We start from the raw sequence: 46,771 nt of genomic DNA, 5'->3' as shown, positions 1-46,771 counted from the left end.
TTGATGATCAGTATAAAAAGAGAGCTGAATGTGAAAAGATACATGGACATATTAAGGGTACAGTAAAATTCGATATTAGAAGAGTAAGAAATCAGAGTAGAAAACTCTACTCTCTATTGAGTTTCATAGCATATCAACTGATGGTGTTGACAGAATTGCAAAATAAAGTTGAAAGCAAAAATTCATTTGGGAGATACTTTTAAAGAAGTGGATATCAAATTAGATTAGAGATTTTAAAAGCTAATTTGAGATCCTATCATACAATTTCAATTAAAAAAGTTATTCTTAAATACTCTAAGACTATAATTTAAAATATGTTTTTGAATACCGTATGTTTTTTTATCTATTGGACCTAATTATGTTATCTACATTTATTGGTGATTTCGGTGAATCCAAAAGAAATCAAATTTGATGAAGTGAAAGAAAAATGGAATTTTTACAAGTTGTCTGACGGTGCAACTCTTAAATTAAAAATAGTCTTAGTGAAGGTCATTAAAGAGGGACAGGATTCACGAGGAAATACATCATTGGGTTTTCAGGTGACTAATGTCGTAGGAGTAACGCCTACCGATGATATGATTGGGAGTACATCATTAGGTAAGGATGAATATGTAGAAGTAACAAGTTCTGACGAAGACTGGAACGAGTACAACTTAGAAAAAGATGTCACTTTGATGATAAAACCCTTCATTTCACAGGTTATTAGAACAGGCGAATTTGATTCAAAAAAAATACCTATATATGTGGTACAAGCCCAGCCTTTAATAAAACATAAATTAAAATCTCGGTAAGGACGGTGGATTTCATTACTTGCATAGAGTTTAATAGTTCTGGAGTGGAGTTGATTAATTCAAGTCAGATAAATTCCGTATTCCTTACTGCTATACAAACAGTGGACAATGTAATTAACATTTATTCAAACAAAATGATTAAAACAATGTCTAAACCCTATCTTGCTTGGATAGAAGAATATGAAAGTTCAACGGCTAATGAATATTACGATAACTCTATACTTAATAATATTATTTTTGACTCAAAGATAAGCCAATTAGATAACGAATCTTTTGATATTTTATTAGACGAAATTTTGTCAGAAATTTTTTCTCAATTAGAAAAATTTGGGAAAATTGACAATATTAAAATAAACGCTTGTCTCATTAAAGACAAAGAGTACCCAGACTGGGAAGAGTTTGTAATCTCTATAAAATTACCCTTAACGATTATTAATTATGATAAATATTTTGATTTATGGAGAAAGATTGGTGAAAGTGTAAAGGAAAGGATAGATTCAACCGAGGTTCGGGATGAAGACATCCTTGAGAAATATGGAAACCCAATAATTCTCTTGGAAGACCCAGAAAAAATAGATGGTTTTGTTGATTAAAATGCCTTTTGATCCATGCAATTTTTTAAATTTATCTCGTCAATTGGTAGATGATAGCAGTTATCATGATGAATCTAAATATAGAACATCTGTTAGTAGAGCTTATTATTCGGCGTTTTTAGTTTCTAGAACATACTTGGAATCCAAAAATTATACTTTAAGTCCTAGTGGGAAGGCGCATAAAGAAGTAATTAACTACATGGCAGGGATCAATGTTTTAGTACGTAATATGTTATATAAATTAAGACAAAACAGAACTACCGCTGATTATTTTTTACACATTGAAGTAAAGAAGGGACATGTTAACAATTCTCTCATATGTGCAGAAAAAGTTATAGAAGAAGTTAGTAACATGTAATGGACGATTTTTAAAAATGTAAAATGATTAAATTAAATCGTTTTTGCATTCACACTTGCATTTTGTATCACCATAATCCACTCATTCTCTCTTTTAACTCAATCCCACGAGCTTCGGTCGGTGTTTTTCACCGTTAAGTTCTCCACTGGAGGAATTCTTTTTCCAGCCCCACTCTATCCCGCCCCGGCATGCGCCCAAAAAAGTGAAGAAGCAGCCGTTTAATACTGGCGAGCGAAGCGGGTCCGAAGGACCGCCAGCTTTAAACCGGCCTCGACTAAGCTGTAAGGGCCGGGGCGGGCAAAGGATGATAGTGACCACTTACTACCGACCATCATGCCGGTCACACTGAAAAATCACAAACATGTGCCTTGAGCAACGTCTATTGATGTTGGTTTTCAATAACAGTGTAAACTCGTGATAACTAAAACGGATGGCTGTTTTCAAGTCGCCCGATAATATTTTTCAAAAAAACATAAATGGATCGTTTGATGATTGTTTTTTGCGACGTTAACTTTATAAACTGTTGGCTCACACATCAGGAGACCGTTTTAAGTACCTCGATGCCAATTTCCAAAAAATGGATTCACCCGACACATTCCGTGATTTCACCGCCGCTCAGTTCACGCACTAAGGCATCGATGTCATCCGCACTGTAAAATGCATCGCCATAGCTAGGTATTTCCGGAAAATTATTCTGGGAAACTCGACTCACTTGGATATACACGCCACTCATGCAGGTGTTCATGCACCTGGTTTCTGAAAATCACCACGTCAACACGATTCGAAACGTTCAATTGTTTCCACATTTTCTGTTCAGTCCCAGCGTCATCACATGATCCAAGTGTCCGATCTATCACGGACTTTTTCAAGCATATAACCCAGCTCGGAGACAATGGCGATTTATCCGGGTTCCGGAGTTGAAAACTGACTCGGGCTGCACTCGGTGAATCCGTGAAGCTTCCATTCATGGCTTAAAATGTCGTAGGCGAATCCAGTCTCCTTGCAGATTTCACGAAGATAATGAAAGAATTCAAAAAGAATAGTGAAGAAAGTTCCTTACGAATCAACTGGGAAGAGTCGTTCAGGGACTTTTCGGTTTATTGTCGAAGTCGTCCAGACGTGTCTGTTTCCGTATGCAGTTTTCTCCAGGGATTTCCACAGGATACTCGCCTGTGAGGCAGCCAAGGCACATGTCACTCCTATCGCATTCAAGAGCCCTCATAAGTCCTTCAATACTCAGATATCCGAGGGAATCCGCATTAATAAGGCTTTCAACCTCTTTTACGGTTTTATAAGAAGCAATAAGTTCCTGCCGGGTAGCCATATCTATACCCAGATAGCAGGGAGCGATAATTGCAGGGCTTCCTACCCTTGAATGAATTTCTGACGCACCTGCCCTGCGGATCATATCTATAATCCGCCTTGAGGTTGTACCCCTGACAATGCTGTCGTCAACCAGAACCACACGTTTGCCTTTGACATTATCCTGGATAGCATTCATTTTAAGTCGGACTGCGGTTTCGCGCAGCTCCTGGCCAGGCAGGATAAATGTACGCCCTATATAACGGTTCTTCATCAAGCCTTCGAGGTATTTAGTGCCTGATTCCCTGGCATAGCCAATTGCCGAAGTAATCCCGGAGTCCGGGACAGGAGAAACAACGTCAGCCTCTATCGGATGCTCTCTTGCAAGCTCCCTTCCGATATTTTCCCGCACTTTGTAGACCAGTTTTCCGTCAATAATAGAATCGGGTCTTGCAAAATAAATGAACTCAAAGACACAGTGCGCAGGATGAGGCTCGTTTCCTATCTGATAGCTCTCAAAGCCGTCTCCCGTAAAAACTATTACCTCACCTGGCCGTACATCCCTGATAAGGGTGCCATTAAGGGTATCAAGGGCTACGCTTTCCGAGAAGACTGCATATCCACAATCGACTTTCCCGAAACATAGCGGTTTAAGACCAAGAGGGTCCCGCACAGCGTATATAGCGCCGTCGATATGGATAACAAGAGAATAGGAACCAACAAGCTTGCGCATGACATTCCGGATTGATTCTATAGGGTCGTGTCTTATCAATTCTTTTACAAGAAGGTGACCAATAACTTCGGTATCGGAATCACTGATAAAGATACGGCCTTCGCACTCCAGTTCGTCCTTGAGCGTTCTGGCATTAACAAGGTTCCCGTTATGGGCAATTGCAACTGCGCCTCCTTTGAAATTCAGGATAAAGGGCTGGCAGTTTTCGATTTTTGATCCTCCGGTAGTTGAGTAACGGACATGCCCTACTCCTACATTTCCGATCAGGTGCCCCAGAGAATCTTTGTTATACACATCAGGGACAAGACCCATGCCTTTAATGGAATGAGAGGATGTACCATCATATACCATTATGCCAGTGGATTCCTGTCCTCTGTGCTGGAGGGCATACAAGGCGTAATATAGCTTGAATGCGACAGTATTGGATTGTGGCCTGTCGCCTGGTAGAATTATGCCTGCAACGCCACATTCTTCTTTCAATTTTGACCTCCGATAAAGGTAAAAAATAGAGAAAGTGGATCAGACAGGTTTAATACTTGCACTTTGCCTGCCACTTGTAAGCTCTCATACGAGATGTTTTTCCAAAACCACATGAAGTACACTGTTTTGTATGCACGTTAAAAGAAACACTTCCACAGCGCCTGCATTTAGCATGTGTGCGTTTCTGCCTTTTTCCCATTGATGCCGTACCTTTACTCATTCTAAATCTCCTGATAAAATTAATTTGTTAGAGCAGTATTCGATAATCTGAAGCGATTCTGTTCATCTGAATTTAGTCTCTGTAGCCAGTAACAATAAGTCCTGGAGCTCACCGAGATTTAACGATAATAGATGAAGTGCTTGATATAGATTACGGAGATACGTATACCACGTTGTCACCGCGAATAACGACACTGCTAAACTTACTTACAACTTCTCCGTCTCTTAGTTCTTCAGCATTGTCAAGCACGAGGTTCATGTGAATATCGTATCCTTTCAGTTCGCCTCTAAACTCGCGTGCGCCTTTCAATCTAACGATTACAGGTGTATCCAGTGCGTTGTTCAAAATATCCAGAGGTCGGTTTGCCATCCTTACAGTCCCCTTAAAACATTATAAATCAAGTCATTATCTATATCAATATAAATAGTTAATCCAGATTTAAATTGATCGCCGCGTCTTAAATTCGATTATTTGAATCAAAGTCGCAAATACACTATATAAATGTATCGAAGCAATATGTCATTTTTAAGTTACCATATAAAAAACCTGGTATCAAGCAGAAAAAAACCTGATATTGAGCAGAAAAAATCTGATATTGAGCAGAAAAAATCTGAGATCAAGCAGAAAAAATCTGAGATCAATAAAATTTCCTTCAAGAATTCCCTGATAAAAGCGAAATATGAACTAGAACTTCTTAAGACAGGAAAACCCCTCCAGGAGGAAATTATAGCTTAAAATTGTCGAATTTAAACCATCTGGAAGATTTGTATAAAAAATTTCCTCAGGACATTACAGAATCTTCCTGGAAGGCACAATATTAAAATAACTAAACTTATTGCCTAAACTCATTGCCAGAAGAAAAAGTTCCTGGAATAATAGGGAAACGAATAAGAAAAGAGAGAAATCCATGACCGAAAAACCCTTAAAAGTAAAAACTCCGATCGTTCTGACTATTGCAGGCTCGGACTCAGGAGGAGGAGCCGGGATTGCTGCGGATCTGAAGACTTTTGCCGCTCTTGGAGTGCACGGGACCTGCGCTATTACATCGGTTACAGCACAGAATACTACCGGAGTGTTGAAAACCTTTGACCTCACCCCTGAAACCGTAGCCAGTCAGATTGAAGCGGTCTGCACAGATATGGAAGTCAGGTGGGCAAAAAGCGGTATGCTTGCCTCATCGGAGATCGTAAGGGAAGTTGCAAAAGAAGTCAGGAAACATGAGCTTTCCCTTGTGCTGGACCCCGTTATAGCTGCTGAAGCAGGAGGGAACCTGCTGCGAAAAGAAGCTCTCTCTATCCTTGCTGAAGAACTGCTGCCCTTCTGTAAAGTTACGACACCCAACGCATCCGAAGCAGGTGCACTCACTGGCATGACTGTCAAAACACCTGAAGACGCAAAAGTTGCAGCCAGGAAAATTGCAGACCTGGGTGTTGAAGCTGTCATTGTTACAGGAGGGCATCTGGATGCTACTGACCTGATTTATGAAGCCGATTCTGAGACTTTTACCCGTGTTCCAGGCACTTTTGTTAAAGGAGGAACACACGGCACTGGTTGCACTTACTCTGCGGCAGTGACTGCCTTCTTAGCCTCAGGAGAGGACCTGGAGGAAGCTGCAAGGAAAGCAAAGAAATTCGTTGAACAGGCAATCCTCAGGAGTCGCCCTGCAGGCAGGGGAGTAAGTCCTGTAAACCAGCTTGGGGCAGTTCTGGAGGAAAAAGAACGCTATCTGGTTTTAAGAGAATTAAAAGACGCAGTCTCGATTCTTGAAGGCAGCCCTGATTTTTCAAAACTCATTCCCGAAGTAGGCTGTAACATCGGAATGGCTATTCCCGAGGCTGACAACTACGAAGACATTGCAGCCATTGAAGGCAGGATAGTAAGGCACAGAGGACGGACAGTTCCTGTAGGCTGTGTGGATTTTGGAGCCAGCCGACATGTAGCAAGGATCATTCTCTCGTCCCTTCGATATAATCCTGAAATAAGGGCAGCAATTAATGTAAAGTACTCCATGGAGTTACTTGCAGCCTGTAGAGAAATGAAACTTGGAATTTCCTCTTTTGACAGGGCTGAAGAACCGGAAAACACCAGTACTACGGACTGGGGTACAGCCGAAGCAATCAAAAAGTACGGAAGCGTGCCGACAGTCATCTATGATAAAGGTGGTGGATCAGGAAAAGAACCAATGATACGCTTGCTCGGGAGATGTGCCACTGAAGTGGCAAAACTTGCTGTGGAGCTTGCAGAAAAGATACAGTAAATCCGGTAAGAAAAAACTTGCTGTGGAGCTTGCAGAAAAGATACTGTAAAAATCGGTTAGGAATCAAGAATTTAAGGTATTGCCAAGTCATTCTAAATCATCGAAATTCTTAAAATCAAACTTTTCTCAGAATTAAGCTATTTTATGGGGATCGAGTTTTAGGTTTGACGTTTTTACTTTTTGACTTCTGTTTCGTAGCAGTATTCTGTTTCGTAGCAGTATTCTTTTTTCATTTTTGTTACAGGTAATTTTCTTTACTTAAGTCTATTTCGAATACTTTTCCTTTTTTCAGCTTTTATTTTTGGCGTTTATCCTTTTTCATGCCTTATTTTTGCTTAGTAGCTTTCCTTTAAACACTTCACTCTATAAGGAAGTACATAAATGGAATGTAAATACCTTAACTGTAAAATAAATAACACTTATATACGTCGAAGTACGAATCTGTGCATAAACGAATGACGGAGAAAACCTATGGAACAGACCAAGATTATCCTTGATGAAAACGAAATGCCTAAGCAGTGGTATAATGTCCTTTCAGACTTATCTTCTCCTATCGAGCCACCTCTCGACCCCAGAACCTGGGAACCTATAAGCCCTGAAGCTCTTGAACCTATTTTCCCCAAAAGCCTTATCAAGCAAGAAATGAGCAGTGAGAGGTTTATTGATATTCCCGATGAGATACTTGAAATTTACAGGCTATGGAGGCCCAGCCCACTTTACAGGGCTCACAGGCTGGAAAAGCTTCTCAAAACTCCTGCAAAAATATACTATAAAAACGAAGGGGTAAGCCCTGCAGGCAGCCATAAGACAAATACCTCAATTGCCCAGGCCTATTATAACATGAAAGAAGGAACCGAAAGGATCACAACCGAAACCGGTGCAGGGCAGTGGGGAAGTGCATTGTCTCTTGCCTGCAACTACTTTGATCTCGAATGTAAAGTCTATATGGTCCGTTCCAGTTATTACCAGAAACCTTATCGGAAATCTATGATGACAATCTGGGGAGGAAATGTTGTGCCCTCTCCAAGTGAAGACACCGAATTCGGGAGAAAGACCCTGAAAGAACAGCCAGAAACACCGGGAAGCCTGGGAATGGCAATCAGTGAAGCAGTTGAAGATGCAATCGCACACGATAGCACGAAATACTCCCTTGGAAGTGTCCTCAACCATGTTATGCTCCATCAGACAGTAATCGGGACCGAATGCAAGAAACAGCTTGAGAAGGTTGACACTTATCCTGACATAGTTATAGGCTGCTGCGGAGGAGGAAGTAACCTTGCAGGAGTATCCCTTGAGTTTATTAAAGACAGGCTTGAAGGAAAGCGTAATCCGAGAGTAATCGCAGTTGAGCCCTCGGCCTGTCCGTCCCTGACTGAAGGAGAATACAGATACGACTTTGGGGACACAGCCGAAATGACCCCGCTTCTAAAAATGTATACTCTGGACCACAAGTATGTGCCTCCTGCCATCCATGCAGGCGGGCTACGCTATCACGGGGCATCCCCAATTATAAGTAAACTCTGTGCTGAAGGGCTTATTGAAGCTGTTTCATATGATCAGTACCCGGTATTTGATGCTGCGGTTCAATTCGCACGGACCGAGGGTATAGTCCCTGCTCCGGAATCTTCTCACGCTATCCGCTGCGCAATCGATGAAGCTCTCAAATGCAAACAAACCGGAGAAGAAAAAACAATCCTTTTCAACCTCAGCGGACACGGGCATTTCGACATGAGTTCCTATGACAAGTATTTCAACAAGGAACTTGTCTGAAACAATTGAAAGAATATAAGTAAGGATAAGACTCAGCAGGATGCCTTTAGGCATCCTGACAATTAGCAAATTCACGTCGCTCAAGCAACTGCTACATAAAAAGACATTACAAAAGCTGTATCTGTACAGATATAACCAGTAGAGTAAAAAGTGCTCTATGAAACATTAAATTACCCAAAAGACTCCAGGATGGTTGGGCCTCAAGGATAGTTTCAATAGTTGGGAAATTAATAGTTGGGAAATTAATAGTTAGGAAATTAATAGTTAGGAAATTAATAGTTAGGAAATTAATAGTTAGGAAATTAATAGTCGGGATAGAGATTAGATTTGCTTACATAAGTATATATAATAGAGGCTTTTCTTAATAAGTCTTATTTTCAAGGAAAACTAACCCACATTTTAAATTTTTTCGTTTTTGATTATATATAATCAAATTTGAGAATAGGTTATTTGAGCCTGAATTTAAACTCGTCCTCTTGAGCGCAACCGTTGATCCGCAACCGTTCGCCGGTTGATCACGCCGATAGGGTTTGGGGATAAGGTTCTCAAGTTCAAACACAACCGTTGCGCCGGTTGATCACGCCGATAGGGTTAGAGGATAAATTTTTCAAATCTAAACGTTATCAGGGGTTTTCAGTCAAGCCTTTTGAAAAAAGGGTTGTGATCACGCTATAGGTTTGGGGATAAGTTTTTTCAAACTCAAACGTTATCAGAGGTTTTCGATCAAACCTTTTTTGAAAAAGTTTGCGCTCAAGCCTTTTCAAAAAAAGTTTGCGCTCAAGCCTTCTTTGAAAAGGCTTGCAAGCAAGTCTTTTTGAAAAGAAGTACAGTTAAATTTAGATATAAAAGACCTGCAGGACACGGACAGAGATCAGATCTTATTCCAAATTTTTTTTGTTTAGAACGTAAGAAATCATTTCAGGACTAAGTTTGCTTTCATGTGCTATTTTCTCTGCAATTTTTTCATCGGAAATACCCTCAGCTTTCATGTTTCTTATTTTTGAAATTATTGAATCAGGAACAGTATAATACTCATGAATGTCTTTTCTATGTCCCCATACATCTCCTTCCACAAGCTGAACCTTTTGCATTTCCAAAAACATCTCTATGGCTCTTGAAACTGTTTTTCTGTATGATTTTGGAAGCTGAATTGTCTCCAGTTTCGGACAGGTCTCAACAAGCAGGAAAATGTCTTTATTTGATGGCCTGAATGCAAAGTGAACGACTTTTTCATTTGGATTCAGTGACAGAATTTCATTTCTTGAACTGATGACTCTTATTTTCATTATAGATCCCCCGACCCAAAACTTAATTAAAGAATCAATAAAATAAGTTACACTACTTTATTTAAATAATCTTCTGTGTATACTCATCTATTTTGTCCTGTTTAATTGAGAGTATTTAAAAATGGGTATGTATGGGAAGCAGGAAAAAAAGAACTAAGAAAACAAAGAATTTTCATATCTTAAACATATGTAAATTAATTGCCGTGTTCTTAATAAATATAATAATTATGTTATTATGGATATAATAAAAATGGTAAATAATACAGAAGAGATTGGAATAAAAAAACCAAGTTAAGATGTTATTAATATTGTGTACAGAGTACAGAGAAACTTCAGGAAAAACTGAAACGAATAGAAGAACAAAAAGTCCCATAAGCTGAGACGGAAACAAGGCATGAGAAATTAAGTAACAGATAAGATGCAGTATAGATGAAGTATAGGTTCATAAGATGTAGTATAGGTTCTTGATCTGCCTTCAAACAAAAATGAAGTATATATTCTCCAAACTGCAAAATATAAGAACAATTTGAGAAAAGTATAGATTAGATGGAAGTTCCAGTCCGGAATTCCATCCTGAAAAGAAGGGTTAAAACTTTAAAAGCTTTAGAAAACGAAAGAATTAACCGATTAATCCACAATTCTTTTGCTCAGAATATAAAGGATCATATCCGAATTTAATTTACTTTCCCTCGAAAGCTTTTCAGCGATAACCTCATTGGTAAACCGGTCGGCTTTTAATTCCTGAATTTTCTCAAGAACGTTCTGAGATACATTATAATATTCGTTTATGTCTTTTCTGTGTCCCCATACATCTCCTTCCAGAAGATTTATCTTCTGCATCTCCAGGAACATTTCAATTGACTTGGAAACTGTCCTTCTGTAAGATTTAGGAAGCTGTATAGCTTCAATTTTCGGGCATGTTTCTGCAAGCATGAATACGTCCTTATTAGATGGTCTGAAAGCAAGGTGGATAACCTTTTCATTCGGATTCAGGGTAGGAATTTCCTCCCGTGAACTAACTACTCTTATCTTCATACTATCCCCACTCCTTATTTAACAATTAGATTTTCATTTATTTAAAAATCAAATTTTGTTTACGCATTTACATTTTAAATACATATCGATTAGCTAATATATTATTTAGAGGGTTTATACCCAAAACGAGTTCTTATAGCATCAGCATGTGCCTGTAGACCCTCTTCCTCGGCTAATGCGATTACAGTTTCTTTCAGACTTTCAAGCCCACTCTTGCTGATTCTCTGAATACTTGAGTATTTAATAAAATGGTTTATATTCAGACCTGAGTAAACTCTGGCGTATCCGGATGTAGGAAGCACGTGATTTGTCCCTGAGGCATAATCCCCAACAGGAACAGGAGAATAGTTTCCTATAAAAATCGATCCTGCATTTTTAATCCTGTCAAGTACGAAGTCAGGATCCGATACCATTATCTCAAGGTGTTCGGGAGCAAACTTATTGCTAAACCCAATACATTGTTCCAGGGAATCTGCAATAATAATTGCGGCATTCTTAAGAGAAGCCTTTACAATGCTGCTTCTTGCAGTCTTTTCTGCCTGAACCAGAACCTCTTTGTTTACAGCTTCCGCAAGCGTATCCGAACTTGTGATGAGTATCGAGAGTGAATTTGGATCATGTTCGGCCTGTGCAATAATGTCCGAAGCTGCCATAACGGCATCTGCCGATTCATCTGCAATAATAAGTACCTCGCTTGGGCCTGCCGGAAAATCGATTTCCGCAACGTCCCTGATCTGCATTTTAGCAGATGTGACAAAAACATTTCCAGGCCCTACGATTTTATCCACCTTAGGAACCGTTTCAGTCCCATAAGCCATTGCCCCTATAGCCTGCGCGCCTCCGAGTTTGAAAACTTTATCCGCTCCAGCAACCTTTGAGGCAGCAAGTGTAAGCGGGTGCACGGAACCGTCAGGTCTTGGAGGTGTACAGACTATAACCTGCTCCACACCTGCAACCCTGGCAGGGATTACAGTCATGAGCACAGTTGAAGGATAGGAAGCACGCCCTCCTGGAGCATACGCACCTACACTTTCCAGAGGTGTTGCCTTTTGACCCAGCACGACCCCTGGTTTGAGTTCCATAAACCAGATAGCTTCCGGAAGCTGAGCTTCATGGAAAGCCCTAATGTTTGCAGCTGCGGATTTGAGGTGATCCAGAAGTTCGGGACTTATGCTGGAAAGAGCCTGTTGAAGTTCCTCCTCACTCACCTCAAAGTTTGCAAGTTCAACTTTATCGAATTTAGCCGTATATTCCCTGAGCGCGGCGTCTCCTTTAGTACGCACATCCGAAAGCACAGCTGAAACAGTTTTCGCTACATCCTCAAGCCCGGACCCCCGGGAAAGCAATTTCTGCATTTCAGCTTCCGAAACATCAGACAACTTTTTGAATAACATCATAACCATCTCTAAACGAACCTGACAGGACCTTATACAGGTTGAAACTGAACTTGATATAAGTGCTAATCAAACCCGATATAAAACGAGTCTACTACAAATTGATAGTCGGTAATCTGACAACTGAATAAAGGATAATTGGTTAATCTGACAACTGAACAACCAGAACTGGTTGATCTGAGAAAGAATAACCAGATAATTGGTTAATCTGAGAACCAGTAACCAGATAATTAGTTAATCTGATAATTCAATCCCGTTATTTACTACTGGATAACCAGATAATCGGTTAACCTGATAATTCAATCCCGTTATTTACTACTGGATAACCAGATAATCGGTTAACCTGATAATCCAATTCCATTAAATCTCTACCCTCATTTAATATTTTATCCCTTATTGGATCGGCCAACAGAGAATAAAATTGTTAAGCAGACCAAAACTATCAAAATATATAAGAGATGAAAAAAGCAAATTCAATAATCATTAATTGTCTTTTGCCCTGAAGAAGGACTTTTCTCAGGATGTTCAGACTCAACAATTTGAGGGACTACATCCCTGCCCTCAATCTGCCTAAAAATCCGGTCTGCAATTTTCGGTCCGAGAAGAGCTGCTACTTTCTCAAGGTCAGCTCCTGCAAGCTCTGCTGAGGAACTGAAGCCTGCCTCATAAAGTCTTCTTGCTCTCACGCGCCCTATACCTCTTATATCGAGCAGATCCATAAGTTCGGGGGCTGCTCCGTAATGAATCCTTTTTTCAAGTTCTGTGGCTTCTTTTGCACCTTTCAGGTCAAGGAGCCCTGCAAGCTGAGCGGTAACGTGCATTATCCATTCCGCAATATCCGCAATTGCATGAATATCACCTTCTCCGGTACCGAACTTCAAGCAAATCTCATTTTCAGACTTTTCACGGATCCAGTCAAGCAGAAGGAGAGAAGTTTTGACTTCTCCCAGGAACCATTCGTATTCTGTAGCGTCGAAAGGACTTGGCACCTTTACAAACTCGCTTGCATGAGCCATTACATAATCATTGATATCCTGATAATCATGGTTCCGCATGTATAGAAGGCGCATGTCAGGTGTGCTGCACACCAGATGAAGTAGGGTAAGCTCACTCAGGCTCTTTGCCTCTTTCAGGCCCTTTGCAATGCGAGCAGCTGAAAGAGGGTCGATATAGAGCCTTGAAACAAGTCTTCCGAAGCTTGTAGGAATAAGGGCATCGGTTTTCTCAAGCATCCCTTCCTGACGCAAAAAGTTAAGGCATTCGTTCACAACCGTAGAAAGCCCGAAGTTCGAGTACTGGAAAGCGAAAAATGTTGCCTCCAGAAAGTCAATTAGTTCATCATATGTCCTCGCAAAACCGTTGGAGATTGTAGAGAGCACATGGGTCCTGAGAGCATTTTCGGTTCCGAGTTTGGACCAGATATCTTCGGCTTCGGCCTTTATATAGTTCTCAAAAAGGAAAACAAACTCATTATATGATTTTGCAACGAGTACAGCCTCTCCGTATGGATCAAGCCTTGGCCGGCCTGCCCTGCCTGCCATCTGTTTATACTCGAGCACAGGGATAGGCTGCATTCCGTCTTCAGAAGAATAACGCCGATAACTTCGTATAATTACACGTCGTGCAGGCAGGTTGAGTCCGGCTGCTAGGGTAGGCGTGCTTGAAATTAATTTGATCTTTCCAGCCCTGAAACCATCCTCCACAATTTCCCTTAAAGGTGTGGTAAGACCCGCATGATGAAAAGCTGTCCCTGAACGGACACAGGCGGCAAGGCTCGTTGAAGTATCAGTTTCACTGATTTCGAGGATTTCATCTGCAGTTTCTGCAAGGACTTTCCTGCTTTCTGCTGAAAGCGTCTTTTTAACAGTTGAAGCCGCCTTTTTTGCAAAAGCCATACAGTTTTTTCTACTGCTTTCGAAAACCAGGCACTGACCATCTTTTTTGAGGGTATCCAGCACAAGGTTCACGGCTTCATCTTTTGTGGACTGCTCAATACGTTTTTCCCTGTCTTCGCAATAGAAAGCCCCATTAAAGAATACCCCCTCGAGAAGCTCAGTAGGCCTCCATTCACTTACTACAAGCTCGGCTTCCAGCCAGGATGCGAGTTCATCGGCATTCCCGACAGTTGCAGACAGCGCCAGAATCTGGCAGGAAGGATTCATTTTCCGAAGCTTTGCAAGAGTGACCTCAAGCGTTGGGCCCCTATCCGGTGAGTCTATGAGGTGCACCTCATCTGCCACAACAACCGAAATTTCCTGCATCCAGGCAGTCTCGTTTCTGAGCAGTGAATCGGTTTTCTCGGAGGTTGCCACAATAATGTCGTTTACTCCGAGTCCTTCATCCCGCAAGTCATAGTCACCTGTAGATATCCCGATTCGAATTCCAAGTTCCGAAAACTCCCTAAACCGCTTGAACTTTTCGGAAGCAAGAGCTCTAAGAGGCACGATATAGAGTGCCTTTCCTCCTGCTAAGATAGACTTCAACATTGCAAGTTCGGCAAGGAGAGTCTTCCCTGAAGCCGTTGGGATTGCAGCAAGCAGGTTTCTTCCTTCAAGCAGCCCTTTTTTCACTGCTTCGGCTTGAGGGGGATAAAGTTCCAGAATCCCGGAATCGAGATAAAACCGTTTTACTTCATCGGGCAGATCGAGACTTTCTATCTTCATTGAAAATCAGAAACTCACACATTAGATAAAAAACTATTTTGGAATTGAATGCCAGTATCGAAAAAGGTAGTATATGCAGAGACCTCTTCAAAAGGTTCTGCAAAAAACCTGATTCCCTATTAAGGGAACCTGATTTTTGACATTTTTCCAATTTTTAAGATCTTTTGAATATACCTTGTTCAGCATCACTTATTAAAGTAACCAATGCGAGTTTAATCACCTGCTGAGTAATAGTAATTTCCACTGTCTTTTTGTTCCCTGTCAAGCCGTGAGCCCAAATTATTCACACGTGGACGCCTTGTTTCCTCATCTCTTCGGAAGGTTATGCCCAGGTTTTTCAGGAATCTGTTCATACCGTTTTCCATGCTAAATGGGCCATGCGCCTCACCGTATGCCGAAGGTTTACCTTCAAAAACCATGAGTCGTTGACTCAACATATCTATCATGTAGATATCATGGTCTACAACAAGAGCTGTCTTCTTGTTGTTTTCGGCAAAGCGATTGAGGACTTTCGTGACCATAGAACGCTGTTCCACGTCCAGATGGGCACTGGGTTCGTCCAGAATATAGAGGTCGGCTTCCTGGGAAAGGCAAGCTGCAATCGCAACTCTTTGCAGTTCTCCGCCACTTAGATCCGTAAGCAGGCTGTCATAGATCTTATCAAGCTGGAGTGGATTTGAAATTTCTACCTCGTAGTAGCTGGTTCCAAAGTGTTTAGAGATCCCACGCAGGAAGTCCTGTACGCGCACAGGGATATCGGCTTTAATATACTGAGGCTTGTAAGAGATTTTTACATCTATGCCTGGATCGCCCTCATCAGGTTTAATTTCCCCTGCAAGCACTTTTACGAAGGTTGACTTTCCTATCCCGTTAGGGCCTACTACTCCCAACACCTCGCCTTCACGAAGACTCCCACCTGTAGCTTTGAGGGAGAAGCCATCTCCAAATTTCTTTGAAAAACCATTAAAGTTAACCATAGACCTTAACTGGTAGTCTTCCCTTGGAGGATGGACTTCAAACTTGATGGCTTCAGGTCGTATTCTTATATTTTCTTCAGGGAGATAGCCTTTAAGATACTGGTTGATCCCCACACGTACGCTCTTTGGAAGAGTAACCACACCGAAAGCAGCAGGCTCTCCGTAGGCAATGTGAATGACATCAGTGAGCATATCCAGAATCGCAAGGTCATGCTCTACTACGAGCACAGCCCTATCCTTTGAGATATTCTGGATAAGGCGGGCGACGTTAATCCTCTGGTAGATGTCAAGGTAGGGACTAATTTCATCAAAGAAGTAGAACTGAGCATCCTTTGCCGCACATGCTGCTATTGCTACACGCTGAAGCTCTCCGCCGCTCAATTCAGAGATTTTTCTGTCGATTATGCTTTTTAAATCGAGATAGTCGATAAGCTCATCAAGGACTCCTCTTTCATCGGTTTTTTCTAGGAGTTCGGAGGTTTTTCCTTTGAAAGCTTTAGGAATGAGGTCCACGTACTGGGGTTTCTGGGAAACCCGAACTTTCCCGTCCACAACAGCTTTAAAGTAGTCATAAAGCGCAGTTCCGGCATAGTGTTCAAGCACAGTATCCCAATCACCTTTTTCCTGTCCGAAGTTAGGGATCAAAGCTCCTGAAAGAATCTGGACTGACGTACTTTTTCCTATCCCGTTAGGGCCGAGAATCCCTGTTACTTTTCCTATCCTTGGCACAGGTAGCCCGAAGAGGGCAAAACCGTTTGCTCCATACCTGTGAGTGGGTTCTGTCAGAGCTTCAGGAAGCCCTATGATCATTATAGCTTTAAAAGGACATTTGTTAATGCAAATTCCGCAGCCTACACATAGTTCCTCGGAAATGACGGGCTTTCCGTCTTCCTCAAAAACAATAGTCTCATCCCCTGTCCGGACCCTCGGGCAATATTTCTCGCACTCCTTACTGCACCGTCTGGGCTGACACCTATCTTTATTAAGTATAGCTATTCTCATGATAGTCCCCGAAAATTACGTTTTTTGTTAATTTGTTAAATAATATTAGATGAAGCACTTGCTATGATTTCAAACGTAACCGAAGTATAGCAATGTAATGCTTGCTATAGTAAAGAACGGTTATCCACGGCAAGGCAGTTGATAATGTAATGTCAAGTATGTTAAGAGGATATTTCCATATATACAGCAGTCATTTGCCTAAAATACTTTACATATATACAGCAGTTTACTTACCTCAGATATTTTGCATATACAGCAGTTCATTTGCCTAAGATATTTTACATATAGTGGTCATCGGTTATGAGATGCCTGCTCTAATATATGAACCGTTGGACTATTGCAGGCATAAAATACCAGTGTAAGGAGTTTAATGAAATAAAGGCCAGGTAGTACAGGAGCTCCAGGTAGTACAGGAGCTGAGTAAATCAAAAAGGTGAAAATCTTGATTAAAGACTGTATAAAAGGCCCTTAACTTTAAGAGAGCCTTTTTGTAGTTCAGGAAAGAAGACTTTAGTTTAGAAGGAGAGTCCAGACGATAAGGAAGAAATCAATAACTATAAACTCTACGTAGAACCAGTCCTTGAATTTGAACTCCTTTGTACTGATATTGAGTTGGGGATAAAAAAATTTCTGTATGTAGTATGTAATTCCAATAACAATAGTAAGTATAGCATACCAGATCTTGTCTTCTCCAGTCCCATACAGGTGGAAACATAAAACTCCTGCGATTGTGCCAAGTAATGCGGCTACTATCGTCTTTATAATTCCATCCCTGTGATCCTTTTGTTTTTCCTCAGGCGTCCTCTCCTTGACAAAACTTTTCTTCTCTGGAGTCTCAATCTTTGCTGCAGGAACTTCTGAAGTAGCCTCTGCTATTTTTGAAGGTTCCTTTCTGGACTTTGACTTCGGATTTTGCTTACTCAACCTGTATACTCTCCTGAACGGTAATTAACATTCCCGAGATGTAATCATAGTCAGGATCTAATCTCGGTTAAAAAATTAGACCTGAGTTATAAAATTTTGATTTGCAGATTTGAGATATCAGATTAAAATCATTATATTTAAATTAATAGAATGAAATTATTTATTAAGCTATGATAATTTGTGCTGAAACAAGATTCCTGGAACTATAATATGGAATTAAACCAATATGGAATTAAACCAATATGGCATTAAATCAATATGAAATTAAATCAATATGAAATTAAATCAATATGAAATTAAATCCTTGGAGTTAGTTTCTGATACAAGGCCCTCTAAATTGAATTCGGGATCAGTATTAAGACCGGATCTCACAGCTTTAAATAAATTCATTGCTTAAAACATTACCGATCTGATCTATAGATATCGAATCAATTCCTATCGAATTTAAATGTTTTGAAAATTTTGAAGGTCTATTCCCCCCTGGGTGATAGACAAGAGTAACTTCAGGGGAAAGTCTCCTGACCATATCTTCAAGTCCGCAAGCGTCAAGATGATCGCTTATCCTGATTGTTGGGTAAGGATAATCCATGCGGCAACTTAAAACATATTTTTTCATGTTCCAGGGCAACTTGTCAAGATTCCAGGGAGCAACTATGAAAACCCCGTCATCTTCTCCGGAATCAAGCCCTGCAAGTTCTCCGGCATCTTCAAGCATACTGCGAGTAAGAGCCCTTGTCCTTGCCTCCATACGGATGGCACCGTCATATCCGAAGCCTCTTATGAGTTCAACTGCACGCTGAGTTTTTCCGAATTCATATGCTCCAAAGGCTACAGGCCCTTTTTCGAAAAGTGCAGATTTCATGCCTTCAAGGTCATCTGCAAAATGGCAGGAGGGATCTGCAGGGTCCCCATAGTTAGCTTCAGTGATAAGGACGTCACACGGAGGAAGGCTGCTTGCATCTTTGACGTCGCCTGTAACCAGAATCCTTGTCCCTACATCGTTTTCCCAGTAAAAAGCACTCGCTCCTGCGGTGTGTTCCGTAGGAAACGTCTTTACCTTTGTTCCTTGTATGTCGATTTCATCCCCAAGCTTACACATGCTGCCCGCATATTTTCTGTCGTGCCTGATTTCAAGCGCCACTGCGGTTTTTTCCGTACAAACGGCATTGGGGGAGAGCATAGCCGATTTTCCGTTGTGGTCGGAATGGGCATGTGTGATCAGATAGGCATCGGGCTGAGGATACTTTCCCAACGTCCTGGTAGTATCAATGGAAAAGGTGCGTAAATCCCCGGCATTGTCCCTGAACCGGAGTGAGATATGCGGTTTAAAGGTCCCGCGAGAATTACGCTGTCTGAGCGCCAGCACACCAAGATCAATCAGTTTTTTAGAAATCACGCAAATCCTTGAGGAAATAATACTTAAGGTATTTAAGGTTAGGGAAATCTCGTAGACTCGTAATATGCCGATTTATATATAAATAACAGACAGTATATAAAGTTTTAACCACCGCGAAATGAACAAAATTAAATAAATTTTAGTAACTGATTTATATCAAAATCAATATTTCAAGTTATACGATTGTTTATAAAATTTATACGAGTTTTAAGCCCGATAGTATTACGGTCAAGGTACAAAAATATGGAGTAAAGTTCAGCAAACTTAAAGCGATGGAATACGAATTTTAAGGGCCGAAGTTTCACTTTATGGCTATCCATATATCTATAAAGTATTTACAAACTAATGATTTCACCACTTTATCAAGTTAATTTACAATTTAATAACGGAAGGCATTAATAATGATTGATATTGAACAGGAATTTTTAAAGGATCTCGACAACCAGCTGTGGAGGGCCGCCGACAAACTACGCTCTAACCTGGATGCCGCCAATTACAAACATGTGGTGTTAGGGCTGATTTTCCTTAAATACGTGTCCGATGCCTTCGAAGAGCGCCAGCAAGAACTTACTGAGCTGTTTCAAAAAGACGATGACGACAATATCTATTACCTACCCCGCGACGATTACGACAGCGATGAAGCCTACCAGCAAGCCATAGCAGACGAGCTGGAAATTGTCGATTACTACACCGAAAAAAATGTCTTTTGGGTACCTAAAACTGCCCGCTGGAACGATCTGAGAAATGTAATTACTCTTCCTGCTGGCAGCGTTATCTGGCAAAATGAAAAGGGTGAAGAAGTTAAACTGAGATCCGTGTCATGGCTGATTGATAATGCCTTCGACGACATAGAAAAAGACAACCCGAAACTCAAAGGTATTCTCAACCGCATCAGCCAGTACCAATTGGATGCAGACAAGCTTATTGAGCTGGTAAATGAATTTAGCCGTACCAGTTTTAGTAACCCCGAGTACAACGGCGAAAAACTTAACCTTAAGTCCAAAGACATTCTCGGCCATGTTTACGAATACTTTTTGGGTCAATTCGCTCTTGCAGAAGGCAAACAGGGTGGCCAGTATTACACACCCAAATCTATCGTTACCTTGATCGTGGAAATGCTGGAACCTTACAAAGGCCGTGTGTACGACCCTGCCATGGGCAGTGGCGGTTTTTTTGTTTCCAGTGACAAATTCATTGAAAAACACGCCAATGTAAAACATTACAATGCTTCCGAACAGAAAAAACAAATTTCGGTGTACGGGCAGGAATCAAACCCCACCACCTGGAAGCTTGCTGCCATGAACATGGTAATCCGTGGCATTGATTTTAATTTTGGTAAAAAGAATGCCGACTCCTTTTTAGATGATCAACATCCCGACCTTCGTGCTGACTTTGTCATGACCAACCCACCTTTTAATATGAAAGACTGGTGGAACGAAAAGCTGGCTGACGATGCACGATGGACCGTTAATCACAATGGCGAAAAACGAGTCCTTACACCACCAACTGGTAACGCCAACTTCGCATGGATGTTGCATATGCTGTACCACCTGGCTCCCACAGGCAGTATGGCGCTTTTATTGGCCAATGGCTCCATGAGCAGTAACACCAACAACGAAGGCGATATCCGCAGAGCTCTCGTCGAGCTAGACCTGGTGGAATGTATGGTAGCACTACCAGGACAACTGTTCACTAACACTCAAATTCCCGCATGTATCTGGTTTTTAACGAAGGATAAAAGTGTTAAGAACGGCAAGCGTGATCGACAAGGCCAGGTGCTGTTTATCGACGCCCGTAACATGGGTTACATGAAAGACCGTGTACTGCGAGATTTCACAGATGAAGATATCCAGCAAATCGCAAACATATTCCATAATTGGCAACAAGAATGGTCAGAAGAAAATAACCAGGCAGGCTTTAGTTTTTCAGCCGATCTCGCCACAATCCAAAAACACGATTTTGTCCTTACCCCTGGGCGCTATGTGGGCACAGAAGCTGAGGAAGACGATGGTGAGTCTTTTGAAGTGAAGATGACTCGGCTCACACAAGAGTTAGAAGTGCAGTTTGCCAAAAGTGCGAAACTGGAGCAGATGATTCGAGAGAATTTGAAGGGGTTGGGTCGTTGAATTATAAATTGTAACCTCTAACATGAGTGATTTTTTAATTACTACCTAAGATGGCGATTGGATAGATATACCCAAGACTACTCAATAAAGGCCGAAAAAGGCAGATTTAGTGAGTCCAAAAAACGGTAAGCAGTAACACTCGTCTTTAACGTGTCTTGTCACGCTCGAAGAGCGGTCTTGCCCTTGAAATAAAAATGAAGAAAAATATGAATAAAAGCCAAATGTCAAAAATCAAGTGCAAAAGTCCTCCTAAACTATAAAGATTTGATCAAAAATTCATGATAATTTGATGAAAAATTATATGGAGAAGAGCAATTGGCCTCTGAAACTAAATTCAAAAAAACCGAGATTGGGTTGATTCCTGAACATTGGGAACTCTTAAAAGTTGATGACATTAAGTCTAATGAAAAAAAAGCAATAATTTCCGGTCCATTCGGATCAAACATAGGTAAAAGATTCTTTGTTGAATCTGGAGTACCAGTAATTAGAGGTAACAACCTTACAACTGATATGAGAAGATTCATTGACGAAGGGTTCGTTTTTGTAACTCCTGAAAAAGCGGATGAATTGAACACTTGGGCTTTAGTGAATGATATAATTTTTACAGCAGCTGGAACTTTAGGACAGGTAGGAATTATAGAAAAGAATTCAAAATTTGAAAAATATATTATATCGAACAAACAATTGAGACTTAGAGTCAATGAAAAAAAAATCTATCCTCTTTATTCATTTTATTGGTTTGCAAGTCCAATAGTGACCAAATTAATTGTAAATCATAACACAGGTTCAACAGTTCCCTTGATCAATCTTTCAGTTTTGAAAAATTTGCCAATTGCTGTCCCACCTTTGAAAATTCAAGATTTCATAGTCAATATTCTTTCTTCTCTCGACGACAAAATCGAACTCAACCATCAAATCAATAAAACCCTCGAAGCAATGGCGCAAGCCATTTTCAAAAGCTGGTTTGTGGATTTTGATCCTGTTAAAGCCAAAATCGCCGCAATTGAAGCAGGTGAAAATGCCGAGGGTGTAACCCGCGCCGCCATGAGTGCCATCTCCGGCAAGACCAATGAAGAATTAGACCAACTGCAAGTCGAACAGCCAGAATACTACACACAACTCAAAACCGTCGCTGAACTATTTCCTACTGCTATGCAGGATTCTGAATTAGGGGAGATTCCGGAAGGGTGGAAAGCTGTTGATTTGAAGGAAATGAGCAAAACTATTTCCAAAGGAACAACGCCATCTAAAAAACAGATTACAGATGCTGAAGGTGCCCCATCGATAAGCTTCATTAAAGTAAAAGATATAGCGGATGACGGGCAAATAAATAGGGCAGGGTTGGAACTCATTCACGAATCAATACATAAAGGTGCGTTGAAGCGTTCCATTCTTTCCGAAAATGATTTGTTGTTCTCAATAGCTGGAACAATAGGACGAGTTTCTATTGTCGAAAATGACCTTCATGACTCCAATATTAATCAAGCCATTGCATTTATACGTTTAAGTAGACAAGAACACTTATCTTTAGTTCTAGAACACCTAAAAAGTAAAAGAATTCAAGAGTTTGCGATAGCATCTATTGTTCAAGGTGTTCAGGCTAATGTTAGTCTTGCAAGTGTTGGGAGCTTTCAAATAATTGTTCCAAATGATCCAATTCTTACTGCGTGGAATAAAGTGGCTTTATTACTCCATAATGAAAAGCTAGGGAGACAAAAACAGAATAGGTTGTTATCCCAACTGCGCGATACCTTGCTTCCAAAACTCCTCTCCGGTGAACTATCCGTTGATACCGCCAAGTTAGCGGAGGAATAGGGGTTAAACTATGAACGAAGACCAATTAGAACAACACTGTCTTGAATGGTTTCGTGCTAACATCTGGGAAGTGGAATATGGACCTGACATTGCCCCCGATTCAGATAATCCCGAACGCAAAGATTATCGTGAGGTAGTTTTAAAGCGTTATTTACAAGAGTCTTTAGAGATAATTAATCCTCATCTTCCTTCTAGTGCTATTGAGCAAGCCATTGCCCTTGTTTTAAAACCTGAAAACCTCGATTTGACAACTAATAACCACGCCTTTCACCGCTTGTTACTGGAAGGTGTACCTGTCGAATATCGTAAAGATGATGAGACTATTCAAGACCGAGCTTTTTTAATGGACTTTGAAAACATCGCAAATAATAGTTTTTTGGCAGTAAATCAGTTCACCATTCAAGGAACAAAAAGACCGCGCCGCCTCGATGTTGTCTGTTTTATTAATGGCTTGCCTATTGCAGTTTTAGAGCTTAAAAGTCCTGACGATGAGAACGTCGATATCTGGGATGCCTTTAATCAGCTGCAAACCTACAAGGATGAAATCAGCGACCTCTTTGTGTATAACGAAGCGTTGGTGGTGAGTGATGGATATAACGCTCGGATTGGTGCGCTAACGGCAAACCAGGAACGCTTTTCACCCTGGCGTGCTGTCAAGAATGAAGATGATAAACCACTATTGGAATGGCAACTGGAAACCCTGGTGCGGGGTTTTTTCGACCGCGAAATGTTGCTTGATTACATCCGCTTTTTTGTGCTTTTTGAAAATGATGGTGGATCAATCATCAAAAAAATTGCCGGTTATCACCAGTTCCATGCTGTGCGAGAGGCGGTAAAAGCCACAATCATTGCTGCACAGGAGCCGAAAGGTGTGGCAGAAAAGCGCGCAAACTATGGCGCTGAGGTGGTGCCTGGCAGCAAAAAGGCTGGTGTGGTGTGGCATACCCAGGGTTCGGGCAAGAGTATCTCTATGTGTTGTTATGCCGGTAAGCTATTGCAGCAGCCGGAGATGAATAACCCGACCTTATTAGTGGTAACGGATCGCAACGATCTGGACGGTCAACTGTTCCAAACATTCTCCAATGCCCAGGAGTTGTTTAAGCAAACGCCGGTGCAGGTTAATGATCGAGATGAACTTCGCCAGTTGCTCTCGGAAAGGGAATCGGGTGGCATTATTTTTACCACGGTACAAAAGTTCTCACCATCAGAAAGCGAAAGTGCCTACCCAGTCTTAAACAACCGCCATAATATTGTGGTCATTTCCGATGAGGCACACCGCAGCCAGTATGGCCAAAAAGGCCGCTTTGTAAAAGTGAAAGATAAAGACAAAAATGTGATAGGTAACAAGCTTGTATTCGGCTTTTCCCAGTACATGCGTGATGCCTTGCCAAATGCCTCTTTTATTGGTTTTACAGGTACACCGATTGCCCTTGAAGACAAAGACACGCGCGCAGTATTTGGTAATTATGTTTCTATTTACGACATTCAAGATGCCGTTGACGATGGCGCAACAGTGCCTATTTATTATGAATCCCGTCTGGCCAAGCTCGATTTAAATCATGCCGAAATCGAAGCTTTGTCTGATCAAGTTGAAGAAGTGGTGGAAGACGAAGAAGACGTTTCTAACCGCGAAAAAACCAAAGGTGAATGGAGCCGTTTAGAAAAATTGGTGGGGGCTGAACCGCGCATTAAGCAAGTGGCTGCCGATCTGGTAGAACATTTTGAAGCACGCACTGAGTCGATAGATGGCAAAGCCATGATTGTGGCCATGAGCCGCGATATTTGTGTTCATTTATATGATGCCATTGTGGAATTGCGCCCTGATTGGCACGATACTGATCCCAGCAAAGGCACGATTAAAATTGTGATGACCGGCTCGGCTTCTGAGCGCAAATTGTTACAGCCACACATCTATACCAAACAAAACAAGAAAAAATTGGAAAAACGTTTTAAAGATAATAACGATCCTCTCAAGTTGGTGATTGTGCGGGATATGTGGCTCACCGGTTTTGATGTGCCCTGTTGTCATACCATGTATATCGACAAACCGATGAAAGGCCACAACCTGATGCAGGCCATTGCACGAGTAAACCGGGTATTTAAAAACAAACAGGGTGGCCTGGTAGTGGATTACATCGGCATTGCCAGTGACTTAAAGCAAGCACTGAAAACCTATACTGACGCCAAAGGGAGAGGCGAGCCCACGCTACGCGCCGAAGAAGCGTTTTCGGTGTTGCTGGAAAAAATGGATGTGGTGCGTGGGCTTTTCCATGGTTTTGATTACAGTGACTTTATAGACCAATCTTACAAATTGCTGGTGCCTGCATCGAACCATATATTGGGGTTTGATGACGGTAAAAAACGCTTTTTAGATGCAGTGCTGGCGATTAACAAAGCATATTCATTGTGCGGCACCCTGGATGAAGCAAAAGAACTACGTGCCGAAATCGCTTTTTTTTCGGCCATTAAAGCCGCCATTAGTAAGTTCACATCTGTCGATAAAAAGCTCACCGAGGATGAAAAAAATTCAGTTCTTAAGCAGATTCTGGATAATGCCGTGATTGCCGAAGGCGTTGTCGATGTGTTCAAGCTGGCCGGGTTAGAGAAACCTAATATTGGCCTGCTGTCGGATGAGTTTTTGGAAGATGTTCGGCAGATGCCTTACCGTAATCTGGCAGTCGAGCTATTGGAAAAATTGTTGAAAGACAACATAAAATCGAAAACCAGTAATAATGTGGTGCAGGAGAAAAAGTACAGTGATCGTTTGCAGGAAACCTTGCGTAAGTACAATAACCGTGCTATTGAAACCGCCCAGGTGATTGAAGAACTGATTCAGATGGCTAAAGAGTTTCAAGAAGCACTCAAGCGCAATGATGAACTTGGCCTGCAACCGGATGAAGTAGCTTTTTATGATGCCTTAGCGAATAACGAAAGCGCCGTTCGTGAGTTAGGTGATGAAACTCTCAAAAAGATTGCTGTAGAAATTACCGAAAAACTGCGTAAATCCACTACAGTAGATTGGCAGGTGCGCGATAGTGTAAGAGCCAGATTGCGTATTCTTGTCCGCCGTACATTGCAACGCTACAAGTACCCACCGGACAAGGCAACAGATGCCATCGAATTAGTGTTGAAGCAAGCTGAAGCACTTTCAAATTCATGGACAAATTAATGAATCTTGAAACTGGTAATAACAACTACTTAACTATCGAAAAACGAAATTTCAGCTTGCCGGTTCTGGAATTCGACACGTTGTTACTATCCCCTTACAAGAAATTCATGTTCCGAATTAAAAGAATAACTGAATAAAATAAAAGGAAAACTGAAAAAATAATCCAAGCTACCTGAAAGATTAGCTGAAAAAACTAAAGTCTATTTGATCCTGATGAAATAAAAAGATCTTCTTGAAATGCGGATCTCAATTATACTTTCAAGTTTTCTCACTTCCTCTTAAGTATAAACTCACTCAAATACAAGATTTAAGCTGGAGATCAGATCGCAGAAGCTATTCAGAACTTCCTTGAATAAGTATCACAAACGAAAATTCACTGATTGAAGAAATAGAAAACTCTGCTGCGCCTCTGGAAGAAAATGAAGAAATCGCAAAACTTGTTTTCCAGTTAGTATTGACAGCAACTTCCACAGCAACTCTGGGAATTTCAATTTCTCCCCAGATTCCAAATCTCTTAAAAAAAGTAGCAAAAGAAATTAATAAATAAGAAAATCCTCTTAAAAAGCGGATCTCAATTATATTTTCAGGGTTTCTTACTTTTTCCGGACATAAGTCTTCTCTAGTAGAAGATTTAAGCCGGAGATCAGATCGCGAAAACGCGAAAAATTCGACGCCTTTGCGGTTTAATCTCCAGTGAAACACACATTGTAGCGTATTTTATCCGGTTGAAACTCAGGCAGTGGATTCCTTAGTTATGATATAAGCGACCATTTCAGGGTTAAGCATATTTTCCCTTGAAACCTTTGCCTCAATATCCTCAGTGGATATACCTTCGGATTTCATTTCCTTTATTTTTTCAGTCACTGAGGAAGGAATGGTATAGTACTCGTTTATATCTTTTCTGTGGCCCCAGACGTCCCCTTCAATGAGCTGGATTCTCTGCATCTCAAGGAACATCTCTATGGATTTTGAAACTGTAGCCATATAGGATTTTGGCAACTGAATTACCTCGATTTTTGGGCAGGTCTCAACCAGGCCCAAAACATCCTTGTTCGATGGCCTGAAGGCCAGGTGAACAATGCGCTCGTTCGGGTTAAGTGTAAAAATTTCTTCTCTGGAACTAACCACTCGGATCTTCATGTTTTTCTCATCTCACTTTGAATTTTTTTACGTTTTTACATTGATATAACTAAGATATACTGACTATAAATATTTATCCCATTGAACTAACATTATTTAGATAGTATTATGAGTTTTCAGTTTAAGAAACATTTTTTTAATTAAAATTTCTCAGATAACTTATATAATTAATTTATACAAACTTATTTAATTATTATTACCTTTGTGGAGTTTTAGAATTTTTCAGCCAGGTGTTTCAGGGACTTACTTTTCACAGTAAGAGAATAGACACATATAGTCCATCTGCCACTGTTTCTTTATTCAATACGAATTTACTGGACCTCTATAAAGAAATTAAGAATAGCTGTGCGGTTTAATATGAAAACCAGAAAACGAAGGTATTAAATTCCATCATTTTTCCATTCAGATCCTATATTATAAAAATAAGTTTTATATACAGTATTAATAAATATGTTCAGTTTGAAAAAGTACTGAGGAAAAAATACTGAAGAATACGGGCAGTAAAACTGTTTCTGTTTTAGGAATTATAGAAAGAGTCCAAAAAACAGACAACCAGGGATACGAAAAAGGACACTTCCGGACTTGTGGAACATACAAAAACAGATACGGAAAAAGATAGCCCCAGGTTTATGGAACCCTGGGCGGTCTTTGTCAGAAAAGCTGAGGGTTAGAGGATCTTATCGAGTTCCGACACCAGTACACTACCCTGGGTAACTCCCATGAAGCGTTTTACCTCAGTCCCGTCTTTCTCAATAATCAGAGTTGGGACCGCATGTATGCCGTATTTGGAAGCCAGTTCCTGGTTTTCATCCACATCGACAACCTTGAAATCAACCTTATCCCCATACTTTTTCTCAAGCTCTTCAAGAATCGGTTTTTGCATCCTGCAAGGTCCACACCATGTTGCGGAAAAGTCCAATAATATTGGTTTCATAAAATCACCTTTATATTTTTGAAACTTCTGAGACTTTCTTTATTTTTATTTAATCCACTCCGGAAAGCATACCGAAGAGTCGCGCATATACTGGCCTCAATGGTCTGTACGACAAAGCTACCGAAAGCCCAATCCTGATGGTAGGCGACATGAAAGCTGGATTTACCAAGTACAGGGTCGGGACTCAATAATTATATATATCTCGATAATGTGAAATAGTTTTCCGTATATCCAGTTGTTTCTTCCAGCTTCATACTTCCCTCTACTGAGAATAAGTCCACAGACTATACCCTGGAACCTTAAGGTGAACTATTTCCATATCGAAGTGCAATAATAGTCTTATATTGATCGCTGCATTTATATTTCTATCGTGTATGATCTCGCAAAAAGGATAAAACTGATACCGTCCATTAATACCAGGTTAGAACCGAGATAGTCGCAATATGCATTATCTAGATGACGATTTTAAGCCGCCGATTTGCATGTGTGTTTTCTCATATTATAAAGTTCCTGGTTCCAGCCCGGAGATGAATCTTCTCAGAATCATCACCTACTGCTTGGCCAAATTGTGGTTTTTCAGTTTCCAATTATAATACTTCATTTTTATTGCCGGTCTGGTTGGACAGAAACTAAAATTCATAGTTTTCTAAACATAAGTCAATCTGTTTCACCATCAAAGATTTATTAATTTTTCAAAACTATTGATAATAAGAAAGAATTATTCTATCATTATTATATAAAATATAATTATATTTATGTTTGTATCCATGTAAATTAAGTTTGAACATTTTAACTCAAGTAAATAAGGGAAACATCAACAATTTCGAAAAATAACTGCTAAATAATTGCTAAATAACTGCTATGTGTACACTATAGGATTGGAGAGGTGAGGGAAATTTGATCAAATGATTACAAATGGTTGCATTATGATCTTAAAAAGTTCATCTTCTCAGGTATACAGACTGAGCGTTAAAGAATAAGTGTTAAAAACATAAAAAAGAACATCGCAAAATCACGGGGGTAACTATAATGGGAGGATATCCATTCTTTAAAAATAGGTTCGATGGTCATGGTGGCTGCGGATGGGGCGGCTATGGAGGCCGTGGTGGATTTGATGGCTTCGGTTTTGGCCATCATGGCGGCCGGTTTGATTGTGACCATAGATTTAGAGGTCGCCATTGCGGCCGTCGAAGATTCTGGGACCGTGGATGGGACTGTTAAGGGACTGAAGCTGTCAACAATGACGGACTAGTCTGAAATAATTATTTCATGTGAAGGGAAAAAGCATAATAGCTATATTTTCACGGCCTGACTGGCAAGTTATTAAAAATCGTATTTTCTGAATCGACGAGTTATATATTTTTCTTAAAATCTCTTTTTTAAGGATTAGAAAATTGGAAAGTATTGCAGATTCTCCAATAAGAGCTCCTGAAAGAGTGAGATCCGGATCTGGGACTCTGCTTATAAAATTTATTAGTAGAACCTATCCCAAAACCAATATAATGCCAGAATAGAAGTTATAATATTGGCGGTAATAGTAGATTAGATAATGTTTTGGGATAGGCTCGTATTATAATTCTTGCCAGAAAATTTGTTAATTTAAAAAAACGTTCAGTTTGTTGAAGAATATTTAAAATATTGTTTTTATCAGGAACACGTTAAAGAAATCATACCTTTTTCTCGCAATTTTTATCCTCAGGCCGACCTTTTATTATATTGCCGAAGTACATACAGCCTTCCATTGGGATCGTTGGCATATCATGGGGCTCATTTATCATGCATACAGGAGCACCACGGATAAGCACACACGGTACCCTTTCCCCTGCTTCTCCCATAAGGAGTTCGGCAGCCGAGACAAGATTGTCTGCTACAGCCTTGTATGTAATACGTAGAGGTTTTCCATAGATATCGTTAGTTCCCCGTGCATCTTCCACAGGTATAAAACCTGAAACTCCAAGAGCAATTCCCGAACAACCAAGCCTGAGAGGCTGAGTCCTGCTATCTCCTATAATTACCCCTAGCCTGCATGAGTAACGCTGCTCAAGCCGGGATCTAATAATCTCGGAACTTTTTCGTGGGTCTTCAGGGAGCAGGATTACATAACCTTCGGGGGCATTTGAAGCGTCGATTCCTGCATTTGGAGCCAGAACACCTTTTGTGATTGTAAGAGCAGCTCCGGGAACGCCTCCAAAAACCTCATCGCATTCCTGAAGCACGAGTTCCATTTCCCTGGGGTCAATCCCGTACTTTTCCCCAAGCACCTTTGCCCTTTCGCCTGGAGTTACGCTTGCAAGCTTGACGACTCTTCTTTCCGACGTGCCAACTGCAGATTCTGCAAGTACGAAAATATCCCCGTCAATAGGGACAAGCCCTGCTTCCTCCAGAGCCTCATATAGAATCTGTACAATATCATCCCCTTCCCTGATAATAGGGGTCTTAATTCCAAACATCTGGATGGAAGTATTTTCTGAACTCATATTCTCTGCTGCCTTAAAAGCTAATGATTAATTACTTTGCGTAATCAAAAATAGGTACGAAATCAAACCGTAAAATACAAGAAGATATTGATAAATGTATCCAAAGGCTCCGATAAAATGCCATGAGAATAAAGGTCTCAGGCAGAGTATACAGGAAGTAAAAGATTTTACCACTGAAAAAGAGATCTTTAATTTCATCAGGATTGATGTCCAGTGAAGCAAGCAATTGTTTTAAAGCTTCAAGTTCCATTTTTCTACTCCAAAATATGATAAGGGAAAATGGAAAAACTATTATATTTTTTATGCGGTTGAAAATCCCTTAAATTTGAAGAGGATACAAAAAATAGTCTTCCGGAACAGAGATTGATTTAAACTTCTACGAAAATTATTTTCCGGAAAGTCCAGCCATAGAAAGCAGTCTTGAGGTATTGTTGTGAGAGCCTACGGGCATAATATGAACCCCTCTTGAGAGTTTCATAAGCTCTTTTATAGTCTCTGAAGCTATTGAAAGACCTTCTTCAACAGGATCAGGTGAGTCTTTTATGCGAAACATGATTTCTTCAGGCACATTAACTCCTGAAATATTTTTGTTCATGAATTCGGCCATACCCAGAGATTTCAGAGGAATCAGGCCTGCAATTACAGGCACTTCAAGGTAGCTTATAGCCTCCATAAACTCCTCAAACATGCCTACATCATAAACCGCTTGAGTTTGAATAAAATCAGCTCCGGACCTTACTTTTTTCTCAAGCTTTATGAGTTGCAGAGGTTTGTCAGGATCTATGCCAGAAACTGCACCTGCACAGAAAGAAGTCCCCCCGTCCAGCCTGTTTCCTGCAAAATTAATGCCCGAGTCAAGCTTCCGGACAAGTTGCAGGAGATGTACGGAATCGAGGTCATATACGGGCTTTGAACCTGGATGATCTCCACACGAAGGAAAATCTCCTGTCATCACACAGATGTTCCGGATACCCAGAGCATATGCTCCAAGAAGATCGGACTGAAGTCCTATCCTGTTCCTGTCCCGACAGGTGAGCTGCATAATAGGCTCGTGTCCCTCATCAAGCAGAAGCTTGCTAAAAGCCAGAGAACTCATGTGCATTATTGAGCACTGATTGTCCGTAACGTTTATAGCATCTGCAATTCCTTTGAGCTGACGAGCATCTTCAAGGGGAACTGAGAATCTTGTGCCCTTAGGAGGGGAGACTTCAGCAGTAACCAGAAATTTGCTGGAATTCAGTTTTTCACGAAAATTAAAGAGCATTGAGTAAGAATATTAGGAATGAAATTATTTAAAACCATGCTCCTGAATCGTGCACTATCAGTCGGTTAATACTATTTCCAAAACCTAATACTATATATCATCCTTTTTGCAGATCAGAGAGGTTACAGCAGATTTACACTGATGCGTAAAAAACATACGTTTAACCCTGATGCGTAAAAGACATGTATAACACACTGGAAAAACTAGAGTAAAAAAATTAAATAAAAACTGTAAAAGAGCCTATCCCAAAACCTTGAATTTCCAATAATTGCTCTAATTTCTAAACACGAAAACAGTATAGATTTGGGAATGAAATTGGTTTTGGGATGAGCTCAATGAATTTAATCAACTATATGCTCCTGAGGGGCATGAATTGTATAAAGAAGATCGAGTCTCTTTATTTTTTTCAACCTATTATAAATCAAAGTCCATACACAATCGTTTTCTCTGTTGACTTCACACATCCCGTCAACAGCTCCTCCACAGGGCCCGTTTAGGAGTTCTTTTGGGCACCGTGATTTAGGACAGATTCCTCCGAATTCACCAATTGTACATTTTCCACACATTATGCACTGTCCTGAAAGCAGCTTACCCTCGCTTGAACCTCCCAGAGAAAGCGTATCGTTTGAGCCGAATACCGGTACCTCTGTTACACTGGAAATCGTTGAAACTCCACTACCACAGCCCATAACCAGAATACAGCGTGCCTCTTTTATTTTTTCGTTTTTCTGGACGAGGGAGTCAAAAGACCTGACACTGCAGGCTGCTGTGGGAAGAGCCCAGCCTACTACATGCTTTCCGCTTTTCTCAAGTTGTCGGATCATCTCAAGGACTTCGGGTTCTCCACCGGTCTTCAATTTTGCAGCGCAGACATTGCATCCGATAATAAATATATCATCTTCGTCCTTCAATAAGGCCAGGATTTCTTCAAGGGGTTTTGCTGAAGTTATAATCATAACTACCTCAAGTATCGATATTCCAGATCGTTCCGATTTGCAATACACTCTCGGATCATTTCGGCAATAAGTGGAAGGGAGCGCGCCTGTCCTTCAAGCTTCCTGGCAAGACGTTCAAACTGAAGTAGAGTACCCATTATAAGCACATCAGTTATCTCCGTTTCGTGGGAAACTGCGTTCCTTGTCAGGGCTGCATCTCCTCCCCGAGCAAGTATCTCCTGTTTTATTATCAAAGCCTCTGTGGTCGTAAGATTACGAATTTTCAGCATAAGATGGATGCTTTTATTCTGCATTACCTTTGAGCCTGTCGTGGTAACCCCAAGTTTCCGCATTGCAATAGCTGCATCCTGTGGTGTCTTTACCTCAACCACAGAGACCTCATACCTACCCTCTTTTACTACACTTGGCCTACTTCTGATAGCTCCTGAAAGCTTTACAACGTCAGCGGTCTCAGGTACATCATGCGTACGGACGATATGAGCACCTTTGTAAACTGCAATAGCTGCTGCAGCCAGGCTACCATAGAGCCTTTCAGTTGCAGATTTTCCAAGTACATCTCCTATGAAAGATTTTCTTGAAAGAGCTGCTAACAAAGGTTTTTCAAAAATTTTCAGGCGTTCAAAATCATCAAGAGTCTCAAAGTCATATATAGAAAGTTTTTCTTCGATCCACCTGCCGGATGCAGGGTCAAGTATAAGCTTTTCCGGACTTATGCCGCCTGCCTCAGCAGCCTGTATTATGGATTCGAGGGATTCGATAATTGCATCCATTCCAAGGGGGTCGCCCGGTAATTTATTTGAGGCCATAACAACAGCAGGACATCCGTAATCCGCCACTACTTCAATCATTCTGGGATCTGCTGTAAAACCGGAAACATCATTTATAATGTCAGCTCCTCTTTTGAGAACTTCTTCTGCGATTTCAGAAAACATTGTATCCACGGAAATCACAGCATCCACATTGCCTTCCAGTGCTTCAAGCACTGGCAAAATACGTTCAAGTTCCTGTTTCCTGCTAATAGGTTCGGCATGTATCCAGGTTGAACGAGCTCCAAGATCAAGGAATGTTGCTCCTTTCTCAACCATTTTCAGGGCAGTCTCAAGCGCAGATTCCGGGCTTATGACCGAATTTCCGTAAAAGGACTCAGGACTAAAGTTAATAATACCCATAACGTGTGCAGGGTATCGATCTCCTATTTTAATACCACATATTTCAGTATCAACAACCATTTTTGACAACCAGACTCTATAGGTTTTAATTTAATTACGCCAGCCGGCGTTTAAGACATTAGTAAACAGGTATTGAGGGAAGCCGGCTTTACAGAGCGTTCTCACTATCGGAGATTTCAACGATATGCCTTTAAATCGTGAAAATATAGTTTATTCCACTTTTACTACATTCCGTGAAAAATCTTTTATTTCATCCGCAGAGGCTTCCAGACAGGGGAGATTGTTTATTGATTATTATCAGGACTGGACAAGTAATCACTATAATTATATGTCAATTAATATATATAAACCGACTTTATCAGGTGTACTTGTTTAAAAGGTATCTTTAAGACACATTAAAGCAGGTTTCAAGCCTTACTATATACCTCATTCCGCTGACACATTATATAGTAGGGAGATTATATATTAAACTAAGTAGTTATTTTGAATATTGTTGGCAGTAAACGTTATTATAAACACTATTGTAAACACTATTGTAAACACTATTGTAAACACTATTGTAAACACTATTGTAAACACTATTGTAAACACTATTGTAAACACTATTGTAAACACTATTGTAAACACTATTGTAAACGTTATTATAAACACTATTGTAAACGTTATTGTAATATTATAAGCTCCAATAATACATAAAAATATTGATGTGTAGAATTGATATGGCACAATTAGGAAAGCAGTATCGTATGTTAATTGAAATCGTTTATAAAAATAATTATTAATATTGTAAACTGACAAGACAACGAGAACAAACGTGATTTTCCTGTTCTGGTACGATTAGGAAAAACAACTTTTCTTGCTTTAGTACAAAACGAGTAAAAGTCTCAAAAAGATTAAAAGGCCTGGTAAAGACCTTACTAAAGAAATTTCAAAAACTCGTTTCTGCACAGCTAAGTACGTGCTTCATAAGTATGGCAACTGTCAGAGGGCCAACGCCTCCAGGAACAGGGGTGATTAGGGCTGCTTTTTTGATCACGTTTTCGAAGTCTACATCTCCGTATACGCCGTCTTTTTCCTGAGTAATACCCACATCAAAAATTACTGCACCTTCCTTTACCATATCGGCTTTGATGAGGTGTTTGACCCCAGCAGCAACCACCAGGATGTCTGCACCTAGAGTATATTTTTTGAGGTCATCCGTGAATACGTGACAAACCGAAACGGTTGCATTCCGGTTAAGGAACATTGCTGCCATGGGTTTTCCGACAACATTGCTGTGCCCGACAATAACCACGTTTTTGCCTTTAATAGGCACATTATATTCTTCAAGCGCCCGGATAACCCCATGCGGAGTGCAGGGTACAAGCCCTTCATCTCCAATCATTAGCTTTCCCATATTGTAGGGATGAAAGCCATCCGCATCTTTTTCAGGAGCTATGGCTTCCATTGCTTCTTGAGGGAAGAGGTGTTTAGGAAGTGGGAGTTGAAGCAGAATTCCATGCACATTCTTGTCTTTGTTAAGGGTATTGATCAGGGAGATAAGTTCTTCCTGGCTGGTTTCTGCCGGAAGAAAGTGGTCTTCTGCCCGAATGCCCACACGTTCACAGGCCTTATGCTTCAGGCGGACGTACATCTTGGAAGCGGGGTCATCGCCAACAAGAACGGTAGCAAGTCCAGGCGTAACTCCCCTGCCACTTACTAGAGCCTTAACTCCAGACTCCACTTCATCTTCAATTTTCTTTGCAAGGACTTTCCCATCTATAATTCGTGATTCATACCCTTCGTCTGACATTGGTAAAACATCCCACTTTTTCAATTAACAATAAACCGGGAACCTTGAACAGAGTTCTCTGACCTTGTCACTAGTTTCAGACAGGATCCTATCATTTTCTGAATTCGTGATTGCAGTCTCAATATAGTCGGCAATTAGTTCCATTTCCGTTTCCTTCATACCCCTTGTGGTGCAGGCAGGAGTTCCGAGCCTTACACCGCTAGTGATAAAGGGACTACGGGTTTCGAAGGGCACCGTATTTTTGTTTGCAATAATCCCGGCTTTGCTCAGGGCAGCTTCTGCATCTTTGCCTGTTATATTCATATTATTGAGATTGACAAGCATAAGATGATTGTCCGTGCCACCGGAAACCATATCAAAACCTTTCTCTTTCAGGCATTTGCAGAGGGTTTGTGCATTCCTTACGGTCTGGATCTGATCCTGTTTGAACTTCACACTCATGGCCTCTTTGAAGGCTACTGCCTTTGCGGCTATAATATGCATGAGAGGCCCACCCTGAAGACCTGGGAAAACCGCTTTGTTAATTCTTGTCGCAAGTTCTTCTGTCTTGGAAATAATAATTCCGCCTCTTGGGCCCCTGAGAGTTTTATGAGTCGTGCTGGTAACAAAGTCCGCATAAGGTACAGGACTCTGATGCACACCTGCAACTACAAGCCCTGCAATGTGGGCAATATCTGCAAGCAGATAAGCTCCGACTTCGTCAGCAATTTCTCTGAATTGTTTGAAATCAATTTCGCGAGGGTAAGCTGAAGCCCCGCAAACAATCATTTGCGGTTTATTTTCCTTTGCTTTTTTTAGAAGTTCGGAATAGTCCAGCATCTCAGTCTTTTCACTGACCCCGTAAGGCACAATATTAAAGAGCTTTCCGGAAAAACTCACAGGGCTGCCATGAGAAAGATGCCCTCCGTGAGAAAGGTCCATGGACATGATGGTGTCTCCGGGATGCAAAACCGAAAAATAGACAGCCATATTAGATCCAGAACCCGAGTGAGGCTGGACGTTTACATAATTTGCGTTAAAGACTTTCTTTGCCCTGGTAATCGCGAGATCCTCGGCAATGTCCACGAAATCACAGCCGCCATAGTACCGCTTTCCGGAATATCCTTCAGCATACTTATTCGTCAGAATCGATCCCTGAGCTTCCATAACGGCTTTGCTCGCATAGTTTTCAGATGCGATGAGGTTTAGTTTATATTCCTGGCGCTCAGCTTCCTTCTTTATAGCCTCGAACAATTCCGGATCATTTTTTTCAATATAAGACATTACTGTCACCTGTAACCTATTCCTTTAAAATTTTTCAAAATCAAGAGTTTTTGTAGCTTGGGTTAATGGGTTGATTAATGCTAACATGTGCACGTATACAGGAGTTGCCTTCCAGATTGGAAAGTTACTCAAGAGGTCGGCGTTCAGCGATAAAACCGCCGAATAATGTGGAGTGTAATTAAACAGACTCTATAACCTTCCTGATGGGATTTTTCATTCTGAAGTTTCAAAAATTCCGGCAAAAAGCTCCTGAACTTGAAGATAGGAGATTTCGAAACCTGAAAAGCCCTTATGGTCTATATGGTTTCGCGGAATACCTATAAGTTTGGAATATTTATAACTATCAGGGATTAAAGAAGTTATTAATCAGTAAAATCTGTTCCGGTTTTATATGATCTTAAGCGTTTGCTCAATTTCCGGTTACTACATTTCTACCCTCAATTTTAAGTTTACCCTCGGTAAAAAGCCTGACTGCTTCAGGATAAATGACATGTTCTTGCTCCAGAATTCTGGCAGTAAGGGTTTCTTCGGTATCCCTGGTAAGCACAGGCACGCACTTCTGGATGATTATCGGTCCCGAGTCCAATCCTTCGTCAACAAAATGCACTGTACAACCTGCAACTTTTACCCCGTATTCGAAAGCCTGCTTCTGGGCGTGAAGTCCTTTGAAGGCAGGAAGAAGAGAAGGATGAATGTTCATAATTCTGTTCCTGTAAGCTATAATTATTTCATTTCCTAAAAGCCGGAAGTAACCTGCAAGCAAAAGAAGGTCGATATTATACTGGCTCAAAACATTAAGGATAGCCCTATCATATTCATCCCGGTCATATTCGTCCGGATCAAGGAAAACCGCATCTATTCCGTGATTTCTTGCACGTTCGAGCGCGTACGCATTTGCCTTATTGGAAATAACCACATTAACTGTAGCGTTCTTTATGTAACCCTTCTCAATGCTGTCCATAATTGCCTGGAGATTCGAACCCCTTCCAGAAACCAGCACTGCAATTTTTACAGTCATCAAAGCTTTTAGATTGAAACAGTGCTATATTAGGGTTTTGGAACAACCATTGCGCCGTTTAATCAAAACCGTTGCGCCGGTTTATCACGCCGATAGGGTTAGGGGATAAGGTTATCAAATTTAAATGATGAACCGTTTTTGGTAAAGGTTTTTTGAAAAGGGTATTTGAATAATTATTGCACCGGTTGATCACCGTTACTTGGGGTTTTCGCTCAAGCCTTTTTTGAAAAGGCTTGCGGGCAAGCAGTTTTTTGAAAAGGCTTGCGGGCAAGCAGTTTTTTGAAAAGGCTTATTGGACTAGGGTAGTGGAAACTCGATTTTACTTCTCGTCGTGAGTTTCTCTACGTTCTTCTATGAAGTTAAGAAGTTCTTGAGAATCACTTATTTTGTCAAGTTCTTTTTTCTCTATCATAACGGTATTTTCTACGGATTTTATTTTTGAGTGTCCGTTGATGATAAACACGGACTGGGTCTCAGTGATGCAGGAGATACTGCTCATTAAATGAGCTCTTTTGACCACGGTCGTATTGAATTCACTGACTCCTGTAAGGATAACTGAGGATTTATCCCGTGAAATGGCCTTGAAAGGAGCCTGGGCAGTAGGAAGGACGTCATAGCCAAGCATGGAAATTGTGTTAAGTATCAAGTCTTCCGGTAAAAGTGCAGAGGGTTTTTCCTGGATTTCGGTAATGGACTCTGCTTTCTTCCTGGGTTTCCTGCTCCCACAGGATTTCAGGATATCTATGGGCTTTGCAAGCTCAACCCCAAAGATGTCCTCCAGCTGGAGGACGACATCTATCGACGCATCCATGCCTTCTTCTTCGTACTTACTGATCGTTCTCCTTGAAACCCCTACCATGGCAGCAAGAGTTCCAAGAGACATTGACTGACCCATCCTGGCTTTTTTAAGGATATCTCCTTCTATGGAGACATATAACCCACCCGGAGCTGCTGAGACTAGAGGAGGAACATTTTCAATAAAGTAATCGAAAAGAGTCTGTACATTTAAGGCGAGAATATCATAACGCATATACACAACGCTATCTTCAAGCATCTGGTCTCTGGTCTTTGCCCCCACGACAATAGCAGAGCCTCCAAGGTATTTGGCCAGGTACTTCATCTCTCTGGCAGTTTCTTCGTTCAGGCCGTCAATGTTAAATAAAACCTTGCAAAGTAATAGTGTTTCGTCTTTCCGTGCGGCAACGTCAAAGCTCCTCGGACGAATATTGCAGCGATCGGAGAGTGCAAAACCTGCACATGCCAATACATCGATAATTTGATGTATGAGAACCTCTTTTGTCATTCCAGTATCAATCTCTGTTTGAACATCTATATATATTTTTCTTTACTTTTGATAATCCTCACAGTAGAAGAAAACGTCGAAGAATAACGAAAACTGTAATTCTCCGAAACGCATCTGGGAAATTAAAAGGCAAAAACTGGAACTAAAAAAAATGATTATCGGAATTGATGATACCGACTCAAACGAAGGAATGTGCACAACGTATCTGGGAGCTCTGCTGCTGAAAGAACTTCAGGTCTACGGAGCGGTTGAGACTCTTCCACTTCTCATACGTCTGAATCCGACTATCCCCTATAAAACAAGAGGAAACGCTGCAGTAGCGCTGAAACTCAAGACTGACTGCCCTGAAAAAGTAATTGCTCACGTTGCTTCCAGAATAGAAGCATTTGCACGTATGGAATGCGAAAAAACTAATCCCGGCGCTGTTTTTATCCCGGAAAAAGCTTACGAAAAGCTCAAACCCGTTCTCAGAACCTTTCTGGAGAAAGCCGTAAAGGACGTGATCGAAATAGAGGAGGCAAAAAGCCTTATCTCGGAATCCGGAATTCCTTCAAAGAGCTTCAAAAACGGAAGAGGATTGATAGGTGCCCTTGCAGCATGCGGGGCTATGCTTAACCTCGAGGAGTGGGACCACACTTTTGAGTACCTGGCATACAGGAAAAAAGAAAAATGGGGAACCCCACGCGAGATCGAAAAGGAAAGTTTCTTTGAGGCTGATAGGAAGACTTATCCTGATACCTGGGACACCGTGGACCTTAAAAACAAACTTATTGTCTGTGTACCCCACTCGGCCGATCCCGTGCTTTTCGGGATTAGGGGGAAAAGCCCAGCCATAGTTATAAAAGCTGCGTCCCTTATCAGGGCCGAACCTGTTGAACGTTTTGCCATATATAGAACAAATCAGGGCACTGACATGCACCTGCTTTCCGCAGAAAATCTTACAGAAATAAGAGATATGCACTCTTACAGGTTCGAAGGCACAGTTTCCGCAGTTCCGAAAACTATTCATGGAGGACACGTTATTTTTCCAGTCCAGGATAAAGAAGGAAATGGAATTGACTGCGCAGCCTTCGAACCCACAAAAAACTTCCGCCTGCTCATAAGGAAACTCAGACCTGGAGATAGAATTGTAGTATCTGGAAGTGTAAGCTCTGGAACCCTCAACATCGAAAAAATAGAGATAAAAAAGCTGGCTCCCCTTTACAGGGAAGAAAACCCTATATGTCCAACCTGCGGAAAACATATGAAATCATCAGGCCAAACCCAGGGCTTCCGCTGTAAAAAATGCGGAACCCAGGCTACCTCAAAAGTCCTGTGTGAAGTAAAAAGAAATCTCACAACAGGATTATATGAAGTACCACCCTGCGCCCGCCGACATCTTGCAAAACCCCTGGTAAGGGAACAGAGTAATGACATAGAGATTAACCCTGCCCGCTAAAGAAAAAAAGAAGACTAAAAAAGCCCTCTTAAAAACTCAGAAACATAGAAAGTTTTCTTATTCCTAAATCAGTCCGCTTGACCGCAACCGTTGGGCCGCAACCGTTGGGCCGCAACCGTTGCGCCGGTTGATCACGCCGTTGTAATGTTTTAGATTTTGCAGTGATTTTCGCTCAAGCCTTTTTTGAAAAGGCTTGTGATCACGCCTATAGGGTTTGAGGATAAGGTTCTCAAATCCAAATGTTACTGGGGTTTTCGCTCAAGCCTTTTTTGAAAAGGCTTGCGGGCAAGCAGTTTTTTGAAAAGACTTGCGGGAAGCTCAGCTGAGTGGTACTTGGGGAGCACTTCTTTTATGCTCACTTTTCTCTATACGGTTTATGACTGAATTCAGCTGTTCTACAGAAATCTCGAGAGTGTTCAGAATAGTTTCAGGATCCTCATACTGTTCAAGCCTTTTGAGTACTTCGTCTACTTTTAAGTAAGAGATTCCAAGTTCGGCTTCATCTGTTTGACCTGCCCAGAGGCCTGCTGAGGGTTTTTTCGTGATAATAGATTCAGGAACTCCTAGTCTGCGAGAAAGCTCCCATACATCGGTTTTGTAAAGTCCACCTATGGGTTCGAGATCAACGCCTCCATCTCCATATTTTGTGAAGTAGCCAAGTAAGATCTCGGTTTTATTACCGGTTCCTATGACCATACGGTTCATCCGGTTTGCATGGAAGTAGAGGAGGGACATCCTGATTCGTGCTTTAAGGTTGCCCATGGAGAGACGGTCTGCAGATTCACTTTCAGGGATTGCAGCCATGAAAGCTGAGAGAATTCCTGAAATGTCAATAGTCTGAAACTCAATTCCCAACCAGTCTGCAAGAGTTTTTGCGTCTTTGCTGTCTTCAGAAGGGGTAAGGCTGGATTCGGGCATGTGGATTCCAAGCACCTTATCTTTCCCCAGAGCTTTTACGGTGAGCGTTGCGGCAAGGGCTGAGTCTATTCCTCCACTAATGCCTATAACAGCTCCGTCTACACCTGCTTTACGGATTTCGTTCCGGATAAAATCAATAATCCTGTTCTGCTCAATTTCAAGATTCATGCTGTCAATTCCTTGGTGCTTGTCAGGCATACTGTCAATTCCTTGGTACTCGTCAGGCATATAATAATTAAAATGCCTCAAGATCCTGAAAATTCAAGATCCTGAGGAAGTAGATTAGAAAGACGTCAGATTTAAATCACTATTCAAGTTTAAATGACTATTTTGAGAATTAAACAGCTTTATACACAGAAGTTCCAGATATATAAAACCTCAGAGAAAAAAAATAGAGCTATGATAAACTTATTTAATAAATGGAAGGTATAGGGAGTAATATATGCCTGGTAATATAATATAAATAACTGATTATCAGATGTACTTATAACCAACCAGTAACTGATTATCAAAAGTACCTCTAACCAATAACTAATTATCAAATGTACCTATAACCGACAAATTATTATCCGGATAAGGTTACAGGCTATAAATGGGGTTTCTCTGGATAGGAAGGCTGGACAGAAAATTCAAGACATAAAAGTTCCATTACAAACTCTCTGGGGTTAAAATCTACCTGATCAAAGGCATTGAAATAAAAAGACGGCTAATATACAAACAGGTAGCTCCATAATGTACAATCCGAAGAAATCGGAAAAAATCTGGTACCCGTATATTTTATGCGATTCTTAAAATAAAAATTATAATCAAAAAGACAACTATTTTCGGGATGATCTATGGAAGAAATACAGTTGAAGGTTGAAAAAGCATATCCTATCGACCTTGGAAGAGGAATTATCCGACTTGACCCTACAACTTTGCTGAAGCTTCAGCTCTCGCCAGGCGACATCGTGGAAATAAGAGGTAAGAAAAAGACCACGGCAAAGGTGTGGAGAGCTGACAGGCAGGACTGGGACCAGGGACTCGTGAGAATTGATAACTTCATCCGGCAAAATGCAGGAGTTTCCATAGGAGAGAAGGTAACCATCAAAAAGATTGAAGCCCCGGAAGCAAAAAAGCTTGTTCTGGCGCTTCCTGAAAGCATGACACAGGGGGGACCTGAACTTCAGTTTGGGGAACATGCAAATGAAATCATAAAAAGGCATATACTCAAAAGACCCGTTTTCAGGGGAGACATAATTCCTATAATAAATTCAATGTCTCAACCAATGACAGAATCCCTTACTACAAGCCAGGTAATTCCTCTGGTTGCTGTTGAGACTGACCCTGCAAATACAATTGTCCTTATTACGGAAGCAACACTTATCGAACTGCGTAAAAAGCCGGTGCAGGGGTACGAAAAAGCAACCCGAGGCGTAACTACCTATGAAGACATAGGAGGCCTCGGGGATGAAATTATGCGTGTCCGGGAAATGATAGAGCTGCCCATGAAGCATCCAGAACTTTTCGGCCACCTGAATATCGAACCTCCGAAAGGAGTCATTCTCTATGGCCCACCCGGAACCGGGAAAACCCTGATTGCAAAAGCCGTAGCCAATGAATCAGGAGCAAGTTTCCATTACATTGCAGGCCCTGAAATCGTAGGGAAATTCTATGGAGAAAGTGAAGAAAGGCTCAGGAAGATCTTCGAAGAAGCAACTCAGGATGCTCCATCGGTCATTTTCATTGATGAAATCGACTCCATTGCTCCAAAAAGAGAGAATGTAACAGGAGAAGTGGAAAGACGTGTGGTCGCCCAGCTCCTGACCCTGCTTGATGGGATGGTAGAAAGAGGGCAGGTTGTGGTTATAGGAGCCACAAACCGTGTGGATGCAATTGATCCGGCACTCAGAAGACCAGGCCGCTTTGACAGGGAAATACATATCGGTGTGCCTGATACCAAGGACAGGTATGAAATCCTGCAGATCCATACCAGGGGCATGCCTATAGAAAGAGATGAGGAAACTGAGGAGATCGGAAAAGTCGAAACCGAAGTTGACGAGGCTGTCCTGGAGAGGGAAAGAAAAGAAAAAGCAGACAAATACCTTATGTATCTGGCTGAAAGAACCCAGGGGTTTGTAGGCGCAGATCTGCTGGCTCTTGTACAGGAAGCTGCCATGCGGTGCCTCAGGGAAAACCTGCCTGACCTTGACCTGGAAAATGAACCAGTTCCACCTGAAAGGCTGGAAAAAATTGTTGTAACCAAGAGAAACTTTGAAGACGCCCTGACGGAGGCTGAACCCTCGGCGCTTAGAGAAATTTATGTGGAAATGCCCAAAGTTAGCTGGAATGATGTTGGAGGGCTCGATGAAGCAAAGCAGTCCATTATTGAGGCTGTGGAATGGCCCATCAAAAATCCGGAAAAGTTCGTTCACATGGGCATAAAAGCTCCAAGAGGAATCCTGCTTTATGGTCCTCCAGGAACCGGAAAGACCTTGATAGCCAAGGCTGTTTCCAAGGAGTCAAATGCAAATTTCATAAGCGTCAAAGGGCCTGAGATTTTCTCAAAGTGGCTTGGAGAATCGGAAAAAGCTATACGGGAAACCTTCAGGAAAGCCAGACAGGTTGCTCCCTGTGTAATTTTCTTTGACGAAATCGATTCAATTGCTTCTATGCCAGGGATGGAATCCACGGACAGCCGTACTTCAGAGAGGGTGCTTAACCAGCTCCTTACCGAGATGGACGGGCTTGAGTCCCTCAGAGATGTGGTCGTAATTGCCGCAACTAATCGCCCTAACCTTCTGGATCCTGCGATCATCCGCCCAGGACGTTTTGACAGGCTGGTTTACATCGGTTCTCCTGACCGGAAAGGCAGGCTCAAGATCTTCAGGATCCACACAAAAGACACACCTCTTGCTGAAGATGTGAACCTTGAAACCCTTGCCGATGAAACTGAGGGTTACGTAGGTGCTGATATCGAATCCGTTTGCAGGGAAGCCGTAATGATTGCCCTGAGAGAAAACTTCGATATAGAATATGTAGAAATGAGACACTTCAGGGAAGCTCTGAAGAAGGTAAAACCCACTATTACGGAAAATATTGCTCAGTTCTACGAAAAAATCGAGGCACAGTTCAAAGGAGGCCAGAGGCTCACAGATACATCTGGATACATCGGTTACAGGTAAAATTACAGGTTAGAATTACGTGTAAGAGTTACTGATAAGAACTACAGGTAAAAATTACAGTAAGAGCTGCATGTAAAATTACAGGTAAGAATTTAATCCAGTAACTCTTTAGAAGAGTAGTTTTAAAAGGAAAAAGTTTTAAAGATCCTGGTTTCAAATGGAATAAAATATTCGAAGTGGAAAGCCAGCTTTACCTAAACCGATAACATACTGCGAATGGAGATAAGATAAAATGTCGAAGGAATTTGCAAAGAACCTCTTTAACAAGCAGGTAATGGCTACCGACGGAACAGAAATAGGAACATTGAGTAACGTTGTAGTCGAGATTAAAGGGGGAAATATTATTGACATGGTGGTTGCCCCTAATGTCAATTTAGATACTTCCAGGTACAGGAAAGCGGATAACTTTATCCTCATTCCTTTCGATTCCGTAAGTGCCATTAAAGATTATATAATAATAGATAAGATGAAAGCAAAGACAAGCTAAAATCTAAAGAGGAAGAGGACGAAAATTCCTTTCCTTTCCTTTCTGACATTACATTTGTTTTCTTATTTTTCTTTTAACAGAGGAACTCTTCTAGAGGAACTCTTCTTTTAGTTCCGCCTGTTTTCATTAAAACTTGCTTTCGTTAAAACTTGCTTCATTAAAACTTGCTTTCATTAAAACTTGCTTTCGTTAAAACTTGCTTCATTAAAACTTGCTTTCATTAAAACTTGCTTTCGTTAAAACTTGCTTCATTAAAACTTGCTTTCATTAAAACTTGCTTCATTAAAACTTGCTTTCATTAAAACTTGCTTTCGTTAAAATCTGCCTTCGTTAAAAGAATTTTTGTTTTAGTCGTAATTTTTCGACCCAAAAAGGCTTTTCTAATTACAGTTTTAACCACAAATTTTACTTTCAGCAAGGAATGAAATGGAAAAATAAATGTAACTATTCAGGGTATAGTTAGCGGCGCTCCATTGAGCGCCGCGAGAATACCCTCTAAAACAGGTAAACCATTCTTTCTTATTGTTGAAATATATGCTCTAATTCTGCAGAAAGCTTCCGCTCCTCGTGCAGTTCTGAAAGTTCCTGATATTTTCTGCTGTAGCTTCATCATCCTGACATCTCTTTCTGCTTGATTATTCTCAAACGGAACTTTCAAGTCTGTCAGGAATCTCAGAATCTTGTCTTTATGTTCTATAAACCTATCAAGCAGATTCCTTGCTTTGGTTTTTGGATTCTTACCACGTTTTCCTCGTTTTTCAGGATTTAAAGAAGGTGGATTTTCTTCAATTCCTTTCGCGACTACAGCATTGAACCTTTTTTCTAATGCCTTAACTTGTTCAAAATCTAGATTTTTGACCTGCTCTTTACACTCATCAGCATACTTTTTCATTTCAGACAACAGCTCATTCATATCTTTAGCCCATTGCTGTTTATAATTCTCTTCAATTCCAGTAAGTTCTCTCTGGAGATGAACATTGCAAAGAGCATGATCACAATTATAACTGTTGTAAGGTTTCCATCCATCGTGAACTGCTACCCCTTTAAACTCTGGAAGAATTCCCATAGCATCAATAGCTTCGGATCCTCTTTTTGCATGAGTAAAATAACAGGTGTATTTGTCAGTAGAAGCTACATGAAGCCAATGTCTTTTTCCT

35 protein-coding genes and 2 pseudogenes are annotated in these 46,771 nt (G+C 41.0%); 14 read left to right on the top strand and 23 right to left on the bottom strand.

Features of this window, described 5'->3' with window-relative positions:
* From ASJ81_RS23215 to ASJ81_RS05870, 4 genes and pseudogenes are all read left to right on the top strand, one after another.
* Positions 1-203 (top strand): annotated as a pseudogene (locus tag ASJ81_RS23215) (ISNCY family transposase); the annotation flags it as partial.
* 183 nt (positions 204-386) lie between these two features.
* Positions 387-791 carry a hypothetical protein gene (locus ASJ81_RS05880; RefSeq protein WP_095643675.1) on the top strand — a complete coding sequence of 135 codons (405 nt, stop codon included), beginning with the start codon at positions 387-389 and terminating at the stop codon, positions 789-791.
* Positions 792-841: 50 nt separating this feature from the next.
* Positions 842-1,384 (top strand): hypothetical protein, encoded by a 543-nt coding sequence (locus ASJ81_RS05875; protein ID WP_095643674.1) that lies wholly within the window; start codon positions 842-844, stop codon positions 1,382-1,384.
* Position 1,385: 1 nt separating this feature from the next.
* On the top strand, positions 1,386-1,742 hold the full coding sequence (locus ASJ81_RS05870) for a HEPN domain-containing protein (protein WP_245859849.1): 357 nt from the start codon (positions 1,386-1,388) through the stop codon (positions 1,740-1,742).
* A gap of 583 nt (positions 1,743-2,325) precedes the next feature.
* Here ASJ81_RS05870 and ASJ81_RS22645 read toward each other — a convergent pair.
* From ASJ81_RS22645 to ASJ81_RS05855, 4 genes are all read right to left on the bottom strand, one after another.
* The gene (locus ASJ81_RS22645; RefSeq protein WP_170943213.1) at positions 2,326-2,466 is read right to left on the bottom strand and encodes a hypothetical protein; all 141 of its coding nucleotides are present in this window, start codon (positions 2,464-2,466) and stop codon (positions 2,326-2,328) included.
* A 357-nt stretch (positions 2,467-2,823) separates the two neighbouring features.
* Complete coding sequence (gene purF, locus ASJ81_RS05865; RefSeq protein WP_095643672.1) at positions 2,824-4,257, bottom strand: amidophosphoribosyltransferase; 1,434 nt, start codon at positions 4,255-4,257, stop codon at positions 2,824-2,826.
* A 49-nt stretch (positions 4,258-4,306) separates the two neighbouring features.
* On the bottom strand, positions 4,307-4,477 hold the full coding sequence (locus ASJ81_RS05860) for a 50S ribosomal protein L37e (RefSeq protein ID WP_095643671.1): 171 nt from the start codon (positions 4,475-4,477) through the stop codon (positions 4,307-4,309).
* A 150-nt stretch (positions 4,478-4,627) separates the two neighbouring features.
* Positions 4,628-4,846, bottom strand: coding sequence for an LSm family protein (locus ASJ81_RS05855; RefSeq protein WP_011023130.1), 219 nt, complete (start codon positions 4,844-4,846; stop codon positions 4,628-4,630).
* A 538-nt stretch (positions 4,847-5,384) separates the two neighbouring features.
* On the opposite strand from ASJ81_RS05855, the gene thiD reads away from it, so the two are divergent.
* Both thiD and ASJ81_RS05840 read left to right on the top strand, forming a co-directional pair.
* Positions 5,385-6,734 carry a bifunctional hydroxymethylpyrimidine kinase/phosphomethylpyrimidine kinase gene (gene thiD, locus ASJ81_RS05845; RefSeq protein ID WP_095643677.1) on the top strand — a complete coding sequence of 450 codons (1,350 nt, stop codon included), beginning with the start codon at positions 5,385-5,387 and terminating at the stop codon, positions 6,732-6,734.
* Positions 6,735-7,205: 471 nt separating this feature from the next.
* Positions 7,206-8,504, top strand: a complete 1,299-nt coding sequence (locus ASJ81_RS05840) for a TrpB-like pyridoxal phosphate-dependent enzyme (RefSeq protein ID WP_095643669.1) — start codon at positions 7,206-7,208, stop codon at positions 8,502-8,504.
* An 878-nt stretch (positions 8,505-9,382) separates the two neighbouring features.
* Here the strand turns inward: ASJ81_RS05840 and ASJ81_RS05835 are convergent.
* The 7 genes from ASJ81_RS05835 to ASJ81_RS05805 form a co-directional block, all read right to left on the bottom strand.
* The gene (locus tag ASJ81_RS05835; protein WP_095643668.1) at positions 9,383-9,790 is read right to left on the bottom strand and encodes a DUF1699 family protein; all 408 of its coding nucleotides are present in this window, start codon (positions 9,788-9,790) and stop codon (positions 9,383-9,385) included.
* Between the two features lie 627 nt (positions 9,791-10,417).
* Positions 10,418-10,825, bottom strand: a complete 408-nt coding sequence (locus ASJ81_RS05830) for a DUF1699 family protein (RefSeq protein ID WP_095643667.1) — start codon at positions 10,823-10,825, stop codon at positions 10,418-10,420.
* A gap of 101 nt (positions 10,826-10,926) precedes the next feature.
* On the bottom strand, positions 10,927-12,228 hold the full coding sequence (hisD, locus tag ASJ81_RS05825) for a histidinol dehydrogenase (protein ID WP_095643666.1): 1,302 nt from the start codon (positions 12,226-12,228) through the stop codon (positions 10,927-10,929).
* 464 nt (positions 12,229-12,692) lie between these two features.
* Positions 12,693-14,882, bottom strand: coding sequence for an ATP-dependent DNA helicase (locus ASJ81_RS05820; protein WP_095643665.1), 2,190 nt, complete (start codon positions 14,880-14,882; stop codon positions 12,693-12,695).
* 212 nt (positions 14,883-15,094) lie between these two features.
* On the bottom strand, positions 15,095-16,861 hold the full coding sequence (locus ASJ81_RS05815) for a ribosome biogenesis/translation initiation ATPase RLI (RefSeq protein WP_095643664.1): 1,767 nt from the start codon (positions 16,859-16,861) through the stop codon (positions 15,095-15,097).
* 510 nt (positions 16,862-17,371) lie between these two features.
* Positions 17,372-17,785, bottom strand: a complete 414-nt coding sequence (locus ASJ81_RS05810; protein ID WP_095643663.1) for an EMC6-like membrane protein — start codon at positions 17,783-17,785, stop codon at positions 17,372-17,374.
* A 376-nt stretch (positions 17,786-18,161) separates the two neighbouring features.
* A complete protein-coding gene (locus tag ASJ81_RS05805) occupies positions 18,162-19,181 on the bottom strand; it encodes an MBL fold metallo-hydrolase (protein ID WP_095643662.1) in 1,020 nt (339 codons plus the stop codon).
* Positions 19,182-19,582: 401 nt separating this feature from the next.
* Between ASJ81_RS05805 and ASJ81_RS05800 the strand changes: the two genes are divergently transcribed.
* The 3 genes from ASJ81_RS05800 to ASJ81_RS05790 all read left to right on the top strand — a co-directional run bounded on the left by ASJ81_RS05800 (position 19,583) and on the right by ASJ81_RS05790 (position 26,291).
* Positions 19,583-21,307, top strand: a complete 1,725-nt coding sequence (locus ASJ81_RS05800; protein ID WP_095643661.1) for a class I SAM-dependent DNA methyltransferase — start codon at positions 19,583-19,585, stop codon at positions 21,305-21,307.
* Between the two features lie 315 nt (positions 21,308-21,622).
* Positions 21,623-23,122: a restriction endonuclease subunit S gene (locus tag ASJ81_RS05795; RefSeq protein ID WP_095643660.1), complete on the top strand. Its 1,500-nt coding sequence runs from the start codon at positions 21,623-21,625 to the stop codon at positions 23,120-23,122.
* A 10-nt stretch (positions 23,123-23,132) separates the two neighbouring features.
* Positions 23,133-26,291 carry a type I restriction endonuclease subunit R gene (locus ASJ81_RS05790; protein ID WP_095643659.1) on the top strand — a complete coding sequence of 1,053 codons (3,159 nt, stop codon included), beginning with the start codon at positions 23,133-23,135 and terminating at the stop codon, positions 26,289-26,291.
* 732 nt (positions 26,292-27,023) lie between these two features.
* Here ASJ81_RS05790 and ASJ81_RS05780 read toward each other — a convergent pair.
* Both ASJ81_RS05780 and trxA read right to left on the bottom strand, forming a co-directional pair.
* Positions 27,024-27,431, bottom strand: a complete 408-nt coding sequence (locus ASJ81_RS05780; protein ID WP_095643657.1) for a DUF1699 family protein — start codon at positions 27,429-27,431, stop codon at positions 27,024-27,026.
* Positions 27,432-28,098: 667 nt separating this feature from the next.
* Positions 28,099-28,383: pseudogene (trxA, locus tag ASJ81_RS05775) on the bottom strand (thioredoxin); the annotation flags it as partial.
* A gap of 1,011 nt (positions 28,384-29,394) precedes the next feature.
* On the opposite strand from trxA, the gene ASJ81_RS05770 reads away from it, so the two are divergent.
* Positions 29,395-29,586, top strand: a complete 192-nt coding sequence (locus ASJ81_RS05770; RefSeq protein ID WP_141241599.1) for a hypothetical protein — start codon at positions 29,395-29,397, stop codon at positions 29,584-29,586.
* Positions 29,587-30,032: 446 nt separating this feature from the next.
* On the opposite strand, the gene cofE is transcribed toward ASJ81_RS05770, so the two are convergent.
* Positions 30,033-30,842, bottom strand: a complete 810-nt coding sequence (cofE, locus tag ASJ81_RS05765) for a coenzyme F420-0:L-glutamate ligase (protein ID WP_095643654.1) — start codon at positions 30,840-30,842, stop codon at positions 30,033-30,035.
* A 94-nt stretch (positions 30,843-30,936) separates the two neighbouring features.
* Here cofE and ASJ81_RS24150 point away from each other — a divergent pair, with 94 nt between their 5' ends.
* Positions 30,937-31,059 carry a hypothetical protein gene (locus tag ASJ81_RS24150; RefSeq protein WP_275112533.1) on the top strand — a complete coding sequence of 41 codons (123 nt, stop codon included), beginning with the start codon at positions 30,937-30,939 and terminating at the stop codon, positions 31,057-31,059.
* A gap of 168 nt (positions 31,060-31,227) precedes the next feature.
* On the opposite strand, the gene ASJ81_RS05760 is transcribed toward ASJ81_RS24150, so the two are convergent.
* The 7 genes from ASJ81_RS05760 to ASJ81_RS05730 all read right to left on the bottom strand — a co-directional run bounded on the left by ASJ81_RS05760 (position 31,228) and on the right by ASJ81_RS05730 (position 39,607).
* On the bottom strand, positions 31,228-32,106 hold the full coding sequence (locus tag ASJ81_RS05760; RefSeq protein WP_095643653.1) for a methylenetetrahydrofolate reductase: 879 nt from the start codon (positions 32,104-32,106) through the stop codon (positions 31,228-31,230).
* 341 nt (positions 32,107-32,447) lie between these two features.
* Positions 32,448-33,062: a methylenetetrahydrofolate reductase C-terminal domain-containing protein gene (locus ASJ81_RS05755; protein WP_095643652.1), complete on the bottom strand. Its 615-nt coding sequence runs from the start codon at positions 33,060-33,062 to the stop codon at positions 32,448-32,450.
* 2 nt (positions 33,063-33,064) lie between these two features.
* Entirely contained in the window at positions 33,065-34,291 is a 1,227-nt protein-coding gene (gene folP, locus ASJ81_RS05750; protein WP_095643651.1) for a dihydropteroate synthase, read from the bottom strand.
* 868 nt (positions 34,292-35,159) lie between these two features.
* Positions 35,160-36,023 (bottom strand): bifunctional methylenetetrahydrofolate dehydrogenase/methenyltetrahydrofolate cyclohydrolase, encoded by an 864-nt coding sequence (locus ASJ81_RS05745; protein ID WP_095643650.1) that lies wholly within the window; start codon positions 36,021-36,023, stop codon positions 35,160-35,162.
* 24 nt (positions 36,024-36,047) lie between these two features.
* On the bottom strand, positions 36,048-37,286 hold the full coding sequence (gene glyA / locus ASJ81_RS05740) for a bifunctional serine hydroxymethyltransferase/L-allo-threonine aldolase (RefSeq protein WP_095643649.1): 1,239 nt from the start codon (positions 37,284-37,286) through the stop codon (positions 36,048-36,050).
* A gap of 409 nt (positions 37,287-37,695) precedes the next feature.
* Positions 37,696-38,304 carry a phosphoribosylglycinamide formyltransferase gene (gene purN, locus ASJ81_RS05735; protein WP_095643648.1) on the bottom strand — a complete coding sequence of 203 codons (609 nt, stop codon included), beginning with the start codon at positions 38,302-38,304 and terminating at the stop codon, positions 37,696-37,698.
* A 319-nt stretch (positions 38,305-38,623) separates the two neighbouring features.
* The gene (locus ASJ81_RS05730) at positions 38,624-39,607 is read right to left on the bottom strand and encodes a transcriptional regulator (protein ID WP_095643647.1); all 984 of its coding nucleotides are present in this window, start codon (positions 39,605-39,607) and stop codon (positions 38,624-38,626) included.
* Positions 39,608-39,758: 151 nt separating this feature from the next.
* Here ASJ81_RS05730 and ASJ81_RS05725 point away from each other — a divergent pair, with 151 nt between their 5' ends.
* The gene (locus ASJ81_RS05725; protein ID WP_095643646.1) at positions 39,759-41,045 is read left to right on the top strand and encodes a tRNA(Ile)(2)-agmatinylcytidine synthase; all 1,287 of its coding nucleotides are present in this window, start codon (positions 39,759-39,761) and stop codon (positions 41,043-41,045) included.
* Positions 41,046-41,363: 318 nt separating this feature from the next.
* Here ASJ81_RS05725 and ASJ81_RS05720 read toward each other — a convergent pair whose 3' ends face one another.
* Positions 41,364-42,131, bottom strand: coding sequence for an NAD+ synthase (locus ASJ81_RS05720; protein ID WP_095643676.1), 768 nt, complete (start codon positions 42,129-42,131; stop codon positions 41,364-41,366).
* A gap of 668 nt (positions 42,132-42,799) precedes the next feature.
* Between ASJ81_RS05720 and ASJ81_RS05715 the strand changes: the two genes are divergently transcribed.
* Complete coding sequence (locus tag ASJ81_RS05715) at positions 42,800-45,127, top strand: CDC48 family AAA ATPase (protein ID WP_095643645.1); 2,328 nt, start codon at positions 42,800-42,802, stop codon at positions 45,125-45,127.
* 232 nt (positions 45,128-45,359) lie between these two features.
* Positions 45,360-45,614 carry a PRC-barrel domain-containing protein gene (locus tag ASJ81_RS05710; protein WP_048107456.1) on the top strand — a complete coding sequence of 85 codons (255 nt, stop codon included), beginning with the start codon at positions 45,360-45,362 and terminating at the stop codon, positions 45,612-45,614.
* Positions 45,615-46,062: 448 nt separating this feature from the next.
* Here the strand turns inward: ASJ81_RS05710 and tnpC are convergent.
* Positions 46,063-46,771: IS66 family transposase (gene tnpC / locus ASJ81_RS05705; protein WP_141241597.1), on the bottom strand; the 709-nt coding region annotated here is incomplete at its 5' end.

The sequence above is a fragment of the Methanosarcina spelaei genome, from assembly GCF_002287235.1.
In the GTDB taxonomy this organism is placed as follows: domain Archaea; phylum Halobacteriota; class Methanosarcinia; order Methanosarcinales; family Methanosarcinaceae; genus Methanosarcina; species Methanosarcina spelaei.
This window is presented reverse-complemented; position numbering and strand designations above follow the sequence as displayed.

Excerpts from the sequence above, each read along its gene's own strand:
- ASJ81_RS05720 (WP_095643676.1), bottom strand. The coding sequence starts at position 42,131 with ATGAATCTTGAAATTGAGCAGAACAGGATTATTGATTTTATCCGGAAC.
- ASJ81_RS05755 (WP_095643652.1), bottom strand. The coding sequence starts at position 33,062 with ATGATTATAACTTCAGCAAAACCCCTTGAAGAAATCCTGGCCTTATTG.
- ASJ81_RS05770 (WP_141241599.1), top strand. The coding sequence starts at position 29,395 with ATGGGAGGATATCCATTCTTTAAAAATAGGTTCGATGGTCATGGTGGC.
- ASJ81_RS05815 (WP_095643664.1), bottom strand. The coding sequence starts at position 16,861 with ATGAGAATAGCTATACTTAATAAAGATAGGTGTCAGCCCAGACGGTGC.
- ASJ81_RS05760 (WP_095643653.1), bottom strand. The coding sequence starts at position 32,106 with ATGCTCTTTAATTTTCGTGAAAAACTGAATTCCAGCAAATTTCTGGTT.
- ASJ81_RS05725 (WP_095643646.1), top strand. The coding sequence starts at position 39,759 with ATGATTATCGGAATTGATGATACCGACTCAAACGAAGGAATGTGCACA.
- hisD (WP_095643666.1), bottom strand. The coding sequence starts at position 12,228 with ATGGTTATGATGTTATTCAAAAAGTTGTCTGATGTTTCGGAAGCTGAA.
- ASJ81_RS05800 (WP_095643661.1), top strand. The coding sequence starts at position 19,583 with ATGATTGATATTGAACAGGAATTTTTAAAGGATCTCGACAACCAGCTG.
- glyA (WP_095643649.1), bottom strand. The coding sequence starts at position 37,286 with ATGTCTTATATTGAAAAAAATGATCCGGAATTGTTCGAGGCTATAAAG.
- ASJ81_RS05860 (WP_095643671.1), bottom strand. The coding sequence starts at position 4,477 with ATGAGTAAAGGTACGGCATCAATGGGAAAAAGGCAGAAACGCACACAT.
- ASJ81_RS05745 (WP_095643650.1), bottom strand. The coding sequence starts at position 36,023 with ATGTCAGACGAAGGGTATGAATCACGAATTATAGATGGGAAAGTCCTT.
- ASJ81_RS05730 (WP_095643647.1), bottom strand. The coding sequence starts at position 39,607 with ATGACAAAAGAGGTTCTCATACATCAAATTATCGATGTATTGGCATGT.
- cofE (WP_095643654.1), bottom strand. The coding sequence starts at position 30,842 with ATGAGTTCAGAAAATACTTCCATCCAGATGTTTGGAATTAAGACCCCT.
- ASJ81_RS05710 (WP_048107456.1), top strand. The coding sequence starts at position 45,360 with ATGTCGAAGGAATTTGCAAAGAACCTCTTTAACAAGCAGGTAATGGCT.
- ASJ81_RS05790 (WP_095643659.1), top strand. The coding sequence starts at position 23,133 with ATGAACGAAGACCAATTAGAACAACACTGTCTTGAATGGTTTCGTGCT.
- ASJ81_RS05820 (WP_095643665.1), bottom strand. The coding sequence starts at position 14,882 with ATGAAGATAGAAAGTCTCGATCTGCCCGATGAAGTAAAACGGTTTTAT.
- ASJ81_RS05830 (WP_095643667.1), bottom strand. The coding sequence starts at position 10,825 with ATGAAGATAAGAGTAGTTAGTTCACGGGAGGAAATTCCTACCCTGAAT.
- ASJ81_RS05835 (WP_095643668.1), bottom strand. The coding sequence starts at position 9,790 with ATGAAAATAAGAGTCATCAGTTCAAGAAATGAAATTCTGTCACTGAAT.
- purN (WP_095643648.1), bottom strand. The coding sequence starts at position 38,304 with ATGACTGTAAAAATTGCAGTGCTGGTTTCTGGAAGGGGTTCGAATCTC.
- folP (WP_095643651.1), bottom strand. The coding sequence starts at position 34,291 with ATGGTTGTTGATACTGAAATATGTGGTATTAAAATAGGAGATCGATAC.
- ASJ81_RS05870 (WP_245859849.1), top strand. The coding sequence starts at position 1,386 with ATGCCTTTTGATCCATGCAATTTTTTAAATTTATCTCGTCAATTGGTA.
- ASJ81_RS05715 (WP_095643645.1), top strand. The coding sequence starts at position 42,800 with ATGGAAGAAATACAGTTGAAGGTTGAAAAAGCATATCCTATCGACCTT.
- ASJ81_RS05780 (WP_095643657.1), bottom strand. The coding sequence starts at position 27,431 with ATGAAGATCCGAGTGGTTAGTTCCAGAGAAGAAATTTTTACACTTAAC.
- thiD (WP_095643677.1), top strand. The coding sequence starts at position 5,385 with ATGACCGAAAAACCCTTAAAAGTAAAAACTCCGATCGTTCTGACTATT.
- ASJ81_RS05840 (WP_095643669.1), top strand. The coding sequence starts at position 7,206 with ATGGAACAGACCAAGATTATCCTTGATGAAAACGAAATGCCTAAGCAG.
- ASJ81_RS24150 (WP_275112533.1), top strand. The coding sequence starts at position 30,937 with ATGTATCCAAAGGCTCCGATAAAATGCCATGAGAATAAAGGTCTCAGG.
- ASJ81_RS05855 (WP_011023130.1), bottom strand. The coding sequence starts at position 4,846 with ATGGCAAACCGACCTCTGGATATTTTGAACAACGCACTGGATACACCT.